This is a genomic window from Streptomyces canus 299MFChir4.1 (genome assembly GCF_000383615.1).
In the GTDB taxonomy this organism is placed as follows: Bacteria; Actinomycetota; Actinomycetes; order Streptomycetales; family Streptomycetaceae; genus Streptomyces; species Streptomyces canus_C.
The window spans coordinates 328325-383813 of sequence record NZ_KB911587.1 but is presented as its reverse complement, the minus strand read 5'-3'; the positions used below and the strand labels follow the sequence as shown (position 1 = coordinate 383813).

Annotated in this window: 53 protein-coding genes and 2 pseudogenes (1 of these 55 only partly in view); 17 read left to right on the top strand and 38 right to left on the bottom strand. The window is 72.1% G+C overall.

Going from position 1 to position 55489, the window contains the following annotated elements:
• From dnaK to H293_RS0117575, 8 genes are all read right to left on the bottom strand, one after another.
• Positions 1–1449 carry the 5' portion of a molecular chaperone DnaK gene (dnaK, locus tag H293_RS0117610; protein WP_020119180.1) on the bottom strand. It extends 408 nt beyond the left edge of the window, so the window shows 1449 of its 1857 coding nt (coding positions 1–1449); the start codon lies at positions 1447–1449; its stop codon lies beyond the left edge, outside the window.
• A 97-nt stretch (positions 1450–1546) separates the two neighbouring features.
• Positions 1547–2299, bottom strand: a complete 753-nt coding sequence (locus H293_RS0117605) for a glycerophosphodiester phosphodiesterase family protein (protein WP_020119179.1) — start codon at positions 2297–2299, stop codon at positions 1547–1549.
• 7 nt (positions 2300–2306) lie between these two features.
• The gene (locus H293_RS0117600) at positions 2307–3650 is read right to left on the bottom strand and encodes a hypothetical protein (protein WP_020119178.1); all 1344 of its coding nucleotides are present in this window, start codon (positions 3648–3650) and stop codon (positions 2307–2309) included.
• A gap of 92 nt (positions 3651–3742) precedes the next feature.
• Entirely contained in the window at positions 3743–4171 is a 429-nt protein-coding gene (locus tag H293_RS0117595; protein WP_028807937.1) for an OsmC family protein, read from the bottom strand.
• Between the two features lie 62 nt (positions 4172–4233).
• Positions 4234–5964: a vWA domain-containing protein gene (locus H293_RS0117590; protein WP_078612606.1), complete on the bottom strand. Its 1731-nt coding sequence runs from the start codon at positions 5962–5964 to the stop codon at positions 4234–4236.
• 59 nt (positions 5965–6023) lie between these two features.
• Positions 6024–7085 (bottom strand): ATP-binding protein, encoded by a 1062-nt coding sequence (locus H293_RS0117585; RefSeq protein WP_020119175.1) that lies wholly within the window; start codon positions 7083–7085, stop codon positions 6024–6026.
• 177 nt (positions 7086–7262) lie between these two features.
• On the bottom strand, positions 7263–9347 hold the full coding sequence (locus H293_RS0117580; RefSeq protein ID WP_028807936.1) for a phage holin family protein: 2085 nt from the start codon (positions 9345–9347) through the stop codon (positions 7263–7265).
• Between the two features lie 64 nt (positions 9348–9411).
• The gene (locus H293_RS0117575; RefSeq protein WP_007385884.1) at positions 9412–9813 is read right to left on the bottom strand and encodes a hypothetical protein; all 402 of its coding nucleotides are present in this window, start codon (positions 9811–9813) and stop codon (positions 9412–9414) included.
• 83 nt (positions 9814–9896) lie between these two features.
• Between H293_RS0117575 and H293_RS0117570 the strand changes: the two genes are divergently transcribed.
• Both H293_RS0117570 and H293_RS0117565 read left to right on the top strand, forming a co-directional pair.
• Positions 9897–10670, top strand: a complete 774-nt coding sequence (locus H293_RS0117570; RefSeq protein ID WP_020119173.1) for an MBL fold metallo-hydrolase — start codon at positions 9897–9899, stop codon at positions 10668–10670.
• Positions 10667–11281: a DedA family protein gene (locus H293_RS0117565; protein ID WP_020119172.1), complete on the top strand. Its 615-nt coding sequence runs from the start codon at positions 10667–10669 to the stop codon at positions 11279–11281. The genes H293_RS0117570 and H293_RS0117565 overlap by 4 nt, the downstream gene beginning before the upstream one ends.
• A gap of 8 nt (positions 11282–11289) precedes the next feature.
• Here H293_RS0117565 and H293_RS0117560 read toward each other — a convergent pair whose 3' ends face one another.
• The 4 genes from H293_RS0117560 to H293_RS0117545 all read right to left on the bottom strand — a co-directional run bounded on the left by H293_RS0117560 (position 11290) and on the right by H293_RS0117545 (position 15464).
• Positions 11290–12354: an MBL fold metallo-hydrolase gene (locus H293_RS0117560; protein ID WP_020119171.1), complete on the bottom strand. Its 1065-nt coding sequence runs from the start codon at positions 12352–12354 to the stop codon at positions 11290–11292.
• A complete protein-coding gene (locus H293_RS0117555) occupies positions 12351–13595 on the bottom strand; it encodes an aminotransferase class I/II-fold pyridoxal phosphate-dependent enzyme (protein WP_020119170.1) in 1245 nt (414 codons plus the stop codon). Before H293_RS0117555 ends, H293_RS0117560 begins: the two co-directional genes overlap by 4 nt.
• A gap of 165 nt (positions 13596–13760) precedes the next feature.
• Positions 13761–14465 carry a hypothetical protein gene (locus tag H293_RS0117550; protein WP_020119169.1) on the bottom strand — a complete coding sequence of 235 codons (705 nt, stop codon included), beginning with the start codon at positions 14463–14465 and terminating at the stop codon, positions 13761–13763.
• 201 nt (positions 14466–14666) lie between these two features.
• On the bottom strand, positions 14667–15464 hold the full coding sequence (locus H293_RS0117545; protein ID WP_028807935.1) for an RNA polymerase sigma factor SigF: 798 nt from the start codon (positions 15462–15464) through the stop codon (positions 14667–14669).
• 235 nt (positions 15465–15699) lie between these two features.
• Between H293_RS0117545 and H293_RS0117540 the strand changes: the two genes are divergently transcribed.
• From H293_RS0117540 to H293_RS0117520, 6 genes and pseudogenes are all read left to right on the top strand, one after another.
• Positions 15700–17496, top strand: a complete 1797-nt coding sequence (locus H293_RS0117540) for a thiamine pyrophosphate-requiring protein (protein WP_020119167.1) — start codon at positions 15700–15702, stop codon at positions 17494–17496.
• A 256-nt stretch (positions 17497–17752) separates the two neighbouring features.
• On the top strand, positions 17753–18139 hold the full coding sequence (locus tag H293_RS0117535) for a DUF2795 domain-containing protein (RefSeq protein WP_020119166.1): 387 nt from the start codon (positions 17753–17755) through the stop codon (positions 18137–18139).
• Positions 18136–18570, top strand: coding sequence for a CBS domain-containing protein (locus H293_RS0117530; RefSeq protein ID WP_020119165.1), 435 nt, complete (start codon positions 18136–18138; stop codon positions 18568–18570). Before H293_RS0117535 ends, H293_RS0117530 begins: the two co-directional genes overlap by 4 nt.
• Positions 18567–19084, top strand: a pseudogene (locus tag H293_RS60160) (diguanylate cyclase). Before H293_RS0117530 ends, H293_RS60160 begins: the two are co-directional and overlap by 4 nt.
• Entirely contained in the window at positions 19066–19608 is a 543-nt protein-coding gene (locus H293_RS0117525; protein ID WP_020119164.1) for a type 1 glutamine amidotransferase domain-containing protein, read from the top strand. The pseudogene H293_RS60160 and the gene H293_RS0117525 overlap by 19 nt, the downstream one beginning before the upstream one ends.
• A complete protein-coding gene (locus H293_RS0117520) occupies positions 19608–21731 on the top strand; it encodes a catalase (RefSeq protein ID WP_020119163.1) in 2124 nt (707 codons plus the stop codon). The genes H293_RS0117525 and H293_RS0117520 overlap by 1 nt, the downstream gene beginning before the upstream one ends.
• 74 nt (positions 21732–21805) lie before the next feature.
• On the opposite strand, the gene H293_RS0117515 is transcribed toward H293_RS0117520, so the two are convergent.
• Positions 21806–22087, bottom strand: coding sequence for a DUF6158 family protein (locus H293_RS0117515; RefSeq protein WP_020119162.1), 282 nt, complete (start codon positions 22085–22087; stop codon positions 21806–21808).
• 65 nt (positions 22088–22152) lie between these two features.
• Between H293_RS0117515 and H293_RS0117510 the strand changes: the two genes are divergently transcribed.
• Complete coding sequence (locus H293_RS0117510; protein ID WP_020119161.1) at positions 22153–23256, top strand: baeRF2 domain-containing protein; 1104 nt, start codon at positions 22153–22155, stop codon at positions 23254–23256.
• 30 nt (positions 23257–23286) lie between these two features.
• On the opposite strand, the gene H293_RS0117505 is transcribed toward H293_RS0117510, so the two are convergent.
• The gene (locus H293_RS0117505; RefSeq protein WP_020119160.1) at positions 23287–24909 is read right to left on the bottom strand and encodes an ABC-F family ATP-binding cassette domain-containing protein; all 1623 of its coding nucleotides are present in this window, start codon (positions 24907–24909) and stop codon (positions 23287–23289) included.
• 140 nt (positions 24910–25049) lie between these two features.
• Between H293_RS0117505 and H293_RS0117500 the strand changes: the two genes are divergently transcribed.
• The 3 genes from H293_RS0117500 to H293_RS0117490 all read left to right on the top strand — a co-directional run bounded on the left by H293_RS0117500 (position 25050) and on the right by H293_RS0117490 (position 27683).
• Positions 25050–26537 carry a bifunctional phosphatase PAP2/diacylglycerol kinase family protein gene (locus H293_RS0117500; RefSeq protein ID WP_020119159.1) on the top strand — a complete coding sequence of 496 codons (1488 nt, stop codon included), beginning with the start codon at positions 25050–25052 and terminating at the stop codon, positions 26535–26537.
• Between the two features lie 101 nt (positions 26538–26638).
• Entirely contained in the window at positions 26639–27472 is an 834-nt protein-coding gene (locus H293_RS0117495) for a class I SAM-dependent methyltransferase (RefSeq protein WP_020119158.1), read from the top strand.
• A gap of 40 nt (positions 27473–27512) precedes the next feature.
• Positions 27513–27683, top strand: coding sequence for a hypothetical protein (locus H293_RS0117490; RefSeq protein ID WP_020119157.1), 171 nt, complete (start codon positions 27513–27515; stop codon positions 27681–27683).
• A gap of 12 nt (positions 27684–27695) precedes the next feature.
• Here the strand turns inward: H293_RS0117490 and H293_RS0117485 are convergent, their stop codons facing one another.
• From H293_RS0117485 to H293_RS0117425, 13 genes are read right to left on the bottom strand one after another with little or no spacing between them, the layout of a single operon-like run.
• Positions 27696–27980 carry a gas vesicle protein K gene (locus tag H293_RS0117485; RefSeq protein WP_020119156.1) on the bottom strand — a complete coding sequence of 95 codons (285 nt, stop codon included), beginning with the start codon at positions 27978–27980 and terminating at the stop codon, positions 27696–27698.
• Positions 27977–28165: a gas vesicle protein gene (locus tag H293_RS0117480; RefSeq protein WP_007385868.1), complete on the bottom strand. Its 189-nt coding sequence runs from the start codon at positions 28163–28165 to the stop codon at positions 27977–27979. Before H293_RS0117480 ends, H293_RS0117485 begins: the two co-directional genes overlap by 4 nt.
• Positions 28162–28932 carry a GvpL/GvpF family gas vesicle protein gene (locus H293_RS0117475; protein ID WP_020119155.1) on the bottom strand — a complete coding sequence of 257 codons (771 nt, stop codon included), beginning with the start codon at positions 28930–28932 and terminating at the stop codon, positions 28162–28164. The genes H293_RS0117480 and H293_RS0117475 overlap by 4 nt, the downstream gene beginning before the upstream one ends.
• Entirely contained in the window at positions 28929–29267 is a 339-nt protein-coding gene (locus H293_RS0117470) for a gas vesicle protein (RefSeq protein WP_007385866.1), read from the bottom strand. The genes H293_RS0117475 and H293_RS0117470 overlap by 4 nt, the downstream gene beginning before the upstream one ends.
• The gene (locus H293_RS0117465) at positions 29264–30373 is read right to left on the bottom strand and encodes an SRPBCC family protein (protein WP_020119154.1); all 1110 of its coding nucleotides are present in this window, start codon (positions 30371–30373) and stop codon (positions 29264–29266) included. Before H293_RS0117465 ends, H293_RS0117470 begins: the two co-directional genes overlap by 4 nt.
• A complete protein-coding gene (locus H293_RS58440; protein WP_020119153.1) occupies positions 30373–31143 on the bottom strand; it encodes a hypothetical protein in 771 nt (256 codons plus the stop codon). The genes H293_RS0117465 and H293_RS58440 overlap by 1 nt, the downstream gene beginning before the upstream one ends.
• Positions 31140–31403, bottom strand: coding sequence for a gas vesicle protein GvpG (locus H293_RS0117455; protein WP_020119152.1), 264 nt, complete (start codon positions 31401–31403; stop codon positions 31140–31142). Before H293_RS0117455 ends, H293_RS58440 begins: the two co-directional genes overlap by 4 nt.
• 7 nt (positions 31404–31410) lie before the next feature.
• On the bottom strand, positions 31411–32181 hold the full coding sequence (locus H293_RS0117450; RefSeq protein ID WP_020119151.1) for a GvpL/GvpF family gas vesicle protein: 771 nt from the start codon (positions 32179–32181) through the stop codon (positions 31411–31413).
• Positions 32178–32606, bottom strand: coding sequence for a gas vesicle structural protein GvpA (locus H293_RS0117445; protein ID WP_020119150.1), 429 nt, complete (start codon positions 32604–32606; stop codon positions 32178–32180). The genes H293_RS0117450 and H293_RS0117445 overlap by 4 nt, the downstream gene beginning before the upstream one ends.
• Positions 32607–32664: 58 nt before the next feature.
• Complete coding sequence (locus H293_RS0117440; protein WP_078612603.1) at positions 32665–33033, bottom strand: gas vesicle protein GvpO; 369 nt, start codon at positions 33031–33033, stop codon at positions 32665–32667.
• A gap of 44 nt (positions 33034–33077) precedes the next feature.
• Positions 33078–34010 carry a non-homologous end-joining DNA ligase gene (gene ligD, locus H293_RS0117435; protein WP_020119148.1) on the bottom strand — a complete coding sequence of 311 codons (933 nt, stop codon included), beginning with the start codon at positions 34008–34010 and terminating at the stop codon, positions 33078–33080.
• A complete protein-coding gene (locus H293_RS0117430) occupies positions 34007–35854 on the bottom strand; it encodes a transketolase (RefSeq protein ID WP_020119147.1) in 1848 nt (615 codons plus the stop codon). The genes ligD and H293_RS0117430 overlap by 4 nt, the downstream gene beginning before the upstream one ends.
• Positions 35851–37503, bottom strand: a complete 1653-nt coding sequence (locus H293_RS0117425; RefSeq protein WP_028807933.1) for an NAD(P)/FAD-dependent oxidoreductase — start codon at positions 37501–37503, stop codon at positions 35851–35853. Before H293_RS0117425 ends, H293_RS0117430 begins: the two co-directional genes overlap by 4 nt.
• Before the next feature lie 139 nt (positions 37504–37642).
• Between H293_RS0117425 and H293_RS0117420 the strand changes: the two genes are divergently transcribed.
• Both H293_RS0117420 and H293_RS0117415 read left to right on the top strand, forming a co-directional pair.
• The gene (locus H293_RS0117420) at positions 37643–38602 is read left to right on the top strand and encodes an LLM class F420-dependent oxidoreductase (RefSeq protein WP_020119145.1); all 960 of its coding nucleotides are present in this window, start codon (positions 37643–37645) and stop codon (positions 38600–38602) included.
• A 3-nt stretch (positions 38603–38605) separates the two neighbouring features.
• Complete coding sequence (locus H293_RS0117415; protein WP_020119144.1) at positions 38606–39697, top strand: enolase C-terminal domain-like protein; 1092 nt, start codon at positions 38606–38608, stop codon at positions 39695–39697.
• 37 nt (positions 39698–39734) lie between these two features.
• On the opposite strand, the gene H293_RS0117410 is transcribed toward H293_RS0117415, so the two are convergent.
• Positions 39735–40751 (bottom strand): SDR family oxidoreductase, encoded by a 1017-nt coding sequence (locus H293_RS0117410; protein WP_020119143.1) that lies wholly within the window; start codon positions 40749–40751, stop codon positions 39735–39737.
• 36 nt (positions 40752–40787) lie between these two features.
• Positions 40788–41294 carry a phage holin family protein gene (locus H293_RS0117405; RefSeq protein ID WP_028807932.1) on the bottom strand — a complete coding sequence of 169 codons (507 nt, stop codon included), beginning with the start codon at positions 41292–41294 and terminating at the stop codon, positions 40788–40790.
• A gap of 125 nt (positions 41295–41419) precedes the next feature.
• On the opposite strand from H293_RS0117405, the gene H293_RS0117400 reads away from it, so the two are divergent.
• Positions 41420–41770 carry a VOC family protein gene (locus tag H293_RS0117400; protein ID WP_020119141.1) on the top strand — a complete coding sequence of 117 codons (351 nt, stop codon included), beginning with the start codon at positions 41420–41422 and terminating at the stop codon, positions 41768–41770.
• Between the two features lie 14 nt (positions 41771–41784).
• Here the strand turns inward: H293_RS0117400 and H293_RS0117395 are convergent, their stop codons facing one another.
• Both H293_RS0117395 and H293_RS52740 read right to left on the bottom strand, forming a co-directional pair.
• Positions 41785–43743: a DUF5107 domain-containing protein gene (locus H293_RS0117395; RefSeq protein WP_020119140.1), complete on the bottom strand. Its 1959-nt coding sequence runs from the start codon at positions 43741–43743 to the stop codon at positions 41785–41787.
• 40 nt (positions 43744–43783) lie between these two features.
• A pseudogene (locus tag H293_RS52740) lies at positions 43784–44715 on the bottom strand (arginase family protein).
• A 59-nt stretch (positions 44716–44774) separates the two neighbouring features.
• On the opposite strand from H293_RS52740, the gene H293_RS0117385 reads away from it, so the two are divergent.
• Complete coding sequence (locus H293_RS0117385) at positions 44775–45122, top strand: DUF6204 family protein (RefSeq protein ID WP_020119139.1); 348 nt, start codon at positions 44775–44777, stop codon at positions 45120–45122.
• Here H293_RS0117385 and H293_RS0117380 read toward each other — a convergent pair.
• The 5 genes from H293_RS0117380 to H293_RS0117360 all read right to left on the bottom strand — a co-directional run bounded on the left by H293_RS0117380 (position 45094) and on the right by H293_RS0117360 (position 50831).
• A complete protein-coding gene (locus H293_RS0117380) occupies positions 45094–45657 on the bottom strand; it encodes a GNAT family N-acetyltransferase (protein ID WP_020119138.1) in 564 nt (187 codons plus the stop codon). The two genes, H293_RS0117385 and H293_RS0117380, sit on opposite strands and share 29 nt — an antisense overlap.
• A 157-nt stretch (positions 45658–45814) precedes the next feature.
• A complete protein-coding gene (locus tag H293_RS0117375) occupies positions 45815–46738 on the bottom strand; it encodes a S66 peptidase family protein (protein ID WP_028807931.1) in 924 nt (307 codons plus the stop codon).
• Positions 46735–48684, bottom strand: coding sequence for a dipeptidyl-peptidase 5 (locus H293_RS0117370; RefSeq protein WP_028807930.1), 1950 nt, complete (start codon positions 48682–48684; stop codon positions 46735–46737). The genes H293_RS0117375 and H293_RS0117370 overlap by 4 nt, the downstream gene beginning before the upstream one ends.
• Positions 48685–48700: 16 nt before the next feature.
• A complete protein-coding gene (locus tag H293_RS0117365) occupies positions 48701–50005 on the bottom strand; it encodes a M20/M25/M40 family metallo-hydrolase (RefSeq protein ID WP_020119135.1) in 1305 nt (434 codons plus the stop codon).
• Positions 49998–50831: a M55 family metallopeptidase gene (locus H293_RS0117360; protein WP_020119134.1), complete on the bottom strand. Its 834-nt coding sequence runs from the start codon at positions 50829–50831 to the stop codon at positions 49998–50000. Before H293_RS0117360 ends, H293_RS0117365 begins: the two co-directional genes overlap by 8 nt.
• Positions 50832–50977: 146 nt before the next feature.
• Here H293_RS0117360 and H293_RS0117355 point away from each other — a divergent pair, with 146 nt between their 5' ends.
• Positions 50978–52093, top strand: coding sequence for an acyltransferase family protein (locus tag H293_RS0117355; RefSeq protein WP_020119133.1), 1116 nt, complete (start codon positions 50978–50980; stop codon positions 52091–52093).
• 21 nt (positions 52094–52114) lie between these two features.
• Here the strand turns inward: H293_RS0117355 and H293_RS0117350 are convergent, their stop codons facing one another.
• Positions 52115–52840, bottom strand: coding sequence for a class I SAM-dependent methyltransferase (locus tag H293_RS0117350; RefSeq protein ID WP_020119132.1), 726 nt, complete (start codon positions 52838–52840; stop codon positions 52115–52117).
• Between the two features lie 145 nt (positions 52841–52985).
• Positions 52986–55454, bottom strand: coding sequence for an ATP-binding SpoIIE family protein phosphatase (locus H293_RS0117345; protein ID WP_020119131.1), 2469 nt, complete (start codon positions 55452–55454; stop codon positions 52986–52988).
• Between the last annotated feature and the right edge of the window lie 35 nt (positions 55455–55489).

Below are 55489 nucleotides of genomic sequence, written 5' to 3'. Positions count from 1 at the left end.
GAGCGCCGAACCGCCCGTCACCGTCATCTTCTGCTCGCGCCCGGTCGCGAGGTCCTTCGCCGAGACGTGCATGATGCCGTTCGCGTCGATGTCGAACGCCACCTCGATCTGGGGCACACCGCGCGGAGCCGGCGGCAGGCCCGTGAGGTCGAAGACGCCGAGCTTCTTGTTGTACGCGGCGATCTCGCGTTCGCCCTGGTAGACCTGGATGCCCACCGAGGGCTGGTTGTCGGTGGCCGTCGTGAAGATCTCCGAACGGCGGGTGGGGATCGTGGTGTTGCGTTCGATGAGCTTCGTCATGATGCCGCCCTTGGTCTCGATCCCCAGGGACAGCGGCGTCACGTCGAGCAGCAGCACGTCCTTCACGTCACCCCGGATGACACCCGCCTGGAGCGCCGCCCCGACCGCCACGACCTCGTCGGGGTTGACCCCCTTGTGCGGGTCCTTGCCCGTGAGCTCCTTGACCAGGTCGGTCACCGCGGGCATCCGCGTCGAACCGCCGACGAGGATCACGTGGTCGACCGCGGAGAGCTTGATGCCCGCGTCCTTGACCGCCTGGTGGAAGGGCGTCTTGCAGCGGTCGAGCAGATCCGCGGTGAGCTCCTGGAACTGCGCGCGGGTCAGCTTCTCGTCGAGGTGCAGGGGTCCCTCGGCGGAGGCGGTGATGTAGGGCAGGTTGATCGTGGTCTCGGAGGACGACGACAGCTCGATCTTCGCCTTCTCGGCCCCCTCGCGCAGCCGCTGCAGCGCCATCTTGTCGCTGCCGAGGTCGATGCCGTACTGCCCCTTGAAGCGTTTGACCAGGTGCTCCACGATCCGGTGGTCCCAGTCGTCGCCGCCCAGACGCGTGTCGCCGTTGGTCGCCTTGACCTCGATGACCCCGTCGCCGATCTCCAGCAGGGACACGTCGAAGGTGCCGCCGCCGAGGTCGAAGACCAGGACCGTCTGCTCCTCGCCCCGGTCGAGGCCGTACGCCAGCGCGGCCGCCGTGGGCTCGTTGATGATCCTGAGCACGTTGAGGCCGGCGATCTCGCCGGCCTCCTTGGTGGCCTGCCGCTGGGTGTCGTCGAAGTAGGCGGGCACCGTGATCACGGCGTCGGTGACGTCCTCGCCGAGATAGGACTCGGCGTCCCGCTTCAGCTTCTGCAGGACCCGGGCCGACAGTTCCTGTGCCCGGTACCGGGCGCCGTCGACGGCGCCCTCGTCGGGGAAGCGCCAGCTCCCGTCGCCCATGTGCCGTTTCACGGAGCGCGCGGTGCGCTCGACGTTGGTCACGGCCTGCCGCTTGGCGACCTCGCCCACCAGCACCTCGCCGTTCTTGGCGAAGGCCACGACCGACGGTGTGGTCCTGGCCCCCTCCGCGTTGGCGACGACCGTGGGTTCACCGCCCTCCAGTACGGCCACCACCGAGTTCGTGGTACCGAGATCGATCCCGACCGCACGTCCCATCGCCGTCCCCTTCCGCCAGGGATGTCCACCGGAGAGCCTTCCCGCACTCCAGCACAAAACTTGAGTGCGCTCTTGTCAATGGTGCGGGTGGCCCTGCTCAGTGGGACGAGTACCCCGGCGAAGGCACCTCGTGCGGTTCCCCGCGCAGCGCGACGGCGCGCCGGGGCCGGTCGGTGACCAGGACGTCCACCCGGGGGTGGTCGAGGAAGGCCCGCATCAGGGTGTCGTCGTTGACCGTCCAGACCATGGTGAAAAGGTCGTGGCGGGACGCCTCGCGCAGCACGTTGGCGCGGGCCAGCCGCTGGTGCACGGCCACCCCGCTCGCGCCGCAGGCGCGCACCCGGCGCATCGGCAGGAGCTCGCTCAGCCGGACCCCGGCCAGCCGGGAGCGGGCGATCTCCTTGCCGTCCCGCCCCAGCGACAGCACGGTGCGCACCTGCGGGAAAGCCCGCGTGACGGCCGCGACGGAACGGTCCTCCAGGGTGGTGGCGACGAAGCCGTCCGCACCGAGCAGGGCGACCGCCCGGTCGATCACCTCACGCTCGTAGCCGGTCTCCTTCAGGTCCAGGTGGCCCACCATGCGCCCCGCGATCAGGGACATGACGTCGTCGACGACCGGCACGGGACCGGCCCGCTCGCTGAGCTCGGCATACGGGATCCCGGCGAGCGGCGGCCCGCCCGGCCCCACCCGGGCGTCGTGGTGGACGACGAGGACCCCGTCGGCCGTACGCCGGATGTCGAACTCGACATACTCCGCCCCGGACCGGAGCGCGTCCTCGTAGGCCTCCCAGGTCGCGGCGGCGGCACGCTCCGATCCGCCCCGGTGGGCGGAGACGGCGGGTCGGGACATACGGCGGTCAGCCTCCGGACGCGCGGCGCTGGGCGGGGACCGGGGCGGCCTGGGCGAGCAGGGAGCCGGAGCGTCTGCCGCTGCGGATGATCCGGACGTATCCGATCACGGCGAGCACCAGAAAGGGAACCCAGGCCAGGAGGTACGCCGGGAGGTACTGCGCGTCGAAGATGGAGCGGTGGGCGTTCACGGTTGTGGCGTTGGCACCGAAGAACGCGAGCAGCAACGTCGGCGGCAGGGCGATCAGGGTGGCGATCGCGACCAGCACGGACACCGTACGGTCCCGGCGGTCGTCGCGCTCCGAGAGTTCCGCGTCCAGGGCCGCCGAGCGGGCACTGATCACCGAGGTCAGCCGCTCCACCATGCGAGCCGAGTTCTCCAGGCTGTCGCGGATGCCGAGCGCGTCCCGCAGCGAGGACTGGAAGGACTCCATGACCATCTCCGGGATCAGCAGGCTGTCGACGTACGCCTCCACCCCGAAGGCCAGGTCGAGCTGGAGCTCGTTGACGCCCGCGGACAGCCGTGAGATCAGCGAGCGGATCTCGTACGGGGAGCTCGCCGAGGCCTGTTCGTTCGCCCGCATCGTCGCGAAGGCGGCCAGCCGCGTGCGCTGGAGGACGGCGAGCGCCGAGACCATGCCGATGGCGACCAGGGTCAGACCGTTCTCCACGTGCTCGGCCCAGCCGGCGTGGACGGAGACCCCGCGGCCGTGCGCGGAGAGCGTGGTGCCGTGGTTCCTGAGATTGGGCGGCTGCGAGGTGGCCATCCGGCCGCGGTACACGATCTCGTTCAGCACGAGCGACTGCCGGGCCGCGTCGACGCCGAGCAGCTCCTCGCGCAGCTCTCCGCCGGGGAACACGAGTTGGTGGACGTTCTGGCCGAAGGCGAGAGGCTCCCGGAGTGCGAGCCGCTGTCCCAGGACGTCGAGCAGCGGCCGGTCGCCGAGCATGATCAGGTCCCGGTCGAAGCAGGTGTCTGCCAGCCACGCGGAGAGGGCGTCCGGGGCCGTTCGGCCGTCGAACTCGCAGTCCAGGATCAGGGTGATGTCACCGCGCGGGGTGGCGAGAACGGCGAACTCGGCCGATGCCAGGGCGAGTCCGTGGTGGCCGTGGGGCAGCCGCAGCTCCCCGGGCGCCACGTCCGCCACGAGCACCGGCACGGGAAGCACCGCCTCGCTGGACTTCAGGTGCAGCGCGAAGCGGCCGAAGTCGAACCGGTCGACGAGGCTGCCGAGCGAGGGCCTTTGCGGGTCCAGTTCGCCGCTGAGGCTGAACAGCACCAGGACACGGGTGGATCGACGGGTCCCGGAGTCGAGTTCCACCGTGCCGCCGGCCGTTGTCCCCGAAATCATCGCGTCCTTCCCACACCCTGGATTTCGTCCTCCAGCCCGGCAGCGCGCAGACCGCCCCGGACGAGCGGCCTGCGCGAACCGGCGCCTCGGGTTCAGGCGAGCTTCGCGTCCAGTGTGATCGGTACGGACTTCAGGGCCTGGCTGACGGGGCAGTTGGCCTTGGCGTCGGTGGCGGCGGCGAGGAAGCCGTCCTCGTCGAGGCCCGGCACGGTGCCCTCGACGGTGAGGTGGATGCCGGTGATGCCCTCACCCGGCTGGAAGGAGACGTCGGCCGAGGTGACGAGCTTGGTGGGCGGGGTGCCCGCGCCGTTCAGGGCGTGCGACAGCGCCATCGAGAAGCAGCTGGAGTGCGCGGCGGCGATCAGCTCCTCGGGGCTGGTCTTGCCGTTGGCGTCCTGGGAGCGCGAGGCCCACGTGACCGGCTGTGCCTCGATGGCACCGGAGGAGTCGAAGTTGACGACACCGCTCCCCTCAAGGAGGTTGCCTTCCCAGACGGTGTGTGCGGAGCGCGTGGTAGCCACGGTCAGTCCTTTCGTGTGGTCCCGCTGGCGGGGGTACGGGAACCATCCGATCACACTACGGCTCAGCTCACGCGGAAGACCGGCCCACGTGCGGTGAACGGCAGCCTGGCCCCCTGCGGGATCAGATAGGCGTGCTCCCGGCGCACCCGCAGCACGTCGCACCAGCCGTCGGTGATCACCAGCACGGGTGCGCTCGCGGGGAAGTCGTCGGCGCGGTGCAGGAGGTCGATGCCGGGCTGCAGGACGGTGCCGCCGCGGCCGTGCACCCGGACCCGCTCGGCGATCTCGGTCACGGGCAGGTAGCCGGCGTCGTGCGGGGCCGCGTCGCAGAACACCACCCGGGCGGCGGGGACGTCCCGGGCCCCGGCGTACGAGGCGATGGCGCCGAGTGCCTTGCCGAGCAGGGTGCGGCTCATCGAGCCGGAGGTGTCCAGGACCACGCCGAAGGTGCAGCGGGCGATCTCCTCGGGCGGGAAGTACCGGCCCGCGCGCGGGATGTCGGGGGTGGAGGACTGACGGCGCGAGGGACGGGCGTAGGACCGCACGGGCTGCGGGCTGGGGACGAACTCGCCGAACCAGCGGGCGAGTTGCGCGTCCCAGGGCAACGGCGGATGACTGAGCGCGCGGATCTCCTCGACCAGGCCGCCGGGCAGGAAGCCGCGCTCCTGCCGCTGGTGCAGGTCGAGGCCCTGCGCGAGGCCCCGGCGGTAGAACTCGTCGAGGTCGACGTAGTCGCGGGGTGAGCCGAGCGGACCGCCGAGGATGTCGCCGACGCCCTTGCCGCGGAGGGTGGCCAGCCGGCGCATGCGGCGCAGGTCGCCGGCGATGCGGTCGTAGACCTCCTCGGAGGACAGGCCGGTGAGCTCGGGGTCGTGCAGCAGGCCCTCGGGCATGGTGCCGATCCGCATCTCGTTCAGCCAGCCGTTGATGACGTAGTCGCAGGCGATGTTGAAGAGGTAGGGGTCGCGGGTGCCGCAGCGGTCGCCGTGGCGCAGGGCGGCGTGCAGCATCTCGTGGGCGAGGACGAACCGCCATTCCTCGTCGTCGAAGCGGCGCAGCGGGTTGATGTAGATCTCGGCGGCCTCGGCGTTGACGGCGGCGATCGCGATGCCGTGGGCGCGGGCGAGTTCGGCGTCGGCGACCAGCTTGATGCCAGCCGCGATACCGCCGAGCAGCGGGTAGGAGGAGACGAACCAGCTCAGGGCCTTCTGCCAGGGGCGCAGCGTGGGGGCCTCGCCGTCCAGGGAGTCGCGGCGGCCGCCCGCCATGTCCATCGCCGCGGACACGGTCCGGGTCAGTGCGGTGGCGAACGCCAGCTGCCAGTCGGGCGGCTGGGACCAGCCCGCCCACCTGAGCAGCAGCTGGTCGGGCTCGGGGCCCGCGGTGCCGCAGTGTTCGTAGACGGCCGGGATGCCGTCGCGCCGCCAGCGGGCGGCGAGCTTCTCCTCGTCGCCGTCGGGGTAGGCGGCGGGCAGGTGTTCGGGGGTCTGACCGACGCGGAAGCCGAGCAGGAAGCGGTTGACGACGACACAGCGGGCGGCGAGGTCGAAGCGGTCGGGCTGGGTGCGGTCGCCCTTCACCGCGGGGACGTGTCCGAAGCCGAGGTGCAGGACGGCGTGGGCGAGCGCCCAGGCCCAGGCAGTGGGCTCGGCGAGCCGGTCGGGGTGGGCGTGGAGATCGCCGTCGGAATCGACGACGACTAGACCGTCCCGGGGTGCGAACCGGCACTCCTCCCGGCGGCAGACGTCGAACTCGACCGCCGCGAGGGCCGGGTTGGCGCGCATCAGCCGCATCCCCTCGGCGAACGCCTCGCCCGCGAGGTCCCGCTTCTTTTTCTTTTCGGGGCTGCGGCTCACCGCCGCGCCTCCACCAGCCGGGGCATGTCCCGGGCGGCCTCGACGAGGAACCAGGAGGGCAGTACGGGGTTGCCGTCGTCGCCTGCGGCGATGACGGTCTGGGCCACCTCGACGGAGATCTCGGCGAGTTGGACCAGGAGCGACTTGGCGCGGTAAGCGGTCTGCCGGCCGTTCGCCGACATGTGCTCCTTGCTCACCGGGAGTTCCTTGACCAGGCGGCCGCGGAAGGACTCGGCGAGGTAGTAGAGCAGATCGCGGTCCTCCAGCCGGTTGGGCCAGCGGGCGTCGCCCTTGATGATCGCCTCGATGCCGAACCGGCTGCGCACGATCTTGACGTAGCCGCAGAACGCGGTCGCGTGCCGGGGCGTCAGCGTGCCGTGCGCGAGCACCTTCAGGGTCTCCTCGTCGAGGTCCGGGCCGAAGGAGTGCAGCGCGTCGGAGAGCATGTGCCAGGAGCGGGGCGTGGAGAAGGGCTCCTCGGTCTTCGGCGGCTTGGACCACAGATGGTCGGGCCGGTCGGTGAGGTGGTCGAGGATCCAGGGGTGGATGCCGTTCTCCGCGGCCCACACCAGCCAGTCCTGCGCGGACGCCTCCAGATGGACGTGGGTGAGGCGGTTGACGAGGGCGGAGGCGATGGGCCGGGCGAGGGCGTTGTCGGTGGCCCGGTTGCCTGCACCGATGACGATGGAGCCCTTGGGGAGTTCGTAGTCCCCGATACGGCGGTCCAGGATCAGCGAGTAGAACGCCTTCTGCACATCCGGCGTGGCCGCGTTCAGCTCGTCCAGGAACAGACAGTACGGCTCGTCCCGGGCGATGGACCGCGGCGGGCAGAACACCGACCGCCCGTCCCGGATCTGCGGCACCCCGATCAGGTCCTCGGGGGCGAGCTGCGTACCGATCAGGCTCACGCACTCCAGTCCCAGGGAGGCGGCGAACTCCCTGACGAGGGAGGACTTGCCGATGCCGGGGGCACCCCAGACGAAGACGGGCCGCACGGTGGCGAGGCCGAGGAGAAGGTCGGGGATCTTGGAGGGCGACACGGTGACGGCAGCCTGCAAAGCGGTGGCTCCAGGGGGTGTTCGAGAAAGGGTGCGCTCGAACAGTGTCTGCGCCGGGCCTGAGAAACGCAGCTGATTTTCTCAGGCCGGCTGGACCTACCCAGGGGCGCGGGGCTGTATCGATGTGCGGCTCCGCCGCGTGGGCGCGACCAGCCCCCACCGGCCCGCAGCCAACAACTACGCGGCCTTCCCCTCGGCCTTCTTCAACGGCACTTGAGGACCCCCCGCTTCGTCGAGCCACCGCCGCAGCACCTGATGAACCCCCTCCGCCCCCATCAACCCCTCAGGCGGCGCGGACAAGGCAAGCGGCGACAACAGGAAGGGTTTCCCCTGCGCGCCCCCCAGCCCGCCGTGCGACCCGATCTGCTCCTCGAAGGCCAGCACCTCCCCCACCGCGGGGTCGTACCAGGAGTTGACCATGATGTCCGCGGTGTGCGGAAAGGAGTGCGTGCGCCGTACGACATCCGCCGCGCCGGGCCCGAAGTCGGCCAACGGTCCCGGATTCTCGTCCAGTTGATCCAGCGGGATCTCCGTGCCGAAGGGTCCGAGGACCACCCCGCCGTGCTCCTCGCTGCGCACCAGGAGGAACCCGATGCCGGGATGGTTGGCGAGGGTGGTCAGCAGGGCCGGGTGCCGCGCGTCCAGCTCCTCCTTGGTCATCCGATGATGCACGTCGGGGAAGGAGACCAGTCCGAGGTTGCCGGAGGCCAGCACGATCGGCTCGGAGCCGCGGGCGGGCCGGTACTCCCCGCGCCCCGCCTTGCCCGGCCGGCGCAGCGCGGCACGGACGGCGGCGCGGGCCTCGGCCCCGCTGTGGGTGCGCTCGGCCTTGCGCGGCACGGGCAGCCCGCAGCCCGCCCGGACCAGGTCGCCGAGGGTGAGCCCGTAGCGGGTGCGGAAGGTCTCGCCGGGGCTCTGGCCGTGGTCGGAGAGGACGACGATCCGGTACGGGCGCGGGGCGTGCTCGACGACGTTCCCGATCAGCGCGAGCGAGCGGTCCAGGCGCTGAAGGACCTTCGCGGCGTCGCGGCTGGTGGGCCCGGAGTGGTGGGCGACCTCGTCGTAGGCCACGAGGTCGGCGTAGACGGCCGTACGGCCGGCGAGCATGTCGCCCATGACGGCGGCGACCACGACGTCGCGTTCCACGACGGTCGCGAAGGCCCGGACGAGCGGGTACAGCCCCCCGCGGCTCACCCTGGGGCGCTCCTTGCGGATGCGGGCCCGGGTCGACTGGCCGATCTCCCGGCCGACCTCGGCGAAGAAGGACAGGGCGGTGCGCACGGCGTTGGCGGGGTCGGAGAAGTAGGCGAAGTAGCCGGCCCGGGAGCGGGTCTCACGGCTGCGGCGGCGGGTGGCGATGGACAGGACGAGGGCCTGTTCCTCGGCACCGCCGGAGAAGAGATTGCCGCGGCTGGCGCCGTCGACGGTGAGCAGTCCGCCGTGCCCGGCCTGCTCCACGGCCCGGCGCTGGAGTTCGACGGCGCTGGTCGGGCGGTTGCAGACCATCACCTCGCCGCGGTCTTTCTCGTACCAGCGGAAGGCGGGGACGTCGTGGTTGCTGCCGTGCAGGATGCCGAGCTGGCTGGCGCCGGTCTGGCTGGACCAGTCGGTGCGCCAGGAGGTGAGCCGGTGGGTGGGGCGCACGGCGCGGCCGGGGGTGTCGCCGTGGCCGATCCAGCGGGCGATCGTGGGCATCAGGCCCTTGCCGACGGCGGCCAGCAGGACGTCGTGGCCGACACCGTCGAGCTGGAGGAAGACCGTGCCGGGGGTGGCCGGTCCTACGGGGCCGCGTCTGCGGCGGCGGTCGGCGAGACGGTACAGGCGGCGCCGGTAGGCGTCGTCGTCGCGCACCGCGAGGGCACCGCCGGTGGCGGAGGCGACGGCGGACATCACGGCGGCGACCACGACCGCGGTCTCCGGGGCGGCGTCGCCGCGCTCGGCGGGGTTCAGGCGCAGGGCGAGCAGCAGCAGCGCCCCGTTGAGGAAGAAGACGAGCAGCCCGAGCACGAGGGTCGGGACGAGCAGGAACAGCCGGACGAGCAGCGGCCACACGACGGCCGACAGCACACCGAAGGCGCCGGCGCCGAACGCCGCCGTGACCGCGATCCGGGTAGCGCTGTCACCGGTCGGGGACTGGAGCCGGAAGTCCGGCAGGATGCCCGCGAGCACGAGCATCGTCAGGGTGGAGACGACCCATACCGTGACGCTCCGCCCGACCTGACTGGCCACCCGTCGCCAACGCCCCGCACCCACGCCCCGCACACCTCACGTCCTGGCCCGTCGTCGGTGCGGGCGCTGGGACCAGCGTGTCATACGGGTCGGACGGTCACCGTCCGTCGTAGCCCGCCGTCGGCATCGACAGCCTGCGGTGCACCCTGGCCTTCATCTGGGCGTCGTAGAGGGGCTCCGCGAAGCCCACGGTCTCGACCCGTACCCCGCGGCGGGCGCACTCGGCGGTGAACTCCTCCACGGAGGACAGGGCGCTCTCCAGGACCCGGCGGCTGGGGGCCACGAAGAGGTCCCGGCCCGCCCGCACCCCGTCCCACAGCACGCAGTGGTCGGCGCGCAGTCCCCGCACCAGCAGTTCCCGCCGCACGGTGTACCCCCGCTCCGCGGCCCAGCGCGCGCACATCGCGTGCTGGCTGCGGGAGTCCACCAGGAAGGGATCGGCGTCCAGTTCCTCAAGCGGCGTCAGACTCGCGATCGCCGTGACACGGACCGCTCCCATGGTGTCCCCCTCACCTCCGGGTTTCGCCGCCGACCCTACTCCAGCCCGTAGGCTTCGGGGAGTCGCGCGAAGGAGGCAAAGAGGTGCCGGTGGAGATCACCTGGTGGGGCCACGCCACCTGCACGGTCACGGATTCGGACGTACGTGTGCTCACCGACCCTCTGTTCGCCCGCCGGCTCGCGCATCTGCGCCGGCGCCGCGGCGCGGTGCCCCCGTCCGAGGCCCGTCGTGCGGACGTGGTTCTCGTCTCCCACCTGCACGCCGACCATCTGCATGTTCCCTCGCTGGCGCGGCTGGAGCCGGGCACGCGCCTGCTCGTGCCCCGGGGCGCACCACGCCAGGTGCCGGGGCTGCGCCGGCTCACCCACCTGCGGGTGGACGAGGTGGCGCCCGGTGACGAGCGGCGCGTCGGCGACCTCCTGATACGCGCGGTGCCCGCCTGGCACGACGGGCGGCGCCTGCCGGTCGGCCCGCACCGCTCCCCCGCGCTCGGTTACGTCGTCGAGGGCTCGGCGCGGACGTACTTCGCCGGGGACACCGGACTGTTCGACGACATGGCCAAGGAGGTCGGACCGGTCGACGTGGCGCTGTTGCCGGTCGGCGGGTGGGGCCCGTACCTAGGGGACGGCCACCTCGACGCGGGGCGGGCGGCCCAGGCGTTGGCCCGGCTGGGGCCGCGCAGTGCGGTACCGGTGCACTACGGGACGTACTGGCCGATCGGGATGGACGCGGTACGGCCGCACGAGTTCCACGCGCCGGGTGCGGAGTTCGTGCGGCTGGCGGCCCGGTGCGCGCCGGACGTGGACGTGCACCGGCTGGAGCACGGGGAGAGCGTGCGGCTGGAGGTCGCACGGTGACGTGGCTCGCGGCCGTCACCACGGGGGCGACACCCGGGGCCGCCGGGCAGGCGATCGGGTATCCGACGTTGTTCCTGCTGGTGTTTCTGGGGGCGCTGGTACCGGTGGTGCCCACAGGGGCGCTGGTGAGTTCGGCGGCCGTCGTGGCGTTCCATCAGACGGCGCCCCTGTCCCTGCTGTTCGTGTTCGTCACGGCCTCCGCCGCCGCGTTCCTCGGGGACATCGCCCTGTACTGGCTGGGGCGGCGCGGGATGAAGTCGAAGAACGGCTCGCGGTGGCTGGAGGCGCTTCGGTCCCGGGCGCCGGAGGAGCGGCTCTCGCAGGCGCAGGGGAAGCTGGCCGACCACGGGGTGGCCGTCCTCGTGCTGTCCCGGCTGGTGCCGGCGGGCCGGATCCCGGTGATGCTGGCCTGTCTGATGGCCGAGTGGCCCTTGCGGCGGTTCATCCGGGGGAATCTGCCGGCCTGTCTGGCCTGGGCCGTGACGTATCAGCTGATCGGGATTCTGGGCGGGTCGCTCTTCAAGGAGCCCTGGCAGGGGGTGGTCGCGGCGATCGCGCTGACCGTGGCGATCAGCGCGGCACCGACGGTGTGGAAGCGGGTCCGCTCCTGAGAGCGCTCCTAGGAGCCCTCCAGCACTCGTGAGCCCCCGATCGGCAGGTCCCACAGGTCCTCACGTGCCAGGCCCGCCTTCTCCCACGCCTGCCTGACCCTGGTCAGCGGCTCCAGCACCGGCTCCGCCGACAGGACGAACGTCGCCCAGTGCATCGGGGCCATCCTCCTCGCGCCCAGGTCCTGGGCGGCTCGCACCGCCTCCTCCGGGTCGCAGTGGACGTCGCTGAGCCACCAGCGGGGGTCGTAGGCGCCGATGGGCAGGAGGGCGAGGTCGATACCGGGGTAGCGCCGGCCGATGCGGGAGAACCAGTGGCCGTAGCCCGTGTCGCCGGCGAAGTAGACGCGCTGTCCGTCCTGGGCGGTGAGCACCCAGCCGCCCCACAGGGTGCGGCAGGTGTCGGTGAGGGAGCGCTTGGACCAGTGGTGGGCGGGGACGAAGTCGAAGCGGACACCGTCCAGTTCGGCCGCCTCCCACCAGTCGAGTTCGGTCACCGCGGTGAAGCGGCGGCGGTGGAACCAGCGGGCCAGGCCGGCCGGGACGAAGACCGGGGTGTCGCGCGGCAGGCGGCGCAGGGTCGGGGCGTCCAGGTGGTCGTAGTGGTTGTGGCTGATGACGACCGCGTCGACGCGCGGCAGGGCCTCCCAGTCGATACCGACCGGGGTGATGCGGGCCGGGGTGCCGAGGATGCGGCGCGACCAGACCGGGTCGGTGAGGACGGTCAGGCCGCCGATCCGCACCACCCAACTCGCGTGTCCCGCCCAGGAGACGGCGACCGTGTCGGCGTCGACGGCGGGCAGCGGGCCGGGCGCGTAGGGCAGCTTCGGGATGTCGGCGAGGCCCTCGGGCCCGGGGCGTACGGCGCCCTCGCGGGCGAAGCGGGCCATGGCCTTCAGGCCGGGCAGCGGCGCGGTCAGACGGTCGTGGAAGGACTTCGGCCACACTCTGCGCTCGCCCAGCGGGCGGGGGGCGGCGAGCGGCGGGGACGCGGGCCCGAAGGACGAGGGGGCGGAGGGGGCCGAGGGCTCGTCGGCCACTCGCGTGCCGGTGGTCGACTCGGACTGCTGCGTCATCGAGGAGGCTCCCATCGCCGAGCGTCGTCGCGGAGGTCGTCGAAGACCGACTCCAGGGTGGTCAACGCGCGTTGCACGTGTGGCAGTTCCAACGGCGCGGGTGAGGTGAGGCATTCCGCGCGTTCGTCGTCGGATCCGCCGAGCAGGGGGCCGGTCGACAGCCGTACGCGCAGCGCGCCGAGGTCGTCGCCGAAGCGGTGACCGCCGGGCGCCGGCATGCCGAGCCGGGCGGTGAGGAAGTCCTCCAGGTCCTGGGCGTCGCCGACGCCCCGCGCGATGAGCGCGGGCCGCAGCGGGCCGAGGTCGACGTAGAGGTGACGGCCGGCCCGCGGGGGCCGGCAGAGCGCGCCCGCCCCGACGACCACGGAGTGCGCGGCGGCGGCCACGCGCGCGTGAAGGTGTCCTACGGCAGCACGGTGGGCGGTGACCGGTTCGGGCTCGGTCAGAGCGTGGGCGGCGGCCGCCGCGACGGGGGCGGCGACGCGGGCGCCGAGGGCGGTCAGGATGTCCAGCACACGCGCGCGAAGGCCGTCGCCGTCGCCGTTGGCCGGGAAGCGGGCGAAGGCGGCCGGCCAGCCGGTCGGGAGCAGGCTGCCGGCCAGGTCGGTGACGACGGTGACCCGGGCGGGCAGCATCTCGGCGGGGCTGAGCAGGACCGTCTCGTGCGGGGCGTGCACGGTGTCGCGCCAGGTCTCGTCGCTGACCAGGTGCAGGCCCTCCCCCGCGGCGGCCTCGACGGTCTCGTGCAGCACCTCGGGCGGGGCGACGGTGGCGGTGGGGTCGTCGGCGACGGACAGCACCAGCAGCCGCGGGTCACCGCCCTCGTCGCGCACCCGGCGCACGGTCTCCAGGAGGGCGTACGGATCCGGGACACCCCCGCACTCGGCCGGTGTCGCCACATGGAACACGGGTCTGCCCAGCAGGCGTGCGTACGGCGCCCACCAGGCGGCACAGGGGCGGGGCACCAGGACGTCGCCGCCGAGCGCGGCGGTCAGGGCGAGCAGCAGGGAGGGGGCGCCGGGGGCGGCGACCACGTGGTCGGTTTCGGCGGGCAGGCCGCGCCGGGCCGCGTAGGCGCAGGCGGCCTCCAGGAGCGGGGTGCCGCCGCCGACCGGTTCGGCGCGGGGGCGGGCGGCCGCGGCGGCGAGGACGGCGGTGAGTTCGGGCAGGACGGGCAGCCCGTCGTCGGGCAGCGGAGGGCCGTAGCGGACGGGGCCGTGGCCCTCCGGGTCGGTCCGCATGGTCACCTCCGTAGGGCGCTGTCCGGTGACTCGTCCGGTCCGCCGTCTCGTTGTCTCGCGCCTGGCTCGCCCGACGCGCTCCTCGCGCTCCGGGTACCCACGGCGCCGCCGTCCCATGGGCGCGGGTGCGGGTAGCGCCTGTCACACGGACCCGAGGTTTCGATCTCAGGCGTCCGTCGCGGGAGTCTTGCGGCGCAGCCGGTACACGGCGCCCCCGGCGGCGGCCGCGATCAGCAGTCCACCGGTGACCAGGGTGGGCACGGAGTCGCTGAAGGAGCCGCCCTGACCGGCGCGGACGGGCCTCTGGACGGCGGCGGGGTCGCAGCTCTCGGTGCGCGACCCGGTCCGCGGCTCGGTGCCCGGCTCGGTGCGCGGCTCGGTGCGCGGCTCGGTGCGCGGCTCGGGACACGGACGGTGGCTGCCTTCGGCGGCGGCGGTGCCGCGGGTGACGGTGAAGGTGGCGCTCCATGCCTTGCCCGCTGCGCGGTCCGCGGTCGGGCAGGTGCCGTCGACGGTCCACGCCGAGTCGGGGCCGACTCCGCCGGCGCCGTCCTGGAGTTCCTGGTCGGCGGAGACGCGCGCGGTGCCGCTGTAGGCGGGGCCGGAGACCTGGTCGTCGTTGCCGGGCACCAGCTGCAGCCGTACGGTCTGCGACTCGAAGGCCTCCGAGGTGGCCTCGACGGTGGCGGGCGGTGTCCCGGCGCCGGGATCGCAGGAGACGGACACGGTGACGGTGCCGCCCGGCTGGACACTGCTCGGGCTGACCTCCGCCGCCGGGTCCGCGGAGGCGCTCGGCGCGGCGGCGCCCAGGGTGATCCCGAGCGCGGGGAGGACGAGGGACAGGGCCCGGAGACGGGCGGTGCGGCGCATGAGGTGGACTCCTTCGGCCGACGGCTGCGGGGCCCGTCGTCGGGCGGCGGGGTGTCGACGACTGGACCGAGGGCACGACGGTCGCACCCACAGCCATCACAGCCCGGCCCTCCCCGTCCCGCGCGCGGCCGGAGGCCATTGGCGGGACGGGGAGGGCCGAGTGGGTGATGCCGGGCGCCGCGGAGGTTCGGCGCGCTGCCGTCAGCCCGCCGCGTCGCGCATGATCTGCTCGCGCATCCGTCCGCAGCAGCGGCTGATCAGCCGGGACACATGCATCTGGGAGATGCCCAGCTGCTCGGCGATCCGGCTCTGGGTCATGTCGCCGAAGAAACGCATGTAGAGGATGGCGCGCTCCCGCTCCGGAAGGGCGGCCAGCCGCGGCTTGACGGACTCGCGGTCGACGACCGTGGCCAGAGCGGGATCGGCGGAGCCGAGGGCGTCGGCGAGCGAGTAGCCGTCCTCGGTGCCGGGCAGTTCGGCGTCGAGGGAGAGGGCGCTGAAGCTCTCCAGGGCCTCAAGGCCCACCAGGACGTCCTCCTCGCTCATGCTCGCGTGCTCGGCGATCTCGGCGGTGGTGGGCCTGCGTCCCTGGATGGTCTGGACGAGGTCCTGGGAGGCGAAGCGGACGCGGTTGCGCAGGTCCTGGACCCGCCGCGGCACGTGCAGGGTCCACATGTGGTCGCGGAAGTGGCGCTTGATCTCGCCGGTGATGGTGGGGACGGCGTAGCTCTCGAAGGCGTTGCCGCGTGCGGGGTCGTAGCGGTCGACGGCCTTGACCAGGCCGAGGGCGGCGACCTGGCGCAGGTCGTCGAGGTTCTCGCCACGGTTGCGGAAGCGTCCGGCGAGCCGGTCGGCCATGGGCAGCCAGGCCTCGACGACCTGTCCGCGCAGGGTGTCGCGCTCGGGTCCCGGGGGCAGTGCGGCGAGCCTGCGGAAGGCTTCGGCCGTGTCGGGGGCGTCGTCATGCGGGTGGTGCTTCGCGCTCACTGGAGTGGGCATGTGCGTCGCAACTCCCTAGATGGTGCTCTGGGGTGGACGATCGGCGCGGGGCCCGCGTGCGGACAGGTGCGGCCGCGGCGGCCGGTCGCCGCTCCCACGGACGTGCCTCCGGTCCGAAGCACTGTGAGTGCGCCTGCCCCCGGCCCCCCGGGCCAAACCCCGGGCCAGGTTTTCGGATGGCCCGCAGGGTGACTCGTAGGGCTGCCTGTGCCGTCCATGTCCGGGAGGTCAGCCCATGAGCACCAAGGTGTCCGACCATGTCCTCGAACGGCTGCGCGAGTGGGGTGTGGACCATGTCTTCGGCTATCCGGGCGACGGCATCAACGGCCTGCTGGCGGCCTGGGGGCGGGCCGGCGACCAGCCGCGGTTCGTGCAGTCCCGGCACGAGGAGATGTCCGCGTTCGAGGCGGTCGGCTACGCCAAGTTCAGCGGCCGCCTCGGAGTGTGCGCGGCGACCTCGGGGCCCGGCGCGATCCACCTGCTCAACGGCTTGTACGACGCCAAGCTGGACCATGTGCCGGTGCTGGCGATCGTCGGCCAGACGCACCGCACAGCGATGGGCGGGTCGTACCAGCAGGAGGTGGACCTGCACACCCTGTTCAAGGACGTCGCCTCGGAGTTCGTGGAGACGGTGACCGTCCCCGAGCAGCTGCCGAACGTCCTGGACCGGGCGGTCCGCACCGCGTACGGGCGCCGCTGCCCCACGGCGATCATCCTCCCGGGCGACGTCCAGGAGCTCGACTACTCGCCGCCCACGCACGAGTTCAGGATGGTGCCCTCCAGCCTGGACAGCAGCGCCTGGACTGCGGTGCCCTCCTCGGAGTCGCTGGAGCGGGCCGCGGAGATCCTCAACTCCGCAGTCAGGCCCGCGATTCTGATCGGCCAGGGCGCGGCCGGAGCGCGGGCCGAGGTGGAGCGGGTCGCCGAACTGCTCGGCGCGGGCGTCGCCAAGGCACTGCTCGGCAAGGACGCGCTGAGCGACGAACTCCCCTACGTCACCGGCTCGATCGGCCCGCTGGGCACACGGCCGTCGTACGAGCTCATGCGGGACTGCGACACCCTGCTGACCATCGGCTCGTCGTTCCCGTACACGCAGTTCCTGCCCGAGTTCGGCAAGGCGCGGGGCGTGCAGATCGACATCGATCCGCACATGGTCGGGATGCGCTACCCGTACGAGGTGAACCTCGTCGGCGACGCGAAGGCGACGCTCCGGCGGCTGATCCCGATGCTGGACGTGGAGCGCGACGGGCGCGAGTGGTACGACACGGTGTGCGACAACGTCACGGGCTGGCGCAAGGTGATGGAGCGGCGGGCGCAGCAGTCAGCCGACCCGATCAACCCGGAGTACGTGGCCCACGTCCTCGACCCATTGCTGCCCGACAACGTGATCGTCACCTCGGACTCCGGGTCCACCGCCGCCTGGTACGCCCGGCACCTGACCACGCGTCCCGGCATGCGCTCGTCGCTGTCCGGCACGCTGGCGACGATGGGCCCCGGAGTGCCGTACGCCATCGGCGCGAAGTTCGCGCACCCGGACCGGCCGGCGATCGCGCTGGTCGGGGACGGGGCGATGCAGATGAACGGCATGGCGGAGCTGATCACCGCGGCCAAGTACCGCGACCTGTGGGAGGATCCGCGGCTGATCGTCGCCATCTGGAACAACCACGACCTCAACCAGGTCACCTGGGAGATGCGGGCCATGGAGGGCGCCCCGTCGTTCCTGCCCTCGCAGGCGCTCCCGGACGTGCGGTACGCCGCGTTCGCCCGCTCCCTCGGTCTGACCGGGATCCGGGTGGAGAAGCCGGAGGACGTCGAGGCGGCCTGGCGGGCGGGTCTGCGGGCGGACGGGCCCGCCGTGCTGGAGTTCCTCACCGATCCGGCCGTACCGCCGATCCCCCCGCACGCCGACTGGGATCAGATGGAGGCCACGGCCGCGTCCGTCCTCAAGGGCGACGCCGACCGGGCGTCCGTGGTGAAGCAGGGCTTCAAGGCGAAGGTGCAGGAGTTCCTGCCGGGGCGGGAGAAGAAGTAGCCGTCGGGAGGGCGACCGGTTCGGACCGGTCGCCCTTCGGCTCCGGGAGCATCAGTTCCTCGTACCGGCCGAGCGCGAGCACCGCGGCGAGCATGAGGATCGGTATGAGCGCGGCGAGGAGCACCATCGCCATGTCCTTCCCAAGGGAGGTGCGCGGGGGGTCGGAATCGGGTCTCCCGGGTTCGGTCCGGCAAACCCCGTGTCGGCCTCCGGTGCACGGGTACGCGGTGCGGACCCGAAGATCTGGAGGGGAGACATGCAGCGAGGCAGCGACCGGCTGAGCCGCCACCGCGACGACGAGATGAAGCACGAACTCCAGGGTCTGCTCCGTTCCGGGCATCCCACCCGGACCGAGGAGTGGAACGACCCGGAGCCGACCGCCGACGACGATCCGCAGGTCTGGGGCGGCCCCGTGGCGCCGGGCAGCGACGGGGCGTCGCTGGAGACCGTCCGACTGGAGCTGGCCCGGCTCCTGGGCCGCAGCTCGTTCCCCGCCACTCCCGTGGAGCTGGTGCGGGTGCTGCGCCGCAAGAACGCCCCCGACCCCCTCACCGAGGCGGTGGAGGCACTGCCACGCAAGGAGAGCTATGCCAATGTCCAGGAACTCGCGCGGGCGCTGACCCGGGCGGAGGGGACCCCGTGACGGCGGAGCTCGTGAGGGACGTGATGACACCCGGTGTGGTGGCCGTCCGGCCGGACGCCTCGCTGGTCGAGGCGGCGCGGCTGATGCGCGCCCAGGACATCGGCGATGTCGTCGTGGCCGACGGGCAGCGCGTGGTGGGGCTGCTCACCGACCGGGACATCACGGTCCGGGCCGTCGCCGACGGCGTCGACCCGCAGACGGTGAGCGCCCGGGCGGTGTGCACACCGGATCCGCTGACGGTCGCCCCCGGCGACCCGGTGACCCAGGCGGTCGCGCTGATGCGGACCCATGCCGTACGGCGGCTGCCGGTCGTCGAGGACGGCCTGCCCGTCGGCATGGTGAGCCTCGGGGACATCGCCGAGGCCCGGGATCCGGGTTCGGCGCTGGCCGACATCACCCGCGCGGATCCGGACGACGGGGCGGCCTTATGAGCGGGGGCCGGGCCGCGGAGCTCAGCGCCACCGGCACCACGGTCGACGTCGGGGACGTGACCACCCGGTATCTCCTGTACGGGCTGCTGCCCAGCTGGTTCGTGCCCGGTCTCGCCGACTGGGTGACGGACCGGCGAACGAGGAGCGAGGAGACGGCCGGGACCAAGGAGTCCTTCCTCCACGCCCTGATGATGGCCGAGGTGGGCCTGCCCATCGCGCTCACCCTGCGCTACCAGGTCAATCCGCTGCTGCTGAGCGTGCAGCTGGGCGGTGCCGCCGTGCACGAGGCGACCGCGCTGCGGGATGTGAAAACGGCCGTCGACAGCGACCGCGAGGTCAAGCCCGTCGAGTGCACGCCGACCAGGTCAGCGCACTCACCGGCATCGGCGCCGCGATCGGCGCCGGTGTGCTGCTGCCGTACGGCGAGGAGCTGCCGCGCTGCGTACGCGCCTCCCGTGCAAGGAAAAGCTGTCCAAGAAAGGACGTTGAGTCATCATGCGTATCGCGTTTCTGACCGCGCCCGAGGGCGTCGAGCAGATCGAGCTCACCGAACCGTGGCAGGCCGCGGAGAACGCGGGGCACGAACCCGTGCTCGTCTCGACGGAGTCAGGCACGGTCCAGGCGTTCAACCATCTCGACAAGGCGGACACCTTCCCCGTGCAGGAGGTCGTGGGCGACACGTCCGCGGACTCCTTCGACGCACTGGTGCTGCCCGGTGGGGTGGCCAACCCGGACTTCCTGCGGACGGACGAGAAGGCCGTGGCGTTCGTGCGGGACTTCTTCACCCAGGGACGCCCGGTCGCCGCGATCTGCCACGCGCCGTGGACCCTCGTGGAGGCGGACGTCGTACGGGGCCGGGTGCTCACCTCCTGGCCGAGCCTTCGGACGGACATCCGCAACGCCGGCGCCACCTGGGTGGACGAGCAGGTGAAGGTCTGCGACCACGGGAACAACAAACTGGTCACCAGCCGTAAGCCGGACGACCTCAAGGCGTTCTGCGAGACGTTCCTCGACGTGTTCTCCCAGGAGGCCGCCTGATGGACCCCGCCGACCGTACCCCTGTGGATTCCGCGGAGCGCAAGCAGCGCCAGCGCGAGAGCTTCCACGCAGACGACCCGGGCGCCGGGCCGCTCACCACCGACCAGGGCGTCGAGGTGGACCACACCGACGACTCGCTCGCCGCCGGTGAACGCGGTCCGACGCTGATGGAGGACTTCCACTTCCGGGAGAAGCTCACCCGCTTCGACCACGAGCGGATCCCGGAACGGGTGGTGCACGCCCGGGGCGCGGGAGCCTACGGGTACTTCGAACCGTACGAGTCCTGCGCCGAGTTCACCCGTGCCGCCTTCCTCCAGGACCCGGCGGTGCGCACCCCCGTCTTCGTGCGGTTCTCGACGGTGCAGGGCCCCAAGGGTTCCGCGGACACCGTGCGGGACGTGCGCGGCTTCGCCACCAAGTTCTACACGTCCGAGGGGAACTACGACCTGGTCGGGAACAACTTCCCGGTCTTCTTCATCCAGGACGGCATCAAGTTCCCCGACTTCGTGCACGCGGTGAAGCCGGAGCCGCACAACGACATGCCCACCGGCGCCTCCGCGCACGACACTCTGTGGGACTTCGTGTCGCTCCAGCCGGAGACCCTGCACGCGATCATGTGGCTGATGTCGGACCGGGCCATCCCGCGCAGTTACCGCATGATGCAGGGCTTCGGCGTGCACACCTTCCGGTTCGTGACCGCGGACGGCAAGGGCACTTTCGTGAAGTTCCACTGGACGCCGAAGCAGGGCTCCCACTCGCTGGTGTGGGACGAGGCGCAGGAGTGCCAGGGCCGCAACCCGGACTTCAACCGGGGCGACCTGTGGGACTCCATCGAGGCCGGCGAGTACCCGGAATGGGAGCTCGGTGTGCAACTGGTGCCGGAGGAGGACGAGTTCGCGTTCGACTTCGATCTGCTCGACGCCACGAAGCTGATCCCCGAGGAGCAGGTGCCGGTGCGGCCGATCGGCCGGATGGTGCTGGACCGCAACCCGGAGAACTTCTTCGCCGAGACCGAGCAGGTCGCCTTCCACACGGCCAACGTCGTGCCCGGGATCGACTTCACCAACGACCCGCTGCTCCAGGCCCGCAACTTCTCCTACCTGGACACCCAGTTGATCCGGCTGGGCGGGCCGAACTTCTCGCAGCTGCCGGTGAACCGGCCGGTGGCGCCGGTGCGCAACAACCAGCGCGACGGCTACCACCAGAGCGCCATCCACCGGGGCACGAACTACTCCCCGAACTCGCTCGGCGGTGGCTGCCCGGCCCACGCCGGGGCGGACGGGACGGCGTTCACGCACTACACGGAACGCGTGGACGGGCACAAGATCCGGCGGCGCAGCCCGAGTTTCCAGGACCACTACAGCCAGCCCGCGCTGTTCTGGAACAGCATGGCCGACTGGGAGAAGCAGCACATCGTCGAGGCGTTCCGCTTCGAGCTGGGCAAGGTGGACGCCCGGGCCGTGCGGGCCCGCACGGTCGAGCAGCTCGCGAAGGTGGACGGCGCGTTGGCGGCCCGGGTGGCCCGCGGTGTCGGGGTCCCGGAACCCTCCGGGGGCGAGACGGCGTCCAAGCTCTCCTCCCCCGCGCTCAGCCTGGAGTCGCAGCGCGGCGACGGCTCCCTCCGCACCCGGAAGATCGCCGTCCTCGTCACCGACGGGATCGACGCCGAGCAGGTGACCTCGGTGCGGGAGCGGCTGGCCGCCGAGGGCGCGATCGTGGAGGCGCTGGCCCCGGCGGACGGAGAGGTGCGGGGTGCCGACGGCGAGCTGTACACCGTCGACCGCGCGCTGCCGACGGTCGCCTCCGTGCTGTACGACGCCGTCCTGCTGCCCGGCGGTCCGGTGGGCACACCGCCCGCGGCCGCCGACCAGGACGCGATGCGGTTCGTGCGGGACGCCTACCGGCACGGCAAGCCGATCGGCGCGCTCGGCTCGGGCGTCGGGATCCTGTCGTCGCTGGAGCCGGAGGGGCTGCGGGTGTCCACGGAGTTCCACCGCGTGGAGGCCGACCACGGCGTGGTGACGGAGACGTCTCCGGGCCCGGCGGGCGAGGAGTTCCTGGACGCGTTCGTGGCCGCGATCGCCGCGCACCGGCACTGGGACCGGCCGCCGACGCGCCACTGAGCCCTTCGGGCATCTCACCGGTGGCCTGCTGATCATGTGATCGGCAGGTCACCGTCGGCTGTCGGCGGGCCCGGTCAGTCCAGCGCCGGGGTCGCCGACTCCCCCGCCTTGCGCTCCCGCGCGCCCTCACGGGTCCGGCCCGCGGCCACCGTCCGGCGCGGGTTGCGGCGTAGGTACTCGCCTTCGAGCCGGGCCATGCGCTGGTTGTGGGCGCTGAGCGCGTCGTTCGAGCCGTGGAGCAGCGTTTCGTGCCGGGTGCGATGGATCGTCTCCAGCTCTTTCATGAGCTGGTGGTCGTCCAACTGGCTGGGGTCGACTCCGGTCATCGTGGTGTCCCGCTCGTCGTGTTCGTTCATGGGCTTCGGGTACCCGCCCCGCACGCATTACCGCACTGCCCCCGAGCGGCATCCGGGAGGGAACCATGGATCTCGCTTTCCTGCATCCACTCTACGAAAATCCGGGCCCCTGGGCCTCGGTGTACGTCGACACGTCCCGACATACGGAGGACACCCCCCACGAACGGCATCTCGCGGCGCTGGCGGCCTCCCGCGAGCTGTCCGCGCAGGGGGCCGACGAGAAGACCTGCGTGGCCGTACGAGAGGCGCTGGAGGAGCTGCGGCACTCGTCCGAACCGCACGGCCGGGCCGTCTTCGCCCGGGCCGGCGAGGTCGTCCTGGACCCGCCCCTGACCAGGTCGCCCGAGGGCAGCCTGGTCCACTGGGCCCCGCTGCCGCACACCGCGCCCCTGCTGGAGCTGGCCGGCGAGGACCCGCTGTGCGTGGTGGCGTACGTCGACCGCAAGGGCGCCGACTTCGAGCTGCGCGGGGCGCTCGGCCGGCAGGGTGCCGGCACGGTCACCGGCAGGCAGTGGCCCGTCCACCGGACGAGCAGCTCCGACTGGTCGGAGCGGCACTTCCAGCTGCGGGTGGAGAACACCTGGGAGCACAACGCGGCCGAGATCGCCGACGCGCTCACCGTCTGCCAGGAGGAGACCGGCGCCGACCTGCTGATCCTGGTCGGCGACGAGCGGGAGAAGCGGTCGGTGCACGAACGGCTGCCCAAGGCGCTGCAGGGCCGGGTCGTGGAGGCCGAGCACGGCGCCGGGAGCCGGCTGCTCGACGAGGACGTGGAGCGGGCCCGTGCGGAGCACGTACGGCAGCGCGCGGAGCGGGAGCTGGAACGGTTCCTCGCGGCCCGCGCACCGGGCGACGACGGCCGCCCCGGAGCCGTGGAAGGCGTTCCCGCGCTGGTCGAGGCCGCGCGTGAGCACCGTATCGACGAGCTGCTGATCCGCCCGGACGGGCCCGACGCGCACCGCGAGGTGTGGATCGGCGAGGATCCGGACCAGCTGGCGGTCCGCCGTACGGATCTGAAGATCCTCGGTGAACAGAACTCCTGGTCGGCCCGGGCGGACGACGCGCTGATCAGGTCGGCGGTCGCGACGGGCGCTCCGGCGCTCTCGGTGACCCCGGTGGCCGAGGAAGTCCCGGTGGGCGGCCTGGGCGCCCTGCTGCGCTGGGCCTGAGACGCTTCGGACGGGTCCGGTGACCCTCGGTCACCGGGCCCGTTCCACGCGTCGTTCGTCCCACACCGGCTCCGGCGTCTCGCGCACCCGCCCGTCCGAGCCGAAGACCAGGAACCGGTCGAAGGAGCGCGCGAACCAGCGGTCGTGGGTGACCGCGAGGACCGTGCCGTCGAAGGCCTCCAGGCCCTCCTGGAGGGCCTCGGCGGACTCCAGGTCCAGGTTGTCCGTGGGCTCGTCCAGGAGCAGCGCGGTGACGCCCTGGAGCTCCAGCAGGAGGATCTGGAAGCGGGCCTGCTGGCCGCCGGAGAGCCGGTCGAAGTTCTGCTCGGCCTGGCCGGTCAGTTCGTAGCGGCGCAGCCGGGACATCGCGGCACCCCGGTCCTGGGCGTGCTCCTTCCAGAGGATGTCGAGAAGGGTGCGGCCGAAGAGCTCGGGGTGGGCGTGCGTCTGCGCGAAGTGGCCGGGCACGACCCGCGCGCCCAGCTTCCACTGCCCCGTGTGCGCCACCGTGGTGTCCCCCGCCAGCAGCCGCAGGAAGTGGGACTTGCCGGAGCCGTTGGAGCCGAGGACGGCGACGCGCTCGCCGTAGAAGACCTCCAGGTCGAAGGGGGTCATCAGGCCGGTCAGTTCAAGTCCCGCGCAGGTGACGGCCCTTACGCCGGTGCGGCCGCCCTTGAGGCGCATGGTGATGTCCTGCTCGCGCGGCGGCTCGGGCGGCGGTCCTGCCTCCTCGAACTTGCGCAGGCGGGTCTGGGCCGCCTGGTAGCGGGAGGCCAGCTCATGGCTGATGCTGGCCGCCTGGCGGAGGTTCAGCACCAGCTTCTTGAGCTGCGCGTGCTTCTCGTCCCAGCGCCTGCGCAACTCCTCGAAACGGGCGAAGCGTTCGCGGCGCGCCTCGTGATAGGTGGCGAATCCGCCGCCGTGCACCCAGGCGTCCGCGCCGGCGGGCGAGGGTTCCACGGAGACGATCTTCTCGGCGGCCCGCGAGAGCAGCTCCCGGTCGTGGGAGACGAACAGGACGGTCTTGCGGGTCTCCTTCAGCCGCTCCTCCAGCCAGCGCTTGCCTGGCACGTCGAGGTAGTTGTCCGGTTCGTCGAGCAGCAGCACCTGGTCCGTGCCGCGCAGCAGCGCCTCCAGCACGAGCCGCTTCTGCTCACCGCCGGACAGCGTCCGCACCTGCCGGAACTGCGCCTTGTCGTAGGGCACCCCGAGCGCGGCCATGGTGCACATGTCCCACAGCGTCTCGGACTCGTACCCGCGCACCTCGGCCCAGTCGGAGAGGGCCTGCGCGTACGTCAGCTGGGCGGCCTCGTCGTCCACGGTCATGATCAGGTGCTCGGCCCTGTCGACGGCCCGCGCGGCCTCCTGGATCCGGTGCGGCGCGACCGACACGAGCAGGTCCCGTACGGTCGTCTCGTCCCGTACGGACCCCACGAACTGGCGCATCACGCCCAGGCCGCCGCTCACGGTGACCGTCCCGCCGTGCGGTTTCAGCTCGCCGGAGATCAGCCGCAGCAGGGTCGTCTTGCCGGCGCCGTTGGGCCCGACGAGGGCCACCACGGCCCCTTCGCCCACCCGGAACGACACATCGCCGAGCAGCGCCCTCCCGTCGGGGAGGTAGTACTCGAGATGCGCGGCTTCCAGATGTCCCATGGAGCGCATTGTCGGTGCGACGGCGGTACCTGGGCAAACGCTTATCACGCCCTGCGGGGCCCGGGGAACCGCGCGACAAGACGCGATGAACCCGCATCCGGCACCGACCATGCACCCGCCCGACGGGTACCCGCACCGGTATGAGCCCAGACGTAGACCTCACCGCCCTCCGCCCCGGCCCCCTGCGCGACCGCCTCCTCGCCCTGGACTCCCGTGTCTTCGAGTTCGCGGCCGCCCGGAACTGGCCCGCGGCCGAGCCGGTCCTGCCCCGGCTGAGCAGAAGCGCGAACCACGGCGTCCTGTGGTTCGCCACCGCCGCCGCGCTGGCCGCGGCCCACACCCCCCGCTCCCGCCGCGCGGCGGCCCGCGGCCTCGCCTCTCTGACCCTGGCCTCCCTGACCATCAACACCCTCGGCAAGCGCTCGGTCCGCCGCACCCGTCCCGTCCTGGACCCGGTCCCCCGGGTCCGGCAGCTGAAGCGGCAGCCGATCACGACCTCGTTCCCCTCCGGCCACGCCGCGTCGGCCGCCGCGTTCGCGACCGGCGTGGCACTGGAGTCCCCGGCGTGGGGCGCGGCCGTGGCCCCGGTCGCCTGGTCGGTGGCGCTCTCCCGGGTCTACACGGGTGTGCACTTCCCGAGCGACGTGCTGGCGGGTGCCGCCCTCGGCGCGGGTGCCGCGTTCGCCGTACGGGGGCTGGTGCCGACGCGCGCCCAGATCGTGCCGCCGGCCCGGCCCCGCGCGGAGGTTCCCGCGCTGCCGGAGGGCGAGGGTCTGGTGATGGTGGCGAACACCGCCTCGGGCACCGCGGAGCGGGTGCGCGCCTTGCACGACGGGCTGCCGCTGGCAGAGATCGTCGAGTGCGAACCGGACCTGGTGCGGGTCGAGTTGGAGAAGGCGGCGGCCCGCGCCACGGTGCTCGGCGTGTGCGGCGGCGACGGCACGGTCAACGCGGCCGCCGAGATCGCCCTGCGCCACGGTGTGCCCCTCGCGGTGCTGCCCGGCGGCACCCTGAACCACTTCGCCTACGACCTCGGCGTGGAGGGCGCGCGCGATCTCACCCGGGCCGTCCAGCGGGGCGAGGCCGTGCGCGTGGACGCGGGCCGGTTCACCAGCGACGGCCGGGAGGGCGTCTTCGTCAACGCGTGCAGCCTGGGCGTGTATCCGGAGCTGGTGCGCGAGCGGGAGCGCTGGTCCAAGCGGATCGGCGGCTGGCCGGCCGGGGTGCTCGGGGCGCTGCGGGTGCTGCGGGCCGACCGGCATCCGCTGGAGGCCGAGTTCCGGGGCCGGGCCCGGCCGCTGTGGCTGCTGTTCGTCGGCAACGGCACCTATCACCGGATGGGTCTCACTCCCGGCCGCCGCACCGACCTCGCCGACGGCCGGTTCGACGTGCGGGTGGTGCACGGTGGCCGCCGGCCCGCGCTGCGCCTGCTCGCCGCCGCGGTGGCGGGCCCGCTGACGCGGTCCCCCGCCCACGCGGCGGTCCAGGTGGGGCGGCTGCGCCTGTCGGGCGTGGCGCCGGGCACACTGCTCGCCTACGACGGCGAGGTGACCGACGTACAGGGCGAGGTGCTGCTGGAGAAGCTGCCCGAAGCGCTCACCGTGTACCGGCCGCTGCCGGGTAGCTGATCCCCCATCAGTCCGCATGGCGATACGGGGGGTCTCAGCATCCGACATGCGGGCGTACGGTTCCTGGTACCGACGGAGTTGTCGAAAAGGGGAGCTCAGCCATGCCTGGACCACAGGGGAAGCCGCAGGAGACCGCCGTCTACACACACGGTCACCACGAGTCCGTGCTCCGCTCGCACACCTGGCGCACCGCCGCCAACTCGGCGGCCTACCTGCTCGGTTCGCTGAAGCCCCACATGCGGATCCTGGACATCGGCTGCGGACCGGGCACGATCACCGCCGACCTCGCGGCACTGGTCCCGGACGGCAGGGTGACCGGCGTCGACCAGGCGCCGGGCATCCTGGACCAGGCCCGCGCCACGGCCGAGGCACGAGGTCTGACGAACGTCGACTTCGCGGTCGCCGACGTGCACGCTCTGGACTTCCCGGACGACACCTTCTGCGTGGTCCACGCCCACCAGGTGCTCCAGCACGTGGGGGACCCGGTGCAGGCACTGCGCGAGATGAGCCGGGTCACCAGGCCGGGCGGACTCATCGCGGTGCGCGACTCGGACTACGCGGCCATGACCTGGTACCCGGAGTCAGCGGGGCTGGACGACTGGCTGGACCTGTACCGCCGGGTGGCCCGGGCCAACGGCGGCGAGCCGGATGCCGGCCGGCGGCTGAAGTCCTGGGCGCTGCGCGCGGGCCTGACCGACATCACCGCGAGCTCCAGCACCTGGACCTACTCCACCGCCGCCGAGCGGGAGTGGTGGAGCGGGCTGTGGGCTGACCGCACGGTGGCCTCGGCGTACGCGGAGCGGGCCACCGAGAGCGGCCACGCCACCGTGGAGCGACTGCGGGCCGTGTCGGACGCCTGGCGGGAGTGGGGCAGGCAGGAAGACGGCTGGTTCTGTGTACTGCACGGAGAGATTCTGTGCCGAAAGGAAGCCTGAAACGCGGATTCCGGGAAACTCGGAATGCAGGAGGTTCACTATGATTGCCATCCTGCTTGTGCTGCTTCTCGTGCTGATTCTTTTCGGCGCCGGTTTCGCATTGAAGATTCTCTGGTGGATCGCACTGGCTGTGCTCGTGCTGTGGTTGCTGGGGTTCCTGATGCGTGGGACGACATCGGGCGGAAGCAGGGGTCGTTGGTACAGGTGGTGAGTTCCCCGGCCATCACTCCCGGGGAAGCAGCGGTCCCAGCGGCCCGAGGTCCAGGTTCAGGTCCTCGGGCCGCAGTCCGTACCGCTCGCGCAGTTCGGTCATGCGCTCGTCGAGGAGCATGAGGGTGAGCCCGATCCGCTCCTCCTGCTCCTCACTCAGGTCGCCCTCGTCGAACCGGCGCAGCGCCTGGCGCTCCATGAGCTGCCGCAGCAGCTCCACGACGGTCAGGACGAGCTTGACGAGGTCACGCTCGACCGTGTCGGGCTCCAGGTCCATCCGCTTGCGTCGGGCCGTCACAGCAACTCCTCCCACGGCGAGGGAACTTGCGCGTTGACCGAGCTGATCAGCGCGTTCAGGTCGATGCGGACGAGGTCGACGTCCGCGATCCGCAGGGTGATGTCCCCGGTGATGACGACCCCGCCGGCCAGCAGCCGGTCGAGCAGGTCGACAAGGGCCACCTCGCGGCGCTCGATGACGGTCACGGCTGCTGTTCCTCCCCCGCGAAGGAATAGGCCGCCCAGGGTCCTGTGAGTTCCACCCGCATTCCCGGGAGTTCACCCTTGGTCCGGTCCACCATTTCCACGAATTCCTCGGACTCGCCGCGCGGCACGAGATAGGCCGCATTCAGAATGTTCTTTCCGGAGGCTCCGGAAAGCGTGGGATTCTGCGGGGCGTGCAGCCGCGCGTCCTCGGCGTATCCGGAAAGCGTTTCGTGCAGCCGGGTCGCGAATGCCTCCGCCTGCTGCCACATTTCCTCGTGCGACCGCACGCTTTGCCGCCGCTGCCGCAGATAGTCCCGGCCCGAGACCGGCCTGGCCGGCGTCTCCGCGGGCTCCGCGCGGTCCGGGGCCGGCGTCTCGGCGTACACCTTGACGCCCCACTCCACCCGGTCCTGAAGCCGGTCGAGGGTGCGCCGGAAGCTTTCCTCGCGTTCCTCGATCATCACGCGGACGCCGCTGTCGTCACGGAACACGGTGCCGAGCCGGAGCGGCAGCGGGGTGGTGACGACGGTGAGCGCGTCGATCACGCTCTGGTGCGCGCGCACGGTCCCGGTCAGCCAGTCCAGATCCTCCAGATGCCTGCGGAGCGGCTCTTCGGCGAAGTCCCGCTCCGGAACATGGCTGACGACGGCCACCAGACCGTGGTGGTGCAGCAGTCTGGGCGGGTCTCCGGCCACCCCGGCCAGCTGGGCCTGCAGTGGGGTGCCGAAGGGGCGGCAGACGGCGTACACATACCGCAGTCCGATCATGAACTCTCCTCCTCGGCACGGCGGCTGGGCTCCAGCTCCTCCAGGCGCGCGAGCCGCTCGCGCAACTCGCTGTTCTCCCGGGCGAGTTCGTCACGGCGGGCGCGGGAGGACAACGCAGGGTCGTCCTCCCACCAGTCGATCCCCATCTCCTTGGCCTTGTCGACCGAGGCGACGATGAGCCGCAGTTTGATGGTGAGCAGCTCGATGTCGAGCAGGTTGATGCGGATGTCCCCCGCGATGACGATGCCCTTGTCCAGCACACGCTCCAGGATGTCGGCCAGGTTGGCTCCGCTCCCCTGACCGTAGGGATCCGGGAGCCGGCTGGGCATGCTCATCGTCGGCTCCCGCTCTCGGCGTACTCCTCTTCCTCTTCCTCCTCGGGCACCTCTTCCTCGGACATCTCTTCCTCGTCCTCGGGAGCCTCGTCCTCGGGCTCCTCCTCGTCGTACTCCTCGTACTCGTCCTCGGGCTCGCCCTCCTCCTCGGGCTCGTCCTCGGTCTCGTACTCGGCGTCGGGGCCCTCCTGCTCCTCCTCGTCCTCTTCCTCGGCGCCCTCGGCCTCTTCTTCCTCCGCCACCGCGTCCTCGTGGCTCTTGACGACCTCGCCGTCCTGGATCTCACCGCGCCAGCCGTCCTCCGCCTCCCCCTTGAGGGTGATGAAGCGGGCGAAGTGCTTGAGGTCCAGCCGGGTCCGGCGGCCCTGGGCGCGCCAGATGTTGCCGGTCTTCTCGAACAGGCCCTGGGGGTAGTACTCGATCACCAGCAGGACACGGGTGAGCTTGTCGGCGAGCCTGTGGAAGGAGACGACGCCCTTGGTCGTGCCCTTGGCGCCCTCCGACGTCCACTGGATCCGATCGTCCGGGACCTGTTCGGTGGTGGTCGCCTTCCAGCCGCGGTTGGACCAGAAGATCTTCGCCTGCCAGTCGCTGTGGGTGTCGTCGGCGCGGTTCGCGCTCTTGACGCCCTTCGCGAAGGTGGAGAAGTCCTGGTACTGCGTCCACTGGTCGTAGGCCGTGCGCAGATCCACGCCGACATCGATGAACTCGATGATCACGGTGGGCTTCTGGCCCACGCCGCGCTTCTTCTTGCCCTTGCCGCCGCCGAGGTTCTTGAAGGCGCCGACCACGCTGTCCTTGGCCTTGCCCGCTCCGAGCTCCAGCGCGCTGCGCAGCGGCCCCTTGCCCTCGGCGAGCTTCTTGCCGCCGTCGAGGGCGAGCTTGGCGAAACCGGGGCTGTTGCCCTCGGCGATGTCGTTCAGCTTGCCGGTGGTCTCGCCCAGCTTGCGGCCGACACCGACCAGCATGCGCTGGGCCTGTGCGGCGACGTACTCCTGCAGCTCGGCCTTGAGCCGGTCGGCGGCCTCGCTGTGGGCCACCTCGGTGAGCGGGTTGTTCTTCGCCTTGTCGGCGGTGTCGCGGGCGGATCCGAGTGTCTCGGTCATCACTCACCGCCTCCCTTCGGCAGTCGGGCCCGGGTGCTCCGGCCGGCCCCCCTGGCCGCGGTCGACTTCTTGGCGGCCGTCTTCTTCGCCGTGGTCTTCTTGGCCGCGGTCTTGCCGGCCGTGCGGCCCTGGCTCTGCGCGGCCTTCTTCGCGGGCGGCTTGCGGCTCGGCTCCCTCTTCCCGGCCGTCTTCTTGGCCGGGGCCTTCTTCGCCGGGGCCTTCTTGGCGGTCCTCCTGGCCGCGGCGGGAGCCTCTTCCCGCTCGTCCTCGTCGTCCTCGTCCTCGGCCTCGTCGTCCTCGTGCTCGTGCTCGTCCGAGGGTTCGTCCTCGTCCTCGTCCGAGGGCTCCTCGTCGTCCTCGGCCTCCGCGGTCCCAGTCTCCTCCTCGTCGGGCTCCTCGTCCCCTTCGGACTCCTCGTCCTCGTCGTCGGAGAGGCCCGGCAGGTCCGGCGCCACGCCGGCGAGCTCGTCGCGGACCTGGGCGGTACGGCCGTGCAACCGGTCGGCGATCGCGTCCATCTGCCGCTCCACCATCGCCCCCGAGGCCGCCTTGCCGACGCCTCGCAGGTCCTGGCGGAGCGTGTCCCCTATCTCCTTGAACTGCGGGTTCTTCAACAGTTGCTGGGAGACCAGATCGGCCACGGCCTTCGGGCTCAGATGCATCCGCTTGCCGGCCACGAGCGTGCCGACGGCGAACGCCAGTTTCAGTTTCTTCGTACGTCCTAGGAGATATCCGGCCCCTACGGCGAGGCCCAGTCCTGTTCGGTTCATCGTGTCGTCCCGTCGCCAGTCCCCGCGCCGCCGCGCAGGCCGATCTCCAGTCGTTCGAGGAGTTCGTCCTCCTGTCGGTCGAATTCCTCCTCGTCGATCTCGCCCGCCTCGAGTCGCTCCTCGAGCCGGGCGAGCTCCGCCCGTACCGTCGCCGGGTCGTAGTAGAGGCGCTCCGCTTCGTTCAGCACCTGCTTGATCACCCAGCCGCTGCCGCGTACCGGGGCGAACGGCAGCAGCAGCACCTCTCCGATGAGACCCACGGCTGACTCACTCCTCCGCGTGGTCGATGCCGACCGTGGTGCCCGCGGGTTCGGCCGGGCCCGGGTCGACGAAGCTGTACGGCGGCAGCGGGCCGTTGACCCGCAGGTCGAGGTGCGGATGGGCCTTGCGCAGCTCGTCCACCGCCTCCAGGAAGGAGGCGGCCGAGTCGCGCTCCACGAGGAAGGACACGTTGGCCAGCCAGCCCGAGGACTCGGGGCCCACGCTGATCGCGTCGGCCAAGGGCTCCAGGGCGCTCTGCACCAGACCGGCGTCCTCGGCCTCGCGGGCCTTGACCGCGGCCACGACCATCTCGCCGAGCCTGAGGCGGTCCTCGTAACTGCCGCCGCCCGCCTTCCGGTTGGCCTCGGTCATCGCGCGGACGTCCGGGTTGTCGGACATCACGCGGTGCAGTACGGCCTCTTCGTCGTGCGTGGCCTTGACGTTGTACTCGACCTTGCCGTCGAGGGTCCGCAGGCGCTCCTTGTAGTGCTCGGAGCGTTCCGCGAGCACCCCGGTGACGGTGTCGTCGTCGGGGGCGACGCTGCCGAACCGCATGGGCAGGATGCAGCCGTCCGCGCCCGCCTCGCTCAGCACGTTCTGGTGGGCGAGGAGGTCGCGGCGCTTGGGCCGCAGTCCCTCGGGGGCGTCACTGACGATCGCCGCCAGCTCGCCCACCGTCAGCACCCGCACCGGAAGGGCTGGGTCGCCGACCCCTGTCAGGTCCTCCGGCACCGTGGGGTGGGAGGCGGCGGTGATGCCGTAGACGTACGTGCTCACTCCTGCTCCTCCTTCCGGCGCGAGGCGGTCGACTTGCGGGCACGCGGCCTGGACTCGCTCTGGCCGTCTCCCTCACGCGCCTGCTTGAAGGCGTCGGAGATGGTCTCGGCGGCGCCCGAGAGCGCGCCCTTGGACTTGCCGCGCGCGCCCGACTCGGTGATCGAGCCGACCACGTCGGGCAGACCGGGGCTCTTGTTCGGGCCGGACTCCAGGTCCAGCCGGTTGCACGCTTCGGCGAAGCGCAGATATGTATCGACGCTGGCCACCACGACCCGTACGTCGATCTTCAGAATCTCGATGCCGACCAGGGAGACCCGTACGAACGCGTCGATGACGAGACCCCTGTCGAGGACCAGTTCCAGAACGTCGTAGAGGCCGCTGGAGCCGCCTCCGCCACCGCCCTGTTGTGCCGGGACAACGGTCATGTCGACCGCGCCTCCTTTTCTGTGTGCTGGTGAACGGATGTCTGTACGGCGGAGCGGTCTAGTGACCGCCCCGCCTTTGTGCGTCCGCGCGCCCTCGTTCGTAACGCCGAACGCGCCGATAGCCGGTGAGCTGGCCCTCCGGGTCGAGTTCGACCTGGTAGGTGGCCATGAGGCTCATCGTGTCGGGCACGCGGGTCAGCTCAAGGACCTCGATCTCGAGCTCCCAGCCGTCCTCCGTCTGTTCGAAGGACGACACGTTCTCGACGGTCATGCCGGTCAGCTCGGCCAGCTGGGCGCGCGCCTCGCGCAGCACCTCCATGGGCTTGGGCCGACTGTTCTCCGCCACTTTCTCGTCCGTGTCCTCTTCTGTCCCTTTGCGGGAGTTTCGTGAATCCTGTGTTTCGGATGAGTTTTTTGTGTTCGACATGGCACCTCTCACCTCGGGTGGCCGCTCGTTCCTTCGCCAAACCTTCAAGAGGGCATCAAGGCGTTCAACCTGCGCCGGGCGGGCCCGAGGGCGCGCCCTTTGGCCATGACCCCGGCCCACGGGTTGGTGCGGGCCTGTTCGACCGCGTCGGCGATGGTCCAGCGGCGGGCGTCCAGGCCCGGGTCGTCCAGCTGGGTCCAGGCCATCGGGGTGGCCACGGGAGCCCCGGGTTTCGCACGGACGGTGAAGGGGGCGACGGCGGTCTGCGCGTAGGCGTTGCGCTGAATGTCGAGGTAGAGGCGGTCGCCGCGGTCCTTCTTGCGGGCGGCGGTGGTGAGCCGGTCGGGGTGGCCGGCGACCAGGGTGTCGGCGACGTCCTTGGCGAACCGGCGGACCTCGTCGAACTCGTGCCGGCCGTTGAGCGGCACGACGACATGCAGCCCGCGCGAGCCGGTGGTCATCAGCGCCGAGGGCAGACTCAGCTCGTCGAGCAGTTCCCCGAGCAGCCAGGCGGCCTCGCGCACCAGGGCGAAGTCGTCCTCCCCGGCCGGGTCGAGGTCGAAGACCATCCGGTCGGGCCGCTCCACGCTCCCGGTCCGGGACAGCCAGCGGTGCAGGGTGAGGGCGGCCTGGTCGGCGAGGTACAGGAGGGTGGGGGCGTCGTCACAGACGGTGTGGCAGACGGTGCCGCCCTCCTTCGCCACCTCGACGCGGCCGATCCACTCCGGGTAGGAGTCCGGGGTGTTCTTCTGCATGAACACGGGGCCGTCGAGGCCGTCCGGGTGCCGTTCCAGCATCAGCGGACGACCGCGCAGGTGCGGCAGCATGAAGGGCGCGACGGAACGGTAGTAGTCGACGAGATCGGCCTTGGTGTACTCCTTGGCACCGTCGCCGCCGGGGAAGAGCACCTTGTCCGGCCGGTGCACCTCGACGGTGCGCCTGCCCGCGCGTACGGTCCGTACGTCGTCCCCGGTCACGGCACGATCGCCTGCTCCACCAGCAGCCGGCCCGCGGCCGCGATCGACTCGGCGTCGATGCCCGCGGCGTGCAGCTGCTCCTCGGGCGAGGCCGAGCCGGGCATCGTACGGACGGCGAGGCGCACCAGGCGCGGTACGGGACGGCCGTCGGTGAAGGCGTCGAGGACGGCGTCACCGAGGCCGCCCTCCTCGCGGTGGTCCTCCACGGTCAGCAGACAGCCGGTGTCCTCGGCGGCCTGGCGCAGGGTGGCCCGGTCGACCGGCTTGACCGAGTACAGGTCGACGACCCGGACCCGGATGCCCTCCTGCTCCAGTGCCTCGGCGGCCTTGAGTGCCTCGGGCACGGTGACGCCCGCGGCGACGACCGTCAGCCGGTCGCTCTGGGAGAAGCGCAGCACCTTGCTGCCGCCGATCGGGAACTCCTCGTCGGCGCCGTAGATCACCGGGCTCTCGCCGCGGCCCGTGCGCAGATAGCGGATGCCGTCCAGGTCCGCCATCTGGGCGATCAGGCGGGCGGTCTGGTTGGCGTCGCACGGGTACAGCACGGTCGAGCCGTGGATCGCCCGCATCATCGCCAGGTCCTCCAGGCCCATCTGGCTGGGCCCGTCCTGCCCGATGGCGACGCCCGCGTGCGAGCCGACGAGGTTGAGGCCGGCCCCGCTGATGGAGGCCATGCGCACGAAATCGTAGGCACGGGTCAGGAAGGCCGCGAAGGTGCCGGCGTAGGGCACCCAGCCGCGCGCGGCCAGTCCCACGGCGGCCGCGACCATCTGCTGCTCGGCGATGTAGCACTCGAAGTAGCGGTCGGCGTGTTCCTTGGCGAAGTACTCGGTGCGGGTCGAGTCGCCGACCTCGCCGTCCAGGGCGACGACGTCCCCGCGGCCGGTGCCGAGGGCGGCGAGGGCCTGTCCGTAGGCGTCCCGGGTGGCCACGTCCTCGCCGGTGTCCCAGCGGGGCAGGTCCACGTGCCCGGAGCGGACGGCGTGCAGGATGCGGGCGGCCGGCGGCTCGTGCACCTGGACGCGCAGGTCGCGTACGCCACCGAGCTCCTCGATGGCGTCGTCGGCGTTCTTGAGGGGCTTGCCGTGCAGTCCCTCGCGGTCCTCGACGTCGGCGACGCCCTTGCCCTTGAGGGTGCGGGCGAGGATCGCGGTGGGCTGGCCCTTGGTGGACGCGGCCTCGCCGTACGCGCGGTCGATGGCGTCCACGTCGTGCCCGTCGACCTCGACGGTGTGCCAGCCGAAGGCCTGGAAGCGGCGGGCGTAGGCGTCGAGGTCGTGGCCGTGCCGGGTGGGGCCGCGCTGGCCGAGCCGGTTGACGTCCACGATCGCGGTGAGGTTGTCGAGGTGCTCGTGGCTCGCGTGCTCGGCGGCCTCCCAGATCGAGCCCTCGGCGAGTTCGCTGTCACCGCACAGTACCCACACCCGGTAGTCGCTGCGGTCCAGCCGCTTCCCGGACAGCGCGATGCCGACGCCCACCGGCAGTCCCTGGCCGAGCGATCCGGTCGCCGTCTCCACCCAGGGCAGCTTGCGCGGGGTCGGGTGTCCTTCGAGACGGCTGTCGAGCCCTCGGAAGGTCAGCAGTTCCTCGTCGTCGACGGCACCGGCCGCCTTGAACGCGGCGTACATCAACGGTGAGGCATGCCCCTTGGACAGCACGAAGCGGTCGTTGCCGGGGTGTGCGGGGCGGTCGAAGTCGTAGCGGAAGTGGTTGGCGAGGAGTACGGCCATCAGGTCCGCGGCGGACATCGAGGACGTCGGGTGCCCGGAGCCCGCGGCGGCCGAGGCGCGCACACTGTCCACGCGCAACTGCTGGGCGAGTTCGACGAGTTCACCGGTGTTCATGAGTCTCCTTCCGCGGGGTCCGCGTCAGTTCGTTTGGTGGGGCCGGGGCCTTGGCCCGGCTGATATGTGGCGGGTTCGGAGCCCGGGTGGTTCCTGGCGGGCCCGGGCGATTGCTCCGGCGACTCCCACTCAGGTGACTCCCACTCCACCGGCTCCCGCTCGGGCGACTTCCGTTCGGCCGTCTCGCGCGCCTTCGCCTCCGCGATCACCGCCTCGCCCGCGCTTGCCCCAACCTCCGGCTCCTGTGGGTGGGCCTGTACGCAGGCGGGCTCTCCCGGCCTCGTCTCCCGCTCGGTCGCGGCGCCGGGACCGGAGCGCGCGTCGGCATCCTGGCGTGCCTGCGGTCGCCCCGGGGCGTGTGTCAGCTCCGGCGAGGCGGTGTCCAGCGGCACCGCCCAGGACCGTACGAGGCCCAACTGAACGGCTTGGCGCGGGAGTACGGCGTCCAGGAGCCAGTCGGCCGCGACCCGGACCCGGTTGCCCGGCATCGCGGCGAGGTGGTAGCCGCGGGTGACGGCACCGGCCGCGAGGCCGGACAGCGGGACGCCCAGCGGGTTGGCCGCGGCCTTCGCCCCGCCGAGGTCCACGACGAAGCCGAGGTCCCGGTGCTCGTAGGGGCGGCGCACACCGGCTCCCAGGGAGGCGGCGACATTGAGGGCCGCGGTACGGCCCTGTCGCCAGGCGTGCTGCGCCGTCATCGGCGTGTACTGGCCCGGGTTGTCCAGATCGGGCACCGCTGCCGCGTCGCCGCACGCGAACACCTCGGGCCGTCCCGGTACTTGGAGGTTCGGGTCGACGAGCAGCCGGCCGCGCTCCATGGGCAGTCCGAGCGACTCGGCGAGCGGATCGGGCCGTACCCCCACGCACCACACCAGCGACCGGGTCGCGACGAACTCGCCGTCGGTCAGCAGCACCCCCTGCGGTGTCGCCTCCTTCACGGAGGTACCCATCCGCACCTCCACGCCCCGTTCCCTGAGCGTGCGGTCGGCGGTGCGGGACAGATGGGAGTCGAGCTCGGGCAGGACCCGCTCCGCGATGTCCAGGAGGATCCAGCGCGGCCGCATGCCCTTGCGCAGGGGGTGCCTGCGCACCTGTGCGTCGGTGAACAGCTGCCCCTGCGCGGCGACCTCGGTGCCCGTGTAGCCGGCGCCGACCACGACGAAGGTGCACCGCGCGGCGCAGGTCTCGGGATCGTCGGCGGCCGCGGCGAGCTCCACCTGACGGGTCACGTGGTCGCGCAGGTACAGCGCCTCGGGCAGGCCCCGGAAGCCGTGCGCGTGCTCGGCGACCCCGGGGATGGGCAGCAGCTTGTTGACGCTCCCGGCGGCCAGCACCAGCCGGTCGTAGGCGAGCGTGCCGCGGGCGCCCTCGGGGTCGGTGTAGTGGACGGTGCGGCCGTCCAGGTCGATGCCGTCGGCCTCGCCGAGCACCAGACGCACCCATGGCAGCGTGTCGGAGAGGGAGACGGTCACCCGCCGGGGTTCCAGGATGCCGGCGGCGACCTGGGGCAGCAGGGGCAGGTACAGGAAGTAGTCGGTCGGGTTCAGCAGGGTGATGTCGGCCTTGCCGCGGGCTTTTCGGGACAGTTCCTTGGCCGTCCGGTACCCGGCGAAGCCGGCACCGACGATCACTATGCGGGGTCGACTCACGGTTCGCCTCCGGGGCTGTCGCGTACCTCGGGAGCCTTCCGCGTCCCCCTGGCCAGGGCGCCCAAACGCCGGTTTCCGCACGGACCGCCGGGTACTCGGCCAAGGCCCCGCTCATCACGGAACCGCCGGAGGTACCCCCATGCCCGAATACGGCTATTTCCTGTCGTGCGAGGAGTTCGGTCCCGCGGACCTGGTCGAACAGGCCCGGATGGCCGAGCAGGCGGGCTTCAGCTCGCTGTGGATCTCCGACCACTACCACCCGTGGAACGACGCGCAGGGCCAGAGCCCCTTCGTGTGGTCGGTGATCGGCGCACTCTCGGAGGCCGTGTCCCTTCCCATCGAGACGGCCGTGACCTGCCCGACCGTGCGGATCCACCCGGCGGTGGTGGCGCAGGCCGCGGCGACCTCGGCCGTGATGACCAACGGCCGGTTCCGGCTGGGCGTCGGCTCCGGTGAGGCCCTCAACGAGCACGTGCTCGGCCATGTCTGGCCGCCCGCGCACATCCGCCTGGAAATGCTGGAGGAGTCGATCCAGGTGATGCGCCGCCTCTTCACGGGCGAGGAGGTCAACCACCACGGCACGCACTACACCGTGGAGAACGCCCGCCTGTACACGGTCCCCGACGAGCCCGTCCCCATCGACATCTCCGGCTTCGGTCCGGCGGCCACGGCGCTCGCGTCCCGGGTCGGCGACGGCTTCATCACGATGACGCCCGACGAGTCGATGGTGGAGCAGTTCCGCAAGGGCGGCGGGGCCGGCAAGCCGGTCATCGGCGGAACGAAGGTCTGCTACGGCAACGACCGCGACGAGTGCGTCGCCACGGTCCGCAAGCTGTGGTTCAACCAGTTCCTGCCCGGCGAGATGGCCCAGATCCTGCCCTCGCCGCGCCACTTCGAGCAGCTGGAGCCGCTGGTCACCGAGGAGATGGTGCGCGAGAAGGCGGTGTGCGGGGACGACGTCGACGAGCACGTCTCCACGCTGAGCGCGTTCGCCGACGCCGGCTTCGACCGGGTCTACGTCAACCAGATCGGCCCCGACCAGCGCGGCTTCTTCGACTTCTACCGTACGAAGGTGCTGCCCCAGCTCCAGCAGGGGTGAGCGATGAGACTCCACCGCCCGGTCGTCTCGGTGTACACGGTGCCGACCGACGCCCCCGAGGCCGACGGCACGCTCGCCTGGGACACCACGACGATGGTGATCGCCGAGGTGACGACCGGGGAGGAGACCGGCACGGGCTGGACCTACGGCCCGGCCGCGGTCGGTGACTTCCTCACCGAGCGGCTCGGACCGCTGGTCGAGGGCCGCGACCCGATGGACATCCCGGCGCTGCACGACGCGATGTGCCGTTCGGTCCGCAACGCGGGCCGTCCGGGCATCGCGGCGTGCGCGATCTCGGCCCTCGACATCGCCCTGTGGGACCTGAAGGCCCGCGTCCTGGAACTCCCGCTGGCGCGTCTGCTCGGCGTCGCCCGCGAGCACGTTCCCGTCTACGGCAGCGGTGGCTTCACGACGTACCACGACACGCATCTGGCCGCGCAGCTCAACGGCTGGGTGCACGGCCAGGGCATCCCCCGCGTCAAGCTGAAGATCGGCGAGAGCTGGGGCCGGGCGGTCCCCCGCGACCTGTCCCGGGTCCGCACGGCCCGTGAAGTCATCGGCCCGGACGCGGAGTTGTACGTCGACGCGAACGGCGCGTACACCCGCAAGCAGGCGGTCCGGGTGGGCAACGCCCTGGTGGAGCACGGCGTCGGCTGGTTCGAGGAACCGGTGTCATCGGACGACCTGACGGGCCTGCGGCTGGTCCGTGACGCCCTCGTCTGCGATGTCACGGCCGGTGAGTACGGCTACGACCTGCCGTACTTCGCGCGCATGATCGCGGCCGGCGCCGTGGACTGTCTCCAGGTGGACGCGACCCGCTGCGGCGGTGTCACGGAGTTCCTGCGCGCGGCGGCGCTGGCCCAGGCCCACGGCCTGGAGATCTCCACCCACTGCGCTCCGCACGCGCACGCGGCGGCGGCCGCCGCGATCCCCAACATCCGGCACATGGAGTGGTTCCACGACCATGTGCGCATCGAGGACATGTTCTTCGACGGCGCACTGGATCCGACGGGAGGCACGGTCCGCCCGGTGGCGGGGGTGGGCCACGGTCTGACGCTGCGCACGGAGGAGGTGGAGGAGTACCGGGTGGCCTGAACTCCGTTGCCCCGGTGCTCCCCCGGCCCGCCCCTGCTCAGCCCCGGCGGCGCAGCCCGGAAGTCACCGTGACACCCAGCGCGCCGGCCGCGGCCGCCACGAGCCCCACGCCCAGGCGGGCGCGGTTGCGGGAGAGCCAGTCCTGCGGGCTCTTGGACACGGTCTCCTCGTCGAACCGCCCGTGCGCCCCGAAGTCCCGTCCGTGCGGCCCGTCCGCGGGCGCCCACAGGTTCCCGGGACCGCCGTGCTCGCCCTCCTCCTGCTGTGCCTCGAAGTTGGTGCGGGCGAGATAGCGGTCCAGGACCCCGGGCGCGACGGCGTTGGCGACGAGCGTGGCCACCGTGGACCCGCCGACCCAGTACTCCCGCCGGCGCGCGTGGGAGGCCGCGTGGACGACCGCGCGTGCGGCGACCTCGGGCTGGTAGACTGGCGCCACGGGACGGGCCTTGCCGGGCATCCGGTTCAACACCCAGTCGAACTGGGGTGTGTTGAGGCCCGGCAGCTGCACCATGGTCGTACGGACACCGGTGCCCGAGTGGAGCAGCTCGCACCGCAGGGACTCGTTGAAGCCCTGGATGGCGTGCTTGGCCCCGCAGTACGCGGACTGCAGGGGAATGCCCCGGTAGGCCAGCGCGGACCCCACCTGCACGATCGTGCCGCGGTCCCGCGGCAGCATGTGGTGGAGGGCGGCCCGGGTGCCGAACACATAGCCCAGGTACGTCACTTCGGTGACCCGCCGGAACTCGTCCGGGGTGATCTCCGTGAAGGGCGCGAAGACCCCGGTGAAGGCGTTGTTGACCCAGACGTCGATGTGCCCGTAGGCGTCGACGACCTGCTGGGCGGCGTCGTCGACCGCCTTGGGGTCGGCCATGTCGACGCTCACGACGAGCGCCTCACCGCCTGCCCGCTGCACCTCGTCGGCGGCGGCCGCGAGGCCCTCGCGGCCGCGGGCCAGCAGGGCGACGCGGGCGCCGCGTTCGGCGAAGGCCCGGGCCGTGGCCCGTCCCACGCCGCCGCTTGCCCCGGTCACCACGACGACCTTGCCCTGCTTCACGTGCGCTTCCTTCCCTGCGTCACGCGCCACCGGGCGTCAGGCCCGGTGGTGCGGCTGCTCGGGGTCGATGCCGTCCTGCCCCGGCGCGGTGCCCGGCTCCGGTGTGCCCGGGGTCCCGGGGGCGACGGGCGGCATGGGCGGATAGGGCGTCCCGAGCCCGCTCGGCGGGGCCGCCACCGGTGCGGCCGCCTCGGCGGTCCGGTCCGGAACGGCCGCCGCCTCCGCCTCCCGCCCGGCCCTCGGCCGGGACGCGGACGGCCTGGCCGCACCGCGCAGTGCGTAGGCCACGGCCCCCAGGATCACGGCGGTGATCAGTGCGGCGGCCCAGTCGGGCAGCCCGAGGGCGAGGGCCAGGCCCACGGCGAGTGCCAGGGCCGCCCCCGCGTACAGCGCGACGGCACCGGACGCGGCGTACAGCATGGCCGTACGGCGCTGCTTGCGCGTCTGCTCGCGCAGCTCGTCCCGTACGGTCTCGCGCGCCACCTGCGCCAGCTCGTCGACCAGATGCCTGTCCAGATGCTCCAGGTGATCCAAGCGCTCCATGGCCGCCGGGTACCCGCACAGGCGTGCGCATAACGCCGGGCCGCGTGTGCGGTACGGGCGGCCGGGTCGGGAGGATCGCGTGAAACGATCTCCGCGGCCCTGCGACCGCAATTAGGCTCGTCCGCATGGACATTCTGGGAACCACGCTGCGTGTCTGTGTCGACGACCTGGAGGCCGCGGTCGTCTTCTACGAACGGCTCGCGGGCGCCACGGCCCTCCGTTTCGAGCGCGGCGGCGTCCAGGTCGCCGCGGTGGGCTGCTTCCTGCTGATGAGCGGCCCCGAGGCCGAGCTGGAGGTGCTGCGCAAGGTCGCGGCGACCATCGCGGTGAAGGACGTCGACGAGGCCCACCAGCTGCTCAGCGAGCTGGGCGCCCGGGTCATCGCGGGCCCGGTGCCCACGCCGGTGGGCCGCAATCTGATCGCGATGCATCCGGACGGCGTGGTGTACGAGTACGTGGACCGCAACGTCACCTGACGGGACCGGCTCCCCTACGTCGGCGGCCGCATACGGAAGTCGTAGCGCGCCGGAAGCGGCTCGTCGGGGGAGCTGATGCGGCTCCACAGTTCGCCGATCGCCTCGGCGCCCTCCCGCAGGTCGGCGACCTCGAAGCCGTCCTCGAAGACGGCCCGGGCCGCCTCGGGCCGTCCCTCGGCGAGCAGCAGTCCGGCCTCGATCAGCCGGAACCTGCCGCGCGCCCGGATCGCCGGGTACAGCCGCTCCCACACGGAACGCGCCTCGGAAGTACGCCGCGCCGCGAGAAGCGCCTCCAGCGTCTCGCGGCCGAGCGCGGCGGTGGCCGCCGTCCACGTCTCGCCGTCGTCGCGCCGCTCGTGGCACAGGTCGTCGAAGGCGTCGGCGTACCGGTCGGCGGCCCGCTCCCGGTTGCCGCTCTCCTGGTCGGCCACGGCGAGACAGCGCAGCAACGGCCAGCGGGACGGCGCCAGTTCGAGTCCCCGCTCCCAGCTGCGCACGGCCTGTGCCCGGTCCCCCGCGTGCCACTGGGCGACTCCCAGGTGGTACTCGGCGAGCGGGGTGGCGGGCGCGGTCTCCAGCATGTCCCGCCAGTGCGGGGCGACCAGGGTGTCCCCGGGCGGCCGTACCCGGCGCGGTTCGGGGAGGGACCCGGTGCGCAGCAGCTCCAGCCAGGGCTCCTGCGCCTGGCCGAGGGTGCTTTCCCCGAATGGGGTGCCGGGCAGCTTCCAGTCGGCGCGCAGCGCTTCGAGGGCGCCCCAGCCCGAGCCGACGGCCAGGGTCTCGCCGGGTTCGGTGTCGGCGTACGGCTTCCAGGCGGCGTAGGCCGCGTCGACGGCGGCCCGCGGCAGTACGGCTTCCAGGTGTGCCTCCGCCTCGGCCGGCACCGGCGGCGCGCTGAGCGGCCCGTACGCCTCCAGCCACGCCACCTCGCTCCCGGCGTCCAGGCGTACGTGCTCCAGCTGGGTGCGGGCGAGTCCGGCCTGGATCTCGCAGCAGCCGCCGGTGCCTGGTTCGGTGAGCCACTCCCGCCAGCGCCGGCCGCCGCTGCCGGTCCCCCACACGAACAGCTTGCGGCCGCGCAGGAGGTCGGTGGACGTCTGCACCAGGCCGTGGCCGTCGCCGTCGAGGGCGGCGATCCAGCGGCGCCGGGCGTCGGGCAGGTCGTAGAAGTAGTCGGCGGCGTACGGGCTGTCCAGGGGGTCCGGCGGGACGGGCACCCGGCGCAGGTGGCGCTCGTAGCCGAACTGCCAGGCGTCCTCGGCCGGGGCGAGCACCCTGCGTCCCTCGGGGACGGCGATGTTCGACCACCAGTAGGCCGGTACCGGCCGCTCGTGCGGATTGCGGATGCGCACTCCGGCGTACAGGAAGTCCGACCCGTCCGGGAGCCACAGGTCCACCTGGAAGGGCAGGTCGCGCAGCCGCTCCCACTCCCACAGGCGGAGCATCTCTCCGCCGTCGGGAGCGGGCACGCGGGCGGCATGCAGGGGTGCGCAGGACAGGGTGGTGTGGCCGGTGGCGCCGATGTTCCACTCGATGCCGCCGGAGAACCAGGCGCCGTTCAGGGCGAAGTTCGCCGGCTGGAACACCGGGTTGCGGTACAGGAGTTCACGCCCGGTGGCCTTGTGGAGGAGGGAGGCGACCCGGCCGCCGAGACCGGGGAGGACCGTGGCCCTGAGCCGGTCGTTCTCGATCACGACCGTCTCGAAGGCGCGGGGTGCGCGCTCTCTGCCGTAGCCGTCCCGGACACGGACGGGCAGCAGGCTCCCCAGTGGCCCGTAACCCGCCTGCCGGGCCATGTCCCGGGGCAGGTCGTCGCGCTCCCGCACGTCGATGCGGTGGTCCCCCACTGCCTTGAGGGCGTGGGAGGTGCCCCCATCGTGCAGGAGCCGCAGCGGGGGCAGGGGGTTGTCGGGGCCCAGCGGTGCGGCGGGCAGGGTGAGCACGTCTCGCCGGATCGTCGTCACGATCACCATGGAAACCGCTCGGCACCGAGTCGGCCAGGGGAGCTGCCGGTCAGGATTGCGCAAAGGCGTCCACGACGATGTCGGTGAGCAGCGCGCCCGCGGTGCCCTCGGGGTCCAGATCGGGGTCGTAGATGGTGACGTTGAGGCCGGCGCAGGAAGGGGAGGCGAGCAACGGCCGTAGCAGCGCGACGAGTTCGGCGGGTTGGAGCCCGTCCGGGTCGGGGCTGTCGACAGCGGGCATCACGGACGGGTCGAGGCAGTCGGCGTCCAGGTGCACCCAGAAGCCGTCGATCTCCGGGGTCTCGAAGGCCTGGGCGGTGGCCCGGGCGAGGGCGTCCGCACCCCACTCCCGGACGTCACCGACGGTCACCACCGGGATCTTGAGGCCGGCGAGTTCGGCCCGGTCCTCCTCGAACGCGTCGCGGATCCCGAAGAACCGCACGTCCTCGTCCCGCAGATAGGGCTTCAGCCCCTCCAGGTCCGTCAGGTCCTCCTGTCCGCGGCCGGTGCCCAGCGCGACCTCCTCGCCGCCCGCCGCGCCGATCCGGTCGGAGTTGCCGGGGTGCCGGAAGTCCGGCGAGGCGTCGATCGCGGCCAGTCCGTAACGTCCGACCCGGCGCAGGGCGAGCGAGGCGCCGAGCTGAACGGAGCAGTCCCCGCCGAGGACGACGGGGAATTCCCCGGCGCGCACGTGGCGCTCGATGCGGTCGGCCAGCTTCACGGTGTACGACGCGATGGCGGCGGCGTTGAAGACCCCGTCGCCCTCCTGCCAGTCCCCGCGGTCGTAGCGCGGCGGTACGACCACCCCGCCCTCCAGGGCGTGCAGCCTCCCCCACTGCCTTAAAGGCGTGGGGGGACCCCCACCACGATCCGCTGCTCGCGGAGGGCGCCGGCGAGTTTGTGGCAGCCGGGCACGGTACCGGGGGCGGGCGGGCGCAGGCCGAGGTTGGAGGGGGCGTCCAGCACGACGATATTCCGCATGCGGAGCATCCTCGCCGACGTACAGTCGACCGTCCACGGAGATACGCGAGGGAGCGACAGTGAGTGAGCAGCACACCTACCGGGTGATCGTCCGCGGCACGTGGGAGGGGCTCACCGACGAGGCCCGTGCCGGGCTGCTCGCCGAGGCGGCGGACCACGGCATGGCGAGCATGCGGTTCTCCGAGGAGGGCTCGCTGTCCTACGAACCGGCGCCGCTGAAGCACTTCTCCATGCGGTACGTGGTGGTGTCGGACGCGGCGGACGGCGAGGAGATGGCGGGCGCGATCGCCGAGGACCGCGCGCAGACGGCACTCCGTGAGCTCGGCTACGGCTTCGGCGACCTGAGGTCGACGGTCACGGACCTCGACACCATGAAGATCAACCGGAAGCCCGCATCTCGGCGGTGATCGCCCAGCGCTCGTGGTCCCGCCACTCCCCGTCGATGTGGAGCATCTTCGGGGAGAACCCTTCGAGCCGGAAGCCGCAGCTGCGGGCGAGGGCGAGGGAGGCGGTGTTGCCGGGCTGTGCGTTGATCTCGAGACGGTGCAGCCGCATCGGGCCGAAGGCGTGGTCGACCACGAGGTTCAGCCCCTCGCGCATCAGCCCGCGCCCGGCGGCGTGCGCGAAGGCGCCGTAACCGAGGGCCCCGCACCAGAAGCCGCCCTGGACGATGTTGTTGATGTTGATGAACCCGGCGATGGCCCCGCCGCCCCGCTCCCCGTCCTTCTTACAGACCAGGAACCCCGCCTTGGCCGGGTCCTCGATCAGCCGGCCGGCGTACGCGAGGTAGGCGCTCTCGCTGTCCGGCGGGAACAGCCAGGGCTGGTGCAGTTCCTTGCTCTCCCGGGCCCGCGCGGTGAACTCGGCGGCGTCCTCGTAGGTGAAGTGACGAATGCCGACGCGGGGGCCTTCGGCGAGACAGCGGGAAGCGGTGTGCGGCATCCCGCCAGCCTACGACGACCTGACCGCGGTTCTTCATGACGTACGTCCCGCACAGCGCGCCGATCAGGGCGCCCACGCCCCGCCCCTGCCCCTGTCCTTGGTGGGGTGAATCCCCGCCGGGCCGCCGTCAGTGCCGCTGCGCGCACCCGTGGCTGGCTCAGCGCAGGGCGGGTTCGCCGAGCGTCAGCGTGCCGGTGTCCGCGTCGAGTTCGGCCGTCACCCCGAACGGGATCGTCAGCGCCCCCTCGCCGTGTCCGAAGCCGAACTCCTCGACGACGGGGACGCCGAGGCCGCCGAGCCGGTCGAGGAGCAGCGCGCGCACCCTCTCGTACGGTTCGCACTTCTCCCACGACCCGAGAAGCACCCCGCGCACCCCGTCGAGCCAGCCCGCGCGCAGGAGTTGGGTCAGATAGCGGTCGAGACGGTACGTCTCCTCGCCGACGTCCTCCAGGCAGAGCAGCCCGCCGCGCGCTCCGGGCCTGGCGTGGGCGGAGCCCAGTTCGGAGGCGAGCAGGCACAGACAGCCGCCCAGGGTGACACCGCGGGCCCGGCCGGGGACGAGGGCCGTGCCGCCGGAGGCGAGCGTGCGGACCGTCTCCGGCGCGAACAGCGTGGCCTTCAGATGCTCCTGGGCCCGCCCGTTCTTGATGAAGTCCATGCCGGCCGCCATCGGACCGTACAGCGTGACCAGGCCGAGCCGGGCGGCGAAGGCCTCGTGCAGCGCGGTGACATCGCTGAACCCGACCAGCACCTTCGGCCCGGCCGCGCGCAGGGCCTCCCAGTCGAGCAGGTCGACCATGCGCATCACGCCGTATCCGCCCCGGGCGCACAGCACGGCGTCCACCGACGGGTCGCACCAGGCGTTCTGGAGATCAGCCGCCCGGTCGGCGTCGGTGCCCGCCAGGTAGGTGAACTCGCCGTGCCGGTCCAGGACATGGGGTGCCACGACCGGGTCGAGATCCCAGCCGCGCAGGATGTCCAGGCCCGCCTGGAGGCGCTCCTCCGGCACCGGCCCGCTGGGCGCGACGACGGCCACGCGGGCTCCGGGCGCGAGTCTGGGCGGTCGTACGAGTTCTGTCACCTGGTGAGCTCCAATGTTGGGACGCCGGGCGGGTTGAGACCGAACACCTGGGCGTACAGGGAGAGTTCGGCCTCCAACGCGCGGATCATCGTGTCCGCCCGGCGGAACCCGTGCCCCTCCCCCTCGAAGGCGAGGTAGGCGTGCGGCACCTGACGTCCCGCGATCCGGGCGAGGAACCGCTCGCACTGCGCGGGCGGGCAGATCACGTCGTCCAGGCCCTGGAGCAGCAGGAAGGGTGCGGTGACCCGGTCGGCGTGTTCGACGGGCGAGCGTTCCGTGTACCGTCCTGGGACCTCGGCGAGCGGTCCGACCAGGCTCTCCAGGTACTGGGACTCGAAGTCGTGGGTCTCCCCGGTGCCCCAGCCGGCCAGGTCGAGGATGGGGTAGACGATGGTGCCGCAGGCGTAGACGTCGGTCATGGTGAGCGAGGCGGCGGCGGTCCAGCCGCCCGCGCTGCCGCCGCGGACGGCGAGCCGGTCGCGGTCGGCGGTGCCCTCGTCGGCGAGGGCGAGCGCGACGGCGGCGCAGTCCTCGACGTCGACCACGCCCCACTGCTCGCGCAGCCGGTTGCGGTACTCCCGCCCGTATCCGGTCGAGCCGCCGTAGTTGACCTCGGCGACGCCGATGCCGCGGGAGGTGAAGTAGGCGATCGAGAGGTCGAGCACGAGGGGCGCGTGGCCGGTCGGTCCGCCGTGCGCCCAGACGACGTACGGCGGCAGCTCGTCGCCGGGCGCCCGGTACCCGGGGTGGTGCGGCGGGTAGACGTGGGCGTGGATGTCCCGGCCGTCCGGCCCGGTGAAGACGCGGATCAGGGGCTCGGGGTAGTGCACCGGGTCGACCGGGTCGTCGTGCTCGGCGCCGATCACCCGGGCCCGGCCGGTGCAGGTGTCCAGCTCCACGACCTCGTAGGCCGTGCGCGGGCTGGCGCCCACGGCGACGACCCGCTCGCCGTGCACCGCGAGGGTGGGCGCGAACTCGGTCCAGGGACCGGCCGCGTCGACGAGTTCACCGGTCTCCGGGTCCAGGATGCCGAGCGCGGTCGATCCGGTGCCGTGCACGACGGCGATCAGGCCGCTGTCCAGCGGGGCGAACCAGCGCTGCCCGACCTTCCACAGGGCGCCGCCGAACTCCTCCTCACGCGGGCAGAGTTGCTCGCCGTCGCGGTAGAGGTTCCACCAGCCGGTGCGGTCGCTCGCGTACAGGAGGCGGCCGTCGGGCGACCAGTCGGCCTGGGCGATGGACTCCTCCGGGCCGCCGGCCACCGTGCGGGGCTCCCGGAGCGTGCCGCCCAGGACCTCGGCGACGATCAGCTCCGTGCCGTCCCAGGGCATCCGCGGATGGTCCCAGGCGAGCCAGGCCGCGCGCGAGCCGTCGGGCGAGATGCGGGGGCCGGTGACGAACCGGTGGCGGTCGTCGGTGAGTTCGCGCACCGCGTCCCGGTCCTGCACGGCCGAGCCGTCCAGCGGCACGGCGGCCAGGACCCGGCGGACGTCGGTGGGCCCGTCTCCGGTGAACTCCTCCAGGACGCACCACACTTCACCCAGCTCGGGTCTCAACTGCGGCTCCGCCCAGCGCAGTCCGCCGCCGACCGGGGAGACGGGCGTCAAGGGACGCGGCTCACCCCCGGGCTCGTACCGGTACAGCCGCTGGTCGGCGAAGTGCACGAACACGACGAGCGGTTCGCCGGCCACCACCTCGCCGGCCCAGGGGTGACCGCCGTACTCGATGACCCTGCTGCGCACGTTCCACGGCGCCGGCAGCACCGGCTCCTCCCGGCCGTCGGGGCGCCTGCGCACCAGGGTGCGGCGGCCGCCCTCGGTGGGCCGGGGCTCGGTCCACCACACCTCGTCCCCGACGAGGCCCAGCCATTCGGGGTGCCCGTCGTGCGCGGCGGCGAGCGCCGCGTCGATGGGCGAGGGCCAGGAACCGTATGCCGACGTCTGCACGTTCTCCCCCACTTGCTCAGGCGGTTCGCAGGAAGCGGTCGAGTACCCGCACGCCGAAGTGCAGTGCCTCGACGGGGACGCGTTCGTCGACCCCGTGGAAGAGGGCCTGGTAGTCGAAGCCCTCCGGGAGCTTCAGGGGCGCGAACCCGTACCCGGTGATGCCCAGGCGGGAGAACTGCTTGGCGTCCGTGCCGCCGGACATGCAGTACGGCACCACGTGCCCCTCGGGCGCGAACTCCTCCACCGCGGCACGCATGCCGGCGTACGTCGGTGAGTCGACCGGTGCCTGGAGGGCGACCTCGCGATGGCTGAACTCCCAGTCCACGTCCGGGCCGGTGAGCAGGTCGAGGGTCGCCCGGAACTCGTCCTCGCCGCCGGGCAGATAACGCCCGTCGACGTAGGCCACGGCCTCCCCCGGGATCACGTTGAGCTTGTAACCGGCCTGCAGCATGGTCGGGTTGGCGCTGTTGCGGACGGTCGCCTCGACCAGCTTGGCCGCCGGGCCCAGCTTCTCCAGCAGTCCGTCCACGTCGCTCAGGTCGGTCTCGATGCCGTAGAGCGCGGCGAGTTCGGCGAGGGCCGCGCGGACGGTCGGGGTGAGCCGCAGCGGCCACTCGTGCTCGCCGATGCGGGTCACGGCGGCGGCGAGCCGGGTGACAGCGTTCTCCTTGTTGACCTTGGAGCCGTGCCCGGCGCGGCCGTTCGCGGTGAGCTTGAGCCAGCCCGTGCCGCGCTCCCCCGCCCCGATCGGGTAGATCTGCCGGCCGGCGCCGTCGTGGAAGGTGAACGCCCCCGACTCGCTGATCCCCTCCGTGCAGCCCTCGAAGAGCTCCGGGTGCTCGTCGGCGAGGAACCCCGAGCCGTCCTCGGCGCTGGCCTCCTCGTCGGCGGTGAACGCGATCACGAGGTCCCGCCGGGGCCGTAGGCCCTGCCGGGCCCAGGACCGCACCACGGCCAGGATCATCGCGTCCATGTTCTTCATGTCGACCGCCCCGCGGCCCCAGACGACCCCGTCGCGGACCTCCCCGGAGAAGGGGTGCACACTCCAGTCGGCGGCCTCGGCGGGCACCACGTCCAGATGACCGTGGATGAGCACCGCGTCCGCCGACGGGTCGGTGCCCTCGATGCGGGCGACGACGTTCGTCCGGCCCTCGGTGCGCTCCAGCATCAGGGGCTCAAGGCCCGCCCCGGCCAGCTGCTCGGCCGCGTACTCGGCGGCGGGCCGCTCCTGGCAGTCGCCGCCGCCCCGGTTCGTGGTGTCGATGCGGATGAGGTCGGAGGTGAACCGGACGACCTCGTCCAGTGCCTGCTGGTCAGCCATACTGCTCCTCCACGGCGGCCGAGACGATGGTGGTGACCGCCTTGAAGGTACGGATTCCCGCGTACATGGTCTCGTTCGTGTACGCCACCTTCCGCGCCCCGATCCGCTCCACACCCGGCACCACGGTGGCGGCCATCGCGAGGTGCTCGGCGTCGAACTCGACCGCGATCGTGAACGGCCCCGCCTGTACGGGTTCCTGACGGACCGCCAGCCGGGCGGCCTCCTTCGCCGCGGCCCGGATGTCGGCGGCCGTGCGGGCCGGCGTACGGCACACGGCCGCGTACCGCGAGACATGGTCCTTGACGGCGACCTTCAGCGCCTCGGGGGCGTAGCCGAGGGCGTCCTCGCAGGCCACGTCGTCCCCGGTGACGAGGACCACGGGGACGCCGTACTCCGCGACCACGTGCGCGTTGAGGTACCCCTCGCTCGCGGGCACGTCGTTCAGCCACACCCCGGTGATGGAGTTGGCGAGGTAGGTGTGGGCGAGGACGCCCTCCTGACCCGCGCCCGCGTGGTAGCCGAGGAAGGCGATGCCGTCGACGTCGCCGTGCTGGACTCCCTCGATCATGGAGAGGTCCTTGTGCCGGCCTGTGAGCATCTGCGCCCGCTCGTCCAGCTGTTCGAGCAGCAGGTTGCGCATGGTCGAGTGCGCCTCGTTGATGAGCACCTCGTCGGCGCCGCCGTCGAAGAAGCCCAGCACGGCGGCATTCACGTCCGAGGTGAACAGGGAGCGGCACCGTTCCCACTGCGACGCCCCCGGCATCACGTCGTCCGGCCACGTGACACCCGTGGCGCCCTCCATGTCGGCGCTGATCAGGATCTTCATGGTCCGCCACGTTACGCGGCGCGGAGGTTCACGTCGCCCGCGTGGGGTGAGGCGAGTCGGATGCGGCCCACCCCCACCGCACAGGCCATTCCTGGAAGACGCGTATTCTCCCTCGCGGGTTCCACAGGAGACGGACAGGGAGAAGCGTGAGCGACACCGCACAGCCCGTACAGCCGGCACGACGGACGACGGCGACCGCCGCGCCGGGGAACCCGCCCGGCCGCCCCAGGCAACGCGACGCGTTCTTCGACAACGCCAAGTACCTGGCGATCGTGCTGGTGGCCATGGGCCACGCCTGGGAGCCGCTGCGCTCCGACAGCCGTGCCGTCACCGCGCTGTACACGATCGTCTACGCCTTCCACATGCCGGCGTTCATCATCATCTCGGGCTACTTCTCCCGCTCCTTCGACGCCAGCCCGGCGAAGATCAAACGGCTGGTCACCGGGGTCGTGGTCCCCTATGTCGCGTTCGAGACGGCGTACACGTATTTCACCCGGTGGTCCGACGGCGTCCCGGACCGCGACATCAGCCTGCTGGACCCGCTGTATCTGACATGGTTCCTGGCCGCCCTGTTCATCTGGCGGCTGACCACGCCGATCTGGCGCGCCGTGCGGTGGCCGCTGCCGATCGCCCTCACGGTCGCCGCGCTCGCCACGCTCAGCCCGTCCATCGGCGACGATCTCGACCTCCAGCGCACCCTGCAGTTCCTGCCGTACTTCGTGCTCGGCCTGTGTCTGCGCCCGGCTCACTTCTCGCTGGTGCGCCAGTGGCGGGTGCGGCTGCTCGCGGTCCCGGTGTTCGCGGCCGCGGTGGTGTTCTCGTACTGGGCGGTGCCGCGCATGGACTACGCGTGGTTCTTCCACCGTGACCCCGCCGAGCACTTCGGCGTGCCCGCCTGGTGCGGCCCGCTGATGACCTTGGCCCTGTTCGGCTGCTCCCTGGTCCTGGTCGCCTGCTTCCTGTCCTGGGTGCCGGGGCGCCGGATGTGGTTCACGACCCTGGGCGCGGGCACGCTCTACGGCTATCTGTTGCACGGTTTCGTCGTCCAGGCCGGCAACCACGTCGACTGGGCCGGCCACCGCTGGCCGCACACCCCGCTCGGCGAGATCGTCGTCACGCTCGTCGCCGGTGCGGTGGTGACCACCCTGTGCACCGCTCCCGTGCGGCGGGTCTTCCGGTGCGTGATGGAGCCCCGGATGGAGTGGGCGTTCCGGAAGACCCCGCCCGTGACGGACGGGGTGCCCGCTCAGGTACGCCGATAGGGCGCGTGCACCGCCGGGCCGTCAGGCGGTGCGGCCCACCACCCACCACTTCGACGGCAGTTCGATCCGGGTGCCGTCGGCCCGGTACTCGGTGGTGACGAGCGGCAGTTCCCCGCTCGCCACGACGGTCAGCCCGGCCGCCCCGAGGTACACGGGCACCGCCTCGTCGGCGACCTCGCCGGGGGCGATGCCGTGCCGGAAGATGGGTGCCAGCTTGGCGGGCGGTCCGTCGGGGCACTGCGCCAGGCCCATCAGGACGGCCTTGGCGGCCTCGGAGAGCTCGACGAGGAAGGCGCGGCCGCGCTCCCCGACGAGCGTGGCGATCCCGTCGACCAGTTGCTGCCGGTCCTCGGGGCCGGCCTGGTGCAGCACGCCCCGCATGTAGACGTTGGCGTCCCCGAGATCGGCGTGCAGATTCTCCGGCTCACTCTTGTCGCAGGCGTCGAGGAGTCGGTACGTCACCTGCCCGTCGGGGTCGGCGTCGCGCGCACGGTCGAGGGCGGCCGCGGACAGGTCGACGCCGACGACCTGGGTGAAGTGGGCGGCGAGGAAACGGCTCTGGGTGCCGTTCCCGCAGCCCAGGTCCACGAGAGGCAGCCCGGGATCGGCCAGCAGCGGCTCGAAGTGGGCGAGGTGGACGCCTGCGGTCAACACGGGCTCCGCGTCCCAGAACACGGCCCCTTGGCGCCCCGGGGCCTCCCGCCAGAAGCCCTCCCAGGACTCCCGGTACCGACCAGTCACGCTCATGCCCAACTCCCCAGGATGTGCCACAAACCCGCCACACTTGGCGGGCCAGTACGGTGTATCGCGCCCGGGTCACGCGGACAAGCGCATGGCGCATTCCTTCACTGCCAGTTCGAGAAACAGACGCCCCCGACGACGGACCCGACGCTCAGCGACGCGGCAGGGTCAGTTCGAACCAGACGGTCTTCCCGGCCTTCGTACGACTGGCACCCCACTCCCGGGCGAGCGTGCTGACCACTCTGAGTCCTCGTCCCTGCTCATCGGTGGGTCCGGCGCTCAGCAGGTTCGGCAGCTCGTGGTCGTCGTCGTCCACCTCGCACAGCAGGGTGTCCTCCCGCACGAGCCGCAGCTCGACGGGCCGGCCGTGCGAATGCCGTACGGCGTTGGTGACGAGCTCACTCACCATGAGCTCCGCGCCGTCGGCCAGCTTCGCAAGGCCCCAGTCATGAAGCTGCTCGCGTACCACCGCCCGGGCCCGTGCCACCTCGGCCGGGTCGAGGGAGATCCGCCACTCGGCCACGTCATCCGGCTCGATGCCATTGAGCCGGACCATGAGCAGCGCCACGTCGTCCTTGCGTCCGCCCCGCGGATTGAGGGCGCGGATGATCGCGTCGCAGGCGTCGTCCATGGAGGCGGCCGGATGCGCGGCGGACTCGGTGAGGGTCGCCAGACCCACCCCGATGTCCTCGCCCCGCACCTCGACCAGCCCGTCGGTGCACATCAGCAGCCGGTCACCGGGCTCCACGCGCACGCGTACGGCCTCGAAGGGCACCCCTCCGACGCCGATGGGCGCGCCGGTGGGCAGGTCGAGCAGTTCACTGCGCCCGTCCGCGGCCCGCACGATCACCGGGGGAATGTGTCCCGCGTTGGCGATCTGGAGTTCGCTCGCGATCGGGTCGTAGACGGCGTAGAGACAGGTCGCGAGGTAGGTGTCGCCGAGCCGCTGGGCGAGGTCGTCGAGGTTGCGCAGCAGCTGGGCCGGCGGCAGGTCGAGCGCGGCCATGGTCTGCACGGCCGTACGCAACTGGCCCATCATCGCGGCGGAGTTGAGCCCGTGCCCCATGACGTCCCCGACGACCAGGGCGGTCCGCGCCCCGGGCAGTTTCACGGAGTCGAACCAGTCGCCGCCGACCCGCCCGAGGAGCGTGCCCGGCAGATAGCGGGTGGCGATGTCGCAGCCCGCCATGCGCGACGGGATCTGCGGCAGCATGCTGTCCTGGAGGGTCTCGGCGACGGACTCCTGGAAGGTGTACATGCGGGCGTTGTCGAGCACGAGGCCCGCGCGGGCGGCGAGTTCGGCGCCGGTGACCCGGTCCATGTCGTTGAACTCGTCGCGCTCGGGGTGCCGCAGCAGGATCATGAACCCGAGAACGACATTGCGGGCCTTCAGCGGTACGACCAGCATGGAGCGGCCGGTGATCAGCGGCCTGATGTCCCGCTTCTCGAACTGCGAGGCGATCGCGTGCCCCATCTGTTCGCTGATGCGCGGCACGAGAACGGGCTCACCGGTGGTCATGCACTGGAAGAACGGGGTGTGCGCGGGGAACGGCATGGCCTCGCCGACCGGCACCACGTCGTCCCAGCGGCCGGGTTCGTCGGTGTGCTCCAGGGCCACCCGGTGCCACATGGTGGTGGTGTCCGGCACTCCGTCGGGGAATCCCTCGCCGGCGACGACCTGTTCGCGCAGATAGGTGCCGGCGACATCGGTGAAGCGGGGCACGACGGCCCTGCTGACCTCGACGATGGTCCGCGACAGGTCGAGCGAGGTGCCGATCTTCCCGCTGACCTCGTTGAGGAACTCCAGGCGCTCGCGCACGGCGACGTACTCGAGGTCCTCGCCCTCGTCCGGTTCGTCCAACGGCAGTGGCAGGCCCTCGGCGGCCGCCCGGGCCGCCCGCTCGCGGCGGGCCTTGCGCTCGGCGCGCCGGGGCACACCCCAGTCGGGGGTGACGGGCACCCGGTCGTTCTGGCTGAACTCCAGTACCGGATAACCCAGTTCGAGGACCTGCGCGACGATGCGGGCGCTCTCTCCGACGCTCATGCTGGGCAGGATCTCGGGAAGCCTGCGGGCGAGTTCGTCGGCGCCCGGGAAGTCGGTGTGCAGGGCGAAGGCGGGCGCGATCCGCTCCACGGCCGCACCAACCTCGTCCAGGTCGAGATCCCGGCGCAGCCCGCCGGCGTCGGCTGCCAGCACCAGCAGTCGCTCCCGGCCCGGGCCCACCAGCGGGTAGGCCCACCACAGGACGTCGACACGGTCCGCGCCGGACACGGTGAGACGGGCGCGGCCGGCTGCCGGGTAGGACAGACCGCCGTCGAGGGAGGACTCGAGATCGGGTCCGAGTCCGTCGTAGGCCGCGTACCCGCCGTAGGACGGGGTGTCCTCCTCCTCGGGGAGTGCTCCGGAGACGGGCAGCAGGTCGGCCGCGGAGCGTCCGATGGCCTCGTCCTTGCCGGCGCCGAACAGACGGCTCGCGCCCCGGCTCCAGTGGGAGACCAGGCCGTCGCGGTCCACTACCACCACGGCCAGCGGGACCCGGCCGGCCGCGACGTGTCCGTCCGCCGCGCCGTGCCCAGCTCCGCGGCTGGGAGGTGCGCCCCTCTCGGTGCCACGGTCCATGGCCCAGGCCCTCTCTCCGCAAGATCTGTGCCGCC

Excerpts from the sequence above, each read along its gene's own strand:
- H293_RS0117605 (WP_020119179.1), bottom strand. The coding sequence starts at position 2,299 with ATGTCCCGACCCGCCGTCTCCGCCCACCGGGGCGGATCGGAGCGTGCC.
- H293_RS0117600 (WP_020119178.1), bottom strand. The coding sequence starts at position 3,650 with ATGATTTCGGGGACAACGGCCGGCGGCACGGTGGAACTCGACTCCGGG.
- H293_RS0117590 (WP_078612606.1), bottom strand. The coding sequence starts at position 5,964 with ATGCGGCTGATGCGCGCCAACCCGGCCCTCGCGGCGGTCGAGTTCGAC.
- H293_RS0117575 (WP_007385884.1), bottom strand. The coding sequence starts at position 9,813 with ATGGGAGCGGTCCGTGTCACGGCGATCGCGAGTCTGACGCCGCTTGAG.
- H293_RS0117560 (WP_020119171.1), bottom strand. The coding sequence starts at position 12,354 with ATGACGCAGCAGTCCGAGTCGACCACCGGCACGCGAGTGGCCGACGAG.
- H293_RS0117555 (WP_020119170.1), bottom strand. The coding sequence starts at position 13,595 with ATGCGGACCGACCCGGAGGGCCACGGCCCCGTCCGCTACGGCCCTCCG.
- H293_RS0117550 (WP_020119169.1), bottom strand. The coding sequence starts at position 14,465 with ATGCGCCGCACCGCCCGTCTCCGGGCCCTGTCCCTCGTCCTCCCCGCG.
- H293_RS0117545 (WP_028807935.1), bottom strand. The coding sequence starts at position 15,464 with ATGCCCACTCCAGTGAGCGCGAAGCACCACCCGCATGACGACGCCCCC.
- H293_RS0117540 (WP_020119167.1), top strand. The coding sequence starts at position 15,700 with ATGAGCACCAAGGTGTCCGACCATGTCCTCGAACGGCTGCGCGAGTGG.
- H293_RS0117535 (WP_020119166.1), top strand. The coding sequence starts at position 17,753 with ATGCAGCGAGGCAGCGACCGGCTGAGCCGCCACCGCGACGACGAGATG.
- H293_RS0117525 (WP_020119164.1), top strand. The coding sequence starts at position 19,066 with ATGCGTATCGCGTTTCTGACCGCGCCCGAGGGCGTCGAGCAGATCGAG.
- H293_RS0117520 (WP_020119163.1), top strand. The coding sequence starts at position 19,608 with ATGGACCCCGCCGACCGTACCCCTGTGGATTCCGCGGAGCGCAAGCAG.
- H293_RS0117515 (WP_020119162.1), bottom strand. The coding sequence starts at position 22,087 with ATGAACGAACACGACGAGCGGGACACCACGATGACCGGAGTCGACCCC.
- H293_RS0117510 (WP_020119161.1), top strand. The coding sequence starts at position 22,153 with ATGGATCTCGCTTTCCTGCATCCACTCTACGAAAATCCGGGCCCCTGG.
- H293_RS0117505 (WP_020119160.1), bottom strand. The coding sequence starts at position 24,909 with ATGGGACATCTGGAAGCCGCGCATCTCGAGTACTACCTCCCCGACGGG.
- H293_RS0117500 (WP_020119159.1), top strand. The coding sequence starts at position 25,050 with ATGAGCCCAGACGTAGACCTCACCGCCCTCCGCCCCGGCCCCCTGCGC.
- H293_RS0117495 (WP_020119158.1), top strand. The coding sequence starts at position 26,639 with ATGCCTGGACCACAGGGGAAGCCGCAGGAGACCGCCGTCTACACACAC.
- H293_RS0117490 (WP_020119157.1), top strand. The coding sequence starts at position 27,513 with ATGATTGCCATCCTGCTTGTGCTGCTTCTCGTGCTGATTCTTTTCGGC.
- H293_RS0117475 (WP_020119155.1), bottom strand. The coding sequence starts at position 28,932 with ATGATCGGACTGCGGTATGTGTACGCCGTCTGCCGCCCCTTCGGCACC.
- H293_RS0117470 (WP_007385866.1), bottom strand. The coding sequence starts at position 29,267 with ATGAGCATGCCCAGCCGGCTCCCGGATCCCTACGGTCAGGGGAGCGGA.
- H293_RS0117465 (WP_020119154.1), bottom strand. The coding sequence starts at position 30,373 with ATGACCGAGACACTCGGATCCGCCCGCGACACCGCCGACAAGGCGAAG.
- H293_RS58440 (WP_020119153.1), bottom strand. The coding sequence starts at position 31,143 with ATGAACCGAACAGGACTGGGCCTCGCCGTAGGGGCCGGATATCTCCTA.
- H293_RS0117445 (WP_020119150.1), bottom strand. The coding sequence starts at position 32,606 with ATGACCGTTGTCCCGGCACAACAGGGCGGTGGCGGAGGCGGCTCCAGC.
- H293_RS0117440 (WP_078612603.1), bottom strand. The coding sequence starts at position 33,033 with ATGTCGAACACAAAAAACTCATCCGAAACACAGGATTCACGAAACTCC.
- H293_RS0117430 (WP_020119147.1), bottom strand. The coding sequence starts at position 35,854 with ATGAACACCGGTGAACTCGTCGAACTCGCCCAGCAGTTGCGCGTGGAC.
- H293_RS0117420 (WP_020119145.1), top strand. The coding sequence starts at position 37,643 with ATGCCCGAATACGGCTATTTCCTGTCGTGCGAGGAGTTCGGTCCCGCG.
- H293_RS0117415 (WP_020119144.1), top strand. The coding sequence starts at position 38,606 with ATGAGACTCCACCGCCCGGTCGTCTCGGTGTACACGGTGCCGACCGAC.
- H293_RS0117405 (WP_028807932.1), bottom strand. The coding sequence starts at position 41,294 with ATGGAGCGCTTGGATCACCTGGAGCATCTGGACAGGCATCTGGTCGAC.
- H293_RS0117400 (WP_020119141.1), top strand. The coding sequence starts at position 41,420 with ATGGACATTCTGGGAACCACGCTGCGTGTCTGTGTCGACGACCTGGAG.
- H293_RS0117395 (WP_020119140.1), bottom strand. The coding sequence starts at position 43,743 with ATGGTGATCGTGACGACGATCCGGCGAGACGTGCTCACCCTGCCCGCC.
- H293_RS0117380 (WP_020119138.1), bottom strand. The coding sequence starts at position 45,657 with ATGCCGCACACCGCTTCCCGCTGTCTCGCCGAAGGCCCCCGCGTCGGC.
- H293_RS0117365 (WP_020119135.1), bottom strand. The coding sequence starts at position 50,005 with ATGGCTGACCAGCAGGCACTGGACGAGGTCGTCCGGTTCACCTCCGAC.
- H293_RS0117360 (WP_020119134.1), bottom strand. The coding sequence starts at position 50,831 with ATGAAGATCCTGATCAGCGCCGACATGGAGGGCGCCACGGGTGTCACG.
- H293_RS0117350 (WP_020119132.1), bottom strand. The coding sequence starts at position 52,840 with ATGAGCGTGACTGGTCGGTACCGGGAGTCCTGGGAGGGCTTCTGGCGG.
- H293_RS0117345 (WP_020119131.1), bottom strand. The coding sequence starts at position 55,454 with ATGGACCGTGGCACCGAGAGGGGCGCACCTCCCAGCCGCGGAGCTGGG.